General features: G+C 46.1%; 54 protein-coding genes and 1 pseudogene (1 of these 55 only partly in view). 16 read left to right on the top strand and 39 right to left on the bottom strand.

The window, feature by feature from the left end:
* The 4 genes from yegD to R7P72_RS15260 all read right to left on the bottom strand — a co-directional run.
* Window positions 1-693 carry the 5' portion of a molecular chaperone gene (gene yegD / locus R7P72_RS15275; protein WP_005375838.1) on the bottom strand. 660 nt of this gene lie to the left of the window's left edge, so only the first 693 of its 1,353 coding nucleotides appear in the window; it begins with the start codon at window positions 691-693; its stop codon lies beyond the left edge, outside the window.
* 121 nt (window positions 694-814) lie between these two features.
* Window positions 815-1,438, bottom strand: a complete 624-nt coding sequence (locus R7P72_RS15270) for a hypothetical protein (RefSeq protein WP_005375837.1) — start codon at window positions 1,436-1,438, stop codon at window positions 815-817.
* Window positions 1,439-1,762: 324 nt separating this feature from the next.
* Window positions 1,763-2,083 (bottom strand): DOPA 4,5-dioxygenase family protein, encoded by a 321-nt coding sequence (locus tag R7P72_RS15265; RefSeq protein ID WP_005375836.1) that lies wholly within the window; start codon window positions 2,081-2,083, stop codon window positions 1,763-1,765.
* Between the two features lie 396 nt (window positions 2,084-2,479).
* Window positions 2,480-2,674: a hypothetical protein gene (locus tag R7P72_RS15260; RefSeq protein WP_152560954.1), complete on the bottom strand. Its 195-nt coding sequence runs from the start codon at window positions 2,672-2,674 to the stop codon at window positions 2,480-2,482.
* 65 nt (window positions 2,675-2,739) lie between these two features.
* Here R7P72_RS15260 and pdhA point away from each other — a divergent pair, with 65 nt between their 5' ends.
* Genes pdhA through R7P72_RS15245 form a run of 3 tightly spaced genes read left to right on the top strand, consistent with a single transcriptional unit; the run spans window position 2,740 to window position 5,955 of the window.
* Window positions 2,740-3,834 (top strand): pyruvate dehydrogenase (acetyl-transferring) E1 component subunit alpha, encoded by a 1,095-nt coding sequence (pdhA, locus tag R7P72_RS15255; protein ID WP_025998586.1) that lies wholly within the window; start codon window positions 2,740-2,742, stop codon window positions 3,832-3,834.
* Window positions 3,827-4,810 carry an alpha-ketoacid dehydrogenase subunit beta gene (locus R7P72_RS15250; RefSeq protein ID WP_213906884.1) on the top strand — a complete coding sequence of 328 codons (984 nt, stop codon included), beginning with the start codon at window positions 3,827-3,829 and terminating at the stop codon, window positions 4,808-4,810. The genes pdhA and R7P72_RS15250 overlap by 8 nt, the downstream gene beginning before the upstream one ends.
* A complete protein-coding gene (locus tag R7P72_RS15245; RefSeq protein ID WP_318110720.1) occupies window positions 4,807-5,955 on the top strand; it encodes a dihydrolipoamide acetyltransferase family protein in 1,149 nt (382 codons plus the stop codon). The genes R7P72_RS15250 and R7P72_RS15245 overlap by 4 nt, the downstream gene beginning before the upstream one ends.
* Before the next feature lie 67 nt (window positions 5,956-6,022).
* Here the strand turns inward: R7P72_RS15245 and R7P72_RS15240 are convergent, their stop codons facing one another.
* On the bottom strand, window positions 6,023-6,988 hold the full coding sequence (locus R7P72_RS15240; RefSeq protein WP_136976437.1) for an electron transfer flavoprotein subunit alpha/FixB family protein: 966 nt from the start codon (window positions 6,986-6,988) through the stop codon (window positions 6,023-6,025).
* A gap of 138 nt (window positions 6,989-7,126) precedes the next feature.
* Here R7P72_RS15240 and R7P72_RS15235 point away from each other — a divergent pair, with 138 nt between their 5' ends.
* Window positions 7,127-8,788, top strand: coding sequence for an electron transfer flavoprotein-ubiquinone oxidoreductase (locus R7P72_RS15235; protein ID WP_053307768.1), 1,662 nt, complete (start codon window positions 7,127-7,129; stop codon window positions 8,786-8,788).
* Window positions 8,789-8,847: 59 nt separating this feature from the next.
* Here R7P72_RS15235 and R7P72_RS15230 read toward each other — a convergent pair whose 3' ends face one another.
* Complete coding sequence (locus tag R7P72_RS15230) at window positions 8,848-9,732, bottom strand: LysR family transcriptional regulator (RefSeq protein WP_005388553.1); 885 nt, start codon at window positions 9,730-9,732, stop codon at window positions 8,848-8,850.
* 117 nt (window positions 9,733-9,849) lie between these two features.
* On the opposite strand from R7P72_RS15230, the gene R7P72_RS15225 reads away from it, so the two are divergent.
* A complete protein-coding gene (locus tag R7P72_RS15225) occupies window positions 9,850-10,521 on the top strand; it encodes a type 1 glutamine amidotransferase domain-containing protein (protein WP_005388562.1) in 672 nt (223 codons plus the stop codon).
* An 84-nt stretch (window positions 10,522-10,605) separates the two neighbouring features.
* Here the strand turns inward: R7P72_RS15225 and R7P72_RS15220 are convergent, their stop codons facing one another.
* Complete coding sequence (locus R7P72_RS15220; protein WP_213906887.1) at window positions 10,606-11,253, bottom strand: glutathione S-transferase family protein; 648 nt, start codon at window positions 11,251-11,253, stop codon at window positions 10,606-10,608.
* A gap of 118 nt (window positions 11,254-11,371) precedes the next feature.
* On the opposite strand from R7P72_RS15220, the gene R7P72_RS15215 reads away from it, so the two are divergent.
* Window positions 11,372-12,202, top strand: a complete 831-nt coding sequence (locus R7P72_RS15215) for a LysR family transcriptional regulator (RefSeq protein ID WP_053303701.1) — start codon at window positions 11,372-11,374, stop codon at window positions 12,200-12,202.
* Window positions 12,203-12,211: 9 nt separating this feature from the next.
* Here R7P72_RS15215 and R7P72_RS15210 read toward each other — a convergent pair whose 3' ends face one another.
* The 5 genes from R7P72_RS15210 to artP all read right to left on the bottom strand — a co-directional run bounded on the left by R7P72_RS15210 (window position 12,212) and on the right by artP (window position 15,839).
* Window positions 12,212-12,784 (bottom strand): protocatechuate 3,4-dioxygenase, encoded by a 573-nt coding sequence (locus tag R7P72_RS15210; RefSeq protein ID WP_053303702.1) that lies wholly within the window; start codon window positions 12,782-12,784, stop codon window positions 12,212-12,214.
* A 138-nt stretch (window positions 12,785-12,922) separates the two neighbouring features.
* Window positions 12,923-13,591, bottom strand: coding sequence for an arginine ABC transporter permease ArtM (gene artM, locus R7P72_RS15205; RefSeq protein ID WP_053303703.1), 669 nt, complete (start codon window positions 13,589-13,591; stop codon window positions 12,923-12,925).
* Window positions 13,588-14,277 (bottom strand): arginine ABC transporter permease ArtQ, encoded by a 690-nt coding sequence (artQ, locus tag R7P72_RS15200; RefSeq protein WP_005388570.1) that lies wholly within the window; start codon window positions 14,275-14,277, stop codon window positions 13,588-13,590. The genes artM and artQ overlap by 4 nt, the downstream gene beginning before the upstream one ends.
* A gap of 1 nt (window position 14,278) precedes the next feature.
* Window positions 14,279-15,022, bottom strand: coding sequence for an arginine ABC transporter substrate-binding protein (locus R7P72_RS15195; RefSeq protein WP_053303704.1), 744 nt, complete (start codon window positions 15,020-15,022; stop codon window positions 14,279-14,281).
* 88 nt (window positions 15,023-15,110) lie between these two features.
* Window positions 15,111-15,839 carry an arginine ABC transporter ATP-binding protein ArtP gene (gene artP / locus R7P72_RS15190; protein WP_155489915.1) on the bottom strand — a complete coding sequence of 243 codons (729 nt, stop codon included), beginning with the start codon at window positions 15,837-15,839 and terminating at the stop codon, window positions 15,111-15,113.
* Window positions 15,840-16,264: 425 nt separating this feature from the next.
* Here artP and R7P72_RS15185 point away from each other — a divergent pair, with 425 nt between their 5' ends.
* Both R7P72_RS15185 and R7P72_RS15180 read left to right on the top strand, forming a co-directional pair.
* The gene (locus R7P72_RS15185) at window positions 16,265-18,499 is read left to right on the top strand and encodes a hypothetical protein (protein ID WP_053303706.1); all 2,235 of its coding nucleotides are present in this window, start codon (window positions 16,265-16,267) and stop codon (window positions 18,497-18,499) included.
* A 141-nt stretch (window positions 18,500-18,640) separates the two neighbouring features.
* A complete protein-coding gene (locus tag R7P72_RS15180; protein WP_053303707.1) occupies window positions 18,641-19,636 on the top strand; it encodes an ABC transporter substrate-binding protein in 996 nt (331 codons plus the stop codon).
* A gap of 82 nt (window positions 19,637-19,718) precedes the next feature.
* On the opposite strand, the gene R7P72_RS15175 is transcribed toward R7P72_RS15180, so the two are convergent.
* The 7 genes from R7P72_RS15175 to R7P72_RS15145 form a co-directional block, all read right to left on the bottom strand.
* Window positions 19,719-20,096, bottom strand: a complete 378-nt coding sequence (locus R7P72_RS15175; protein ID WP_005390944.1) for a nuclear transport factor 2 family protein — start codon at window positions 20,094-20,096, stop codon at window positions 19,719-19,721.
* A 142-nt stretch (window positions 20,097-20,238) separates the two neighbouring features.
* On the bottom strand, window positions 20,239-20,970 hold the full coding sequence (locus R7P72_RS15170; RefSeq protein ID WP_213906889.1) for a DUF3726 domain-containing protein: 732 nt from the start codon (window positions 20,968-20,970) through the stop codon (window positions 20,239-20,241).
* Entirely contained in the window at window positions 20,967-22,703 is a 1,737-nt protein-coding gene (locus R7P72_RS15165) for a hypothetical protein (RefSeq protein ID WP_213906890.1), read from the bottom strand. Before R7P72_RS15165 ends, R7P72_RS15170 begins: the two co-directional genes overlap by 4 nt.
* A gap of 101 nt (window positions 22,704-22,804) precedes the next feature.
* Window positions 22,805-24,406 carry a BCCT family transporter gene (locus R7P72_RS15160; RefSeq protein WP_115386696.1) on the bottom strand — a complete coding sequence of 534 codons (1,602 nt, stop codon included), beginning with the start codon at window positions 24,404-24,406 and terminating at the stop codon, window positions 22,805-22,807.
* 109 nt (window positions 24,407-24,515) lie between these two features.
* Window positions 24,516-25,505, bottom strand: coding sequence for a membrane dipeptidase (locus R7P72_RS15155; protein ID WP_053303711.1), 990 nt, complete (start codon window positions 25,503-25,505; stop codon window positions 24,516-24,518).
* Between the two features lie 69 nt (window positions 25,506-25,574).
* Entirely contained in the window at window positions 25,575-27,035 is a 1,461-nt protein-coding gene (locus R7P72_RS15150; protein WP_053349978.1) for an aldehyde dehydrogenase family protein, read from the bottom strand.
* Window positions 27,036-27,108: 73 nt separating this feature from the next.
* Window positions 27,109-27,507: a RidA family protein gene (locus R7P72_RS15145; protein WP_005375789.1), complete on the bottom strand. Its 399-nt coding sequence runs from the start codon at window positions 27,505-27,507 to the stop codon at window positions 27,109-27,111.
* Window positions 27,508-27,662: 155 nt separating this feature from the next.
* Here R7P72_RS15145 and R7P72_RS15140 point away from each other — a divergent pair, with 155 nt between their 5' ends.
* Window positions 27,663-28,553, top strand: a complete 891-nt coding sequence (locus tag R7P72_RS15140; protein WP_005375788.1) for a LysR family transcriptional regulator — start codon at window positions 27,663-27,665, stop codon at window positions 28,551-28,553.
* 80 nt (window positions 28,554-28,633) lie between these two features.
* Here the strand turns inward: R7P72_RS15140 and R7P72_RS15135 are convergent, their stop codons facing one another.
* The 13 genes from R7P72_RS15135 to R7P72_RS15075 all read right to left on the bottom strand — a co-directional run bounded on the left by R7P72_RS15135 (window position 28,634) and on the right by R7P72_RS15075 (window position 43,574).
* Window positions 28,634-29,740 (bottom strand): NADH:flavin oxidoreductase, encoded by a 1,107-nt coding sequence (locus R7P72_RS15135; RefSeq protein WP_213906891.1) that lies wholly within the window; start codon window positions 29,738-29,740, stop codon window positions 28,634-28,636.
* Between the two features lie 672 nt (window positions 29,741-30,412).
* Window positions 30,413-31,327 (bottom strand): heme o synthase, encoded by a 915-nt coding sequence (cyoE, locus tag R7P72_RS15130; protein ID WP_165401665.1) that lies wholly within the window; start codon window positions 31,325-31,327, stop codon window positions 30,413-30,415.
* The gene (cyoD, locus tag R7P72_RS15125; RefSeq protein WP_005375783.1) at window positions 31,288-31,599 is read right to left on the bottom strand and encodes a cytochrome o ubiquinol oxidase subunit IV; all 312 of its coding nucleotides are present in this window, start codon (window positions 31,597-31,599) and stop codon (window positions 31,288-31,290) included. Before cyoD ends, cyoE begins: the two co-directional genes overlap by 40 nt.
* Window positions 31,599-32,201 (bottom strand): cytochrome o ubiquinol oxidase subunit III, encoded by a 603-nt coding sequence (gene cyoC / locus R7P72_RS15120; RefSeq protein ID WP_005375782.1) that lies wholly within the window; start codon window positions 32,199-32,201, stop codon window positions 31,599-31,601. Before cyoC ends, cyoD begins: the two co-directional genes overlap by 1 nt.
* Entirely contained in the window at window positions 32,191-34,227 is a 2,037-nt protein-coding gene (gene cyoB, locus R7P72_RS15115; protein ID WP_005375781.1) for a cytochrome o ubiquinol oxidase subunit I, read from the bottom strand. The genes cyoC and cyoB overlap by 11 nt, the downstream gene beginning before the upstream one ends.
* Before the next feature lie 5 nt (window positions 34,228-34,232).
* Window positions 34,233-35,114 carry a ubiquinol oxidase subunit II gene (gene cyoA / locus R7P72_RS15110; RefSeq protein ID WP_005388604.1) on the bottom strand — a complete coding sequence of 294 codons (882 nt, stop codon included), beginning with the start codon at window positions 35,112-35,114 and terminating at the stop codon, window positions 34,233-34,235.
* Between the two features lie 799 nt (window positions 35,115-35,913).
* Window positions 35,914-36,672: an SDR family oxidoreductase gene (locus R7P72_RS15105; RefSeq protein ID WP_213906892.1), complete on the bottom strand. Its 759-nt coding sequence runs from the start codon at window positions 36,670-36,672 to the stop codon at window positions 35,914-35,916.
* Window positions 36,673-36,782: 110 nt separating this feature from the next.
* Entirely contained in the window at window positions 36,783-37,688 is a 906-nt protein-coding gene (gene mmsB, locus R7P72_RS15100) for a 3-hydroxyisobutyrate dehydrogenase (protein WP_053307783.1), read from the bottom strand.
* An 11-nt stretch (window positions 37,689-37,699) separates the two neighbouring features.
* Entirely contained in the window at window positions 37,700-38,839 is a 1,140-nt protein-coding gene (locus R7P72_RS15095) for an enoyl-CoA hydratase/isomerase family protein (RefSeq protein ID WP_053307784.1), read from the bottom strand.
* A gap of 8 nt (window positions 38,840-38,847) precedes the next feature.
* Entirely contained in the window at window positions 38,848-39,633 is a 786-nt protein-coding gene (locus R7P72_RS15090) for an enoyl-CoA hydratase (RefSeq protein ID WP_053349982.1), read from the bottom strand.
* A 38-nt stretch (window positions 39,634-39,671) separates the two neighbouring features.
* Window positions 39,672-40,826: an acyl-CoA dehydrogenase family protein gene (locus R7P72_RS15085; RefSeq protein ID WP_318110714.1), complete on the bottom strand. Its 1,155-nt coding sequence runs from the start codon at window positions 40,824-40,826 to the stop codon at window positions 39,672-39,674.
* A gap of 19 nt (window positions 40,827-40,845) precedes the next feature.
* Window positions 40,846-42,339 (bottom strand): CoA-acylating methylmalonate-semialdehyde dehydrogenase, encoded by a 1,494-nt coding sequence (locus tag R7P72_RS15080; RefSeq protein WP_017634263.1) that lies wholly within the window; start codon window positions 42,337-42,339, stop codon window positions 40,846-40,848.
* Window positions 42,340-42,362: 23 nt separating this feature from the next.
* Entirely contained in the window at window positions 42,363-43,574 is a 1,212-nt protein-coding gene (locus R7P72_RS15075; RefSeq protein ID WP_025767662.1) for an acetyl-CoA C-acyltransferase, read from the bottom strand.
* Window positions 43,575-43,849: 275 nt separating this feature from the next.
* Here R7P72_RS15075 and R7P72_RS15070 point away from each other — a divergent pair, with 275 nt between their 5' ends.
* The 5 genes from R7P72_RS15070 (at window position 43,850) to R7P72_RS15050 (ending at window position 48,867) form a co-directional block, all read left to right on the top strand.
* Window positions 43,850-44,224: a MerR family transcriptional regulator gene (locus R7P72_RS15070; RefSeq protein WP_017821195.1), complete on the top strand. Its 375-nt coding sequence runs from the start codon at window positions 43,850-43,852 to the stop codon at window positions 44,222-44,224.
* A gap of 66 nt (window positions 44,225-44,290) precedes the next feature.
* Entirely contained in the window at window positions 44,291-45,460 is a 1,170-nt protein-coding gene (locus R7P72_RS15065) for an isovaleryl-CoA dehydrogenase (protein WP_262674484.1), read from the top strand.
* 25 nt (window positions 45,461-45,485) lie between these two features.
* On the top strand, window positions 45,486-47,090 hold the full coding sequence (locus tag R7P72_RS15060; protein WP_158173129.1) for a carboxyl transferase domain-containing protein: 1,605 nt from the start codon (window positions 45,486-45,488) through the stop codon (window positions 47,088-47,090).
* A 29-nt stretch (window positions 47,091-47,119) separates the two neighbouring features.
* The gene (locus tag R7P72_RS15055; protein ID WP_065275376.1) at window positions 47,120-47,959 is read left to right on the top strand and encodes an enoyl-CoA hydratase-related protein; all 840 of its coding nucleotides are present in this window, start codon (window positions 47,120-47,122) and stop codon (window positions 47,957-47,959) included.
* Window positions 47,959-48,867, top strand: coding sequence for a hydroxymethylglutaryl-CoA lyase (locus R7P72_RS15050; protein ID WP_065275377.1), 909 nt, complete (start codon window positions 47,959-47,961; stop codon window positions 48,865-48,867). The genes R7P72_RS15055 and R7P72_RS15050 overlap by 1 nt, the downstream gene beginning before the upstream one ends.
* Window positions 48,868-48,913: 46 nt before the next feature.
* On the opposite strand, the gene R7P72_RS15045 is transcribed toward R7P72_RS15050, so the two are convergent.
* From R7P72_RS15045 to R7P72_RS26375, 4 genes and pseudogenes are all read right to left on the bottom strand, one after another.
* Window positions 48,914-49,792, bottom strand: coding sequence for a DMT family transporter (locus R7P72_RS15045; RefSeq protein ID WP_158155289.1), 879 nt, complete (start codon window positions 49,790-49,792; stop codon window positions 48,914-48,916).
* 391 nt (window positions 49,793-50,183) lie between these two features.
* Entirely contained in the window at window positions 50,184-50,588 is a 405-nt protein-coding gene (locus R7P72_RS26385) for a methyl-accepting chemotaxis protein (protein ID WP_372082083.1), read from the bottom strand.
* A 129-nt stretch (window positions 50,589-50,717) separates the two neighbouring features.
* Window positions 50,718-51,404: pseudogene (locus R7P72_RS26380) on the bottom strand (PAS domain-containing protein); the annotation flags it as partial.
* 507 nt (window positions 51,405-51,911) lie between these two features.
* Window positions 51,912-52,106, bottom strand: coding sequence for a hypothetical protein (locus tag R7P72_RS26375; RefSeq protein ID WP_146106997.1), 195 nt, complete (start codon window positions 52,104-52,106; stop codon window positions 51,912-51,914).
* Window positions 52,107-52,280: 174 nt separating this feature from the next.
* Between R7P72_RS26375 and R7P72_RS15030 the strand changes: the two genes are divergently transcribed.
* Window positions 52,281-52,721 carry a phosphate-starvation-inducible PsiE family protein gene (locus R7P72_RS15030; RefSeq protein ID WP_005375731.1) on the top strand — a complete coding sequence of 147 codons (441 nt, stop codon included), beginning with the start codon at window positions 52,281-52,283 and terminating at the stop codon, window positions 52,719-52,721.
* A 420-nt stretch (window positions 52,722-53,141) separates the two neighbouring features.
* Here the strand turns inward: R7P72_RS15030 and R7P72_RS15025 are convergent, their stop codons facing one another.
* Both R7P72_RS15025 and R7P72_RS15020 read right to left on the bottom strand, forming a co-directional pair.
* Window positions 53,142-53,750: a MarC family protein gene (locus R7P72_RS15025; protein WP_017635732.1), complete on the bottom strand. Its 609-nt coding sequence runs from the start codon at window positions 53,748-53,750 to the stop codon at window positions 53,142-53,144.
* A 279-nt stretch (window positions 53,751-54,029) separates the two neighbouring features.
* On the bottom strand, window positions 54,030-54,455 hold the full coding sequence (locus R7P72_RS15020) for a TraR/DksA C4-type zinc finger protein (RefSeq protein WP_017635733.1): 426 nt from the start codon (window positions 54,453-54,455) through the stop codon (window positions 54,030-54,032).
* Between the two features lie 190 nt (window positions 54,456-54,645).
* Here R7P72_RS15020 and zigA point away from each other — a divergent pair, with 190 nt between their 5' ends.
* Window positions 54,646-55,845: a zinc metallochaperone GTPase ZigA gene (gene zigA / locus R7P72_RS15015; protein WP_005375723.1), complete on the top strand. Its 1,200-nt coding sequence runs from the start codon at window positions 54,646-54,648 to the stop codon at window positions 55,843-55,845.
* A 145-nt stretch (window positions 55,846-55,990) separates the two neighbouring features.
* Here zigA and R7P72_RS15010 read toward each other — a convergent pair whose 3' ends face one another.
* The gene (locus tag R7P72_RS15010; protein WP_005375722.1) at window positions 55,991-57,205 is read right to left on the bottom strand and encodes a CobW family GTP-binding protein; all 1,215 of its coding nucleotides are present in this window, start codon (window positions 57,203-57,205) and stop codon (window positions 55,991-55,993) included.
* Window positions 57,206-57,671 lie beyond the last annotated feature (466 nt).

Below are 57,671 nucleotides of genomic sequence, written 5' to 3'. Positions count from 1 at the left end.
AGACGGTCCCATTTGGATCAACGAACAGTCCGTTGTACCACCGCCAATATCGACTACTAGAATGATTTTATCTTCGCTGAGTGTCGCTTCATACTCTAGGCCCGCCGCGACAGGCTCAAACTGAAACTCCACATTTTGGAAGCCCGCACGTTTCGCTGCCCGCAACAAAATGCGTTCAGCCTGAATGTTAGCCGTTTCACCGCCACGCCCATGAAAGTTAATTGGTCTGCCGATCACAGCATCGGTAATACTTTGCTGCGCATCGTTTTCGGCTTGAGACTTAATATTGTCCATCATCGCGCAGACAAGGTCTTCGAAGAAAGCCAATTGCACATCACGCAAGCCAGATGCACCAAGAAAAGACTTCGGCGATTTCACATAATAGATATCGCGAGGATCTTCCAAATAGAGATTAAGTGCAGCCTGACCAAACGCGATGTCGTCGGATTCTAAGTCAATACTTTCTTCTCGGTTTAAATTGATTGCCCGGCGTAAAACCTGCTCACCAACTTGATCTAATGGTTTAATATCTCGATGGCGAAATAAATGCTCGGATACCGATTCACGAGTCGGTGCAGCAAGGGTGGAAGGAATAAAAGGGCTGTTTCCTTCTAGATTAAGCAGTACTGGATCACCCGATTCCATTTTAGCCACTGAACAGTTTGCAGTACCATAGTCAAAGCCGATAAACATTGTTTCTCCCACTGTCCCACTGATTAGTGGCCTTTTGACCGTTAAAAAGCTGGCAATGCTAACTTAATGGCATAAGAATTACTATCCCAAAATCAAGTGTAATTTAACGTGGAAAACCTATCTAAGGTACACTACTTTCTCTTTTTGCAGATGGCACAACAACCGCTACCAGTAAAGCTAACAACAGGAACACGGGGCTAAGCATTAATCCATGCCAGATTGAATACCCATCATGGAACAACCAGAATATACCAAGCGTCAGTAGGTACGAAAAGTAGCTGCAAAACACCAAGCTAATCGCGACAAAGCGCTTTTGATTAATAATAAGAATCCGCACTAGATACTGGCTAAGAATACCAGAGCAGCGCATGGCAAGTTGCCAATTAATGATAAAGAAAGCAAGCGCAATAAACCCAGCTACGACCAGTGCATCATGCGTGCTTAAAATGAAGTAGCTACCAAATCGGCTTATGATGACCGGATAATCGCCTTCGTATATCGTTGACCAAGATATTGCGTTCGCTGCTGCTACGTAATTGGCAAAATAAGCAATGGCGTAGAAAGTCGTTTGAGAACTGAACGGCTGAAATACATCCGTACAAAATCCTCGCCACTCTTCTTTGTTGGCGGTAGGCCCAACCCAGTCACGTTTTTTTTGGGCGGTACGCCCGGCAAACTCAGGCCCGTTGCGAAACAACAGCCAAAATATATAGAGTGCAAGTATAACCAAGAGTATTGAAAACATACCCTTCCCCCTCAGAAATTATCGGCGCCACTGCCAATGGCGTTGGGGTCGTAAACTGCACTTCCCTGCTATACCTATTTGATTTATCAAAGACTTATTATTTTATTACCACCAAAATTCATTCAACGGCATACTAAACAGCGACATTTTCACGCTTTGTGTGAAGTTCGAAAGCCTACTTTTAGGTTTAGCACAAAAATAGCTACAGCAAAGCGTAAGAGAGGGATTCCGCACCCATCAATGAAGATGAGGCGTTAAGCAGAAGCTGTGACCGCAATGAGAAGAGAAGGATTCAAAGCGGCCATGCATGGGCAAGAGGAGCAACTATTTCTCTAACTTTTCTTCAAATACACCAATCTCTCTGCCCAACCAAATCGCGCGTTCTGTGTGATCGAGCAACTCTTCTTCGCTTACTGGGTGAATAAGCACAGAAAAATCGCCTCGAATCGTATCAAGCCACGCCAAGAACTCTTCACTCAATGATTCTAGGTGAATTTCAAACATCGGCATCTTGTGTGGGCCAACTAACCTTCCAACTAATGGAAACACACGCAGCACATCTTGACGCTCTTGACGGATGATCTCGTTCAAGGCTTGCGCTTTATCTTGTTCTCTTAGGGGAAAATAAACATGAGCGTGGTACATAACTTCTCCATAATCACTTCCACTTGAGCACCACCTACTTTGGATAAGCTCAAGGACTGCCGAGGGTATACATTTGTAATGCCGTCACCCTACCTTGATTCCACTCAGTTGGGAAGAAGTTATGCATTCTCATAAGGTCGAGGCTTCGAGCACAACAAAAATTTGCAATTCATCATCTAGCAACTGTTTGAGTTGATTCATTAATAATGACTCACTTTGTCAAATTTTACAGCCAAATTTTGTTGCAAATATGTTTCATTAACCAGTAATTAAATTCGAGTTTAAAAATACCACCAACAAAATAGCAGCATATTACTCTGCAAAATTAGGGTGTAAGCAAAACTTTACTACTGAGCGAAAGTCAAAATGAAGCATAATTTAACAATTTGTTTACACTTATTGTATCTGGCTATACCACGATTTAGTTAGAGGGTTAGATACAGAAAAGCCTTTCTCTGTATCTTGCGGTGAAATAATCGCAGCGATGTTATCGACAAATAGTTTAAGGGACGAACAGATGCCTACCGCTATCGAAAGCACACGCAACCTTAGGTATGGCCTTTGCGCTGATATCAGAGTTTGAGTACCCATACAAACTCTGGTTTTGTATGAATAGCTGCAGTCCAAAAGACCCGCAGCGTCAAAAGGAGCTTGAGATGAACGTTCAGGCATTACCCATGCATCGGTTTATCGACCATCGTGGGGACCTAGTCGGCCAACTACCCAACTGGGCTGACACTGAAACATTGGTCGGGTTTTACCGAGACATGGTATTAACTCGCACTTACGACAACAAAGCAGTTGCCTTGCAACGCACCGGTAAGCTAGGGACCTATCCCTCACACTTAGGCGCGGAAGCCATAGGCATTGCGGTAGGCAGAGCACTTAAAGCCGATGATGTTTTTGTCCCTTACTACCGCGATATGCCTGCGATGTGGTGTCGTGGCATTGGCATGGAAAAGAACCTTCAATACTGGGGGGGCGATGAGCGCGGGAGTGATTTTGCTCCTGAGGGCAGTCCGGTTCCTAGCCGAGACCTTCCCTACTGTGTACCCATAGCGACGCAATGTACGCATGCTGTCGGGGTGGCTTCCGCGCTAAAAATTCAAGGTAACCATGAAGCTGCGCTAGTCATGTGCGGCGATGGTGGTACATCCAAAGGGGACTTTCTTGAGTCAATAAACTGCGCAGGTACTTGGAATATTCCACTTGTTTTCGTCGTAAACAATAACCAGTGGGCAATTTCAGTGCCGCGTAGTCTCCAATGTGCCGCCGATTTCTTATCAGAAAAAGCGCAAGGTGCAGGTATACCGGGTATTACTGTCGATGGTAACGATGTCGTCGCCGTTTATGATGCAACTAAAACCGCCCTTGAGAGAGCAAGAAAAGGGAAAGGCGCAACACTCATCGAAGCGGTGAGTTACCGACTGAGTGACCACACTACGGCCGATGATGCGACTCGTTATCGTAAAGAAGATGATGTTCAAACCGCATGGCAATACGAACCTATCGCACGTCTTAAAACGTATCTCCTTAATCAAGGCGCTTGGAGCGACGAACAAGAACAGCAATGGCTAGATTACTGTAAAGAGCAAGTAGAGTTAGCTGTTGAACGCTATCTGAGCTTACCGCCACAAGCACCAGAAACCGGTTTCGATTATTTGTATGAATCGCTACCTCAAGAGCTTCATGCACAAAGAGATGAACTCATCAACAAGGCAATGAGAATGCAGGGAGGCAGACATGGCTGACCTAACGTTGGTTGAAGCAGTAAACCTTGCCCTGCACCACGAAATGCAACAAGACCCCAATGTTGTCGTATTAGGTGAAGACGTGGGCGATAATGGTGGTGTATTTCGTGCCACTGTTGGACTCAAGCAAGAGTTTGGTCTTAAACGAGTCATCGATACGCCACTCGCTGAAGCCTTAATCGGCGGGGTTGCGGTCGGTATGGCAACGCAAGGATTACGACCTGTCGCCGAATTTCAGTTTCAAGGTTTCGTTTTTCCTGCGATGGAGCACTTAATGTGCCACGCGGCTCGAATGCGTAACAGAACTCGCGGTCGGCTCACTTGTCCCGCGGTTTTCCGTGCGCCATTTGGCGGCGGTATCCACGCTCCGGAACACCACTCAGAAAGCGTGGAAGCGTTATTTGCTCACACTGCTGGATTTAAAGTGGTGATTCCTTCTTCTCCACAACGCGCATACGGCTTACTTCTCGCTGCAATTAGAAGCAATGATCCCGTCATGTTCTTCGAACCGAAGCGCATATATCGCACCGTTAAATCTGAAGTCGTTGATAACGGCGAAGCACTCCCACTCGACACCTGCTTCACCTTACGCAAGGGGCGAGATATCACGCTCGTTACTTGGGGCGCATGCGTCGTAGAGTCACTTCAGGCCGCGCAAACCTTGTCTAGTCAGGGAATTGAAGTCGAGGTGATTGATTTGGCGAGTATTAAGCCAATTGATACCGCGACGATTTTCAGCTCACTAGAAAAAACTGGACGTTTACTCGTTGTTCATGAAGCGAGTAAAACTTGTGGTGTGGGATCTGAGCTATTAGCTCGAACAGCTGAACACGCCATGTGCTTACTTAAAGCCCCACCTAAACGAGTAACTGGAATGGACACCATTATGCCTTATTACCGTAACGAAGATTATTTCATGGTTCAGAAAGAAGACATTGTGACCGCAGCGCGCGAACTCGTGGAGGATTGGAAATGAAAACGTTTAATTTACCCGATCTCGGTGAAGGTCTCGCTGAGTCAGAAATTGTCAAATGGCACGTTAATGTCGGAGACATGGTTAAATTAGATCAAGTGATCTTAACCGTAGAGACAGCAAAAGCGACGGTAGACGTCCCTGCCCCCTATTCGGGCCGTGTGGTCAGCCGTCATGGTGAGGAAGGTGAAATCGTCAATATTGGAACATTACTGCTAGAGATTGATGAAACAGGTGCCGGGATAGAAGTAACGGAAGAGAAAAAAGCCACTGCTGACGCCGCAACCGTCGTCGGTAGCGTTTCTCACCAAGCGCATCATGTTAACGTTGATGATCTCTGGATTGGTGGCAACCACAACACGACAGAAAGTAACCTCGTTACCGCCCTGCCTTCGGCTCGCTTGTTGGCACAAAAACTTGGGGTAGATCTTAACCTCGTGTCAGGTAGTGGCCCGAACGGACTTATCGTAGATGCCGATATTTACGACGAAGCCGGAAAACAGCGTCCAGGCACCGAAGTTTTGAAAGGCGCTCGACGTACCATGGTATCGTCTATGACCGAGTCGCACGAACATGTTGCCGCCGTAACCATTACGGAAGAAGCATTGTTGGAAGATTGGCTGCCAAACGAAGATATCAGTATCCGCCTTGTTCAAGCGATTGTTCATGCGTGTCAAGAAGAGCCCGCTTTAAACGCTTGGTTTGATGCCGAAACCATGACACGCTGTGTACACACAACGGTCAATGTAGGAATTGCAGTAGATAGCCGTCATGGATTGTACGTGCCAGTCTTGCGCCACGCAGATGAATACGAGCCACAAGATGTTCGTCGTTGGCTCGATCAAACCGTTGAAGGGATCAGAGAGAGAAAAATCGGTCGTGAGCAATTGCAACACGCGACGATTACGCTTTCCAACTTCGGCGCGATTGCCGGTATTTACGCGACACCTGTCGTCACACCGCCACAAGTCGCTATTGTCGGCGCGGGCCGAATACTCGACCGAGTTGTGATAAGAAATGGTCAAGCAATTTCGGTGAAAGCAATGCCGCTATCCGTAACGTTTGATCATCGCGCTTGTACTGGTGGTGAAGCTGCAAGGTTTACAAAAGTACTTGCAGAGCACCTGCAACGTCCGAGCGAAAAGTAACTTATAAAAATCAAATGATAAAGGCTTCCAGTCCGGAAGCCTTTTGTTTTAGGAAGCAAGACTATATCTACAGCTTCTCTAACAGCTCAGGCATTACCACAAACAAATCGTCGACCAATCCATAATCTGCAATGTCAAAAATAGGCGCATCAGGGTCGCTATTAATTGCAACAATCACCTTGGAATCTTTCATTCCCGCCAAATGCTGGATCGCGCCAGAAATTCCGACGGCAATGTATAACTCCGGTGCAACAATTTTGCCGGTTTGCCCGACTTGATGGTCATTAGACACATAGCCCGCATCGACCGCCGCTCGTGACGCCCCTACCGCTCCACCTAGCTTGTCAGCCAATTGTTCTACTAAAACAAACTTCTCTTTACTCCCGAATGCACGACCACCCGACACCACTACTCTAGCCGCTGGCAATTCTGGTCGCTCACTTTCTGGCGTTTGTTGCGAAACAAACTCACTAAGTTTATTGATAATCACCGTGTCGACTTGAGTAAGCTTAGGGACAACTGGCGTGTCAGATATCTCTGCGGCATCAAAAGCCGTACTTCTTATGGTCATCACTTTATAGGGGTCATTCGACGTGACTCTCGCCAATGCATTTCCAGCATAAATTGGACGAATCACCGTATCGATAGACTCGATTGTCATCACGTCAGAAAGTTGACCAACATTAAGCAACGCCGCCACACGAGGCATCACATTCTTACCAAATGTACTGGCAGGAGAAAGAATGTGTGAGTAGTTTTTGGCTACTTGTGAGATCAAAGGTGCGATATTTTCCGCTAATCCATGTTCATATCCCTTCGCATCAACCCAGATAATTTCTGCAACACCTTGAACACAATTCAACTCATCCAAAACTGATTGGCACTGATAACCAATAAGCAACACAGAAACAGGAAGCGATTTATCATCATCCTTAATCTCAAATGCCGCTTTAATTGCACACAGCGTCCCTACAGCCAACGATTGGTTGTCATGCTCTGCGAGCACAAGTGTTGCTAATGGTCGGTCTTCCATGGTCATGCCTCATATAACACGTCAGATCCATTACTTGAGCTTAGTCCACTTCACGTTAACGTCAACTGAGCTATAGTTTTCTGTATAGAAACCAAAAACCTGTCACGCAGATGACGATAATAGAAAGGAAGCATAGAGATGGAACGAGAGTGCATGGAGTTTGATGTCGTGATCGTGGGGGCCGGACCTGCAGGCTTAAGCGCCGCTTGTCGGCTAGCTCAACTCAGCCAAGACAGTGAAGGTGACGCACTTTCAATTTGCGTTGTAGAAAAAGGCTCAGAAGTGGGCGCACATATTTTATCTGGCGCTGTTTTTGAAACTAGTGCCTTAGATGAGCTTTTCCCCAACTGGAAAGAAATGGACGCCCCGCTAGCAGCCTCAGTTCAACGAGATGATTTCCTTTATCTTACTACTGAACAAAACCATATTCGCGTTCCCCACTTCCTTACACCGCGTCCAATGATAAATGGCGAGAATAATTACGTAATTAGCCTTGCCAACCTTTGCCGTTGGCTCGCTAACCAAGCAGAAAATCTTGGGGTGGAAGTTTTTCCGGGCTTTGCCGCTGCAAGCATCAATTATGATCAGACTGGCGCCGTGACAGGCATTAACACGAGCGATATGGGACTAGATAAGAACGGCCAGGCCAAACCTAACTTTGAACCAGGTATCGAGCTAAGGGCAAAATACACCCTTTTTGCTGAAGGTTGTCGCGGACATCTGGGTAAAGAACTTATTCAAAGGTTCGACCTAGACGCAGGAAAGCAACCACAGCACTACGCGCTTGGCCTAAAAGAGGTATGGGAGTTGCCCACTGACAGTAAGGATGTATCTGGCAGTGTTATCCACTCCGCTGGCTGGCCCTTGAGTGAAACAAATACCACAGGCGGCGGTTTTCTCTATCACATGGAGAACAACCAAATCGCCGTGGGGCTTATTGTCGACTTGAATTACAGCAATCCTTACTTGAGCCCGTTTGACGAATTTCAACGCTTTAAACACCATCCTGCTATTGAACCACATTTGAAAGGTGCTCAGCGCATCGCTTACGGCGCAAGAGCCATTGCGAAAGGTGGACTTTCCTCTCTGCCGAGACAGCAATTCCCTGGCGGTTTATTGATTGGTTGTGATGCGGGGACTTTGAACGTTGCTAAAATTAAAGGCAGCCACACAGCAATGAAATCCGGAATCATTGCAGCAGAAGCGGTACATACGGCCCGACAAACTGGAGCTTCTGAGCCAGACTACCAGTCGTTGTTTGAATCATCATGGTTGTATGACGAACTCGCTGAAACGCGTAACTTTGGTGCGAACATTCATAAGTTTGGCAGCATACTGGGCGGTGCTCTTTCGACTTTTGAACACAACCTGTGGCAACCACTGGTTAAGAAGCCGTTACCTTGGTCTATCAAGGACTATTCGCACGATCATGAGCAGTTAAAACCTAAACAAGAGTGCCACCCAATTGCATACCCAAAACCAGATGGTGAAATCAGTTTTGATAAGCCTTCGTCGGTATTTTTGTCGGGAACACAGCACGAAGAGAATCAACCTTGTCACCTTGTTCTGACTTACCCTCACATTCCAATTGATGTGAATTTAGGTATGTATGACGAGCCGAGCCAGCGCTATTGCCCAGCAGGGGTTTACGAAGTGGTGGAAGTTGAGAGTAAGTTGAAGTTTCAGATAAATGCCGCCAACTGCGTGCATTGCAAAACCTGTGACATCAAAGATCCTTCACAAAACATCACATGGAAAGCACCAGAAGGCGGTGGTGGACCGAGCTATCAAAACATGTAGATACGTTAGTATGTTGACGATCTAACAAATGGATAAACAAACCGATTGGCAGAGCCTCATTACTCCTGCCAATCGGCAAAATGATCAAGTAGAAAATCGATAGCCAATCGCGCTCGTAGTGGCAGAAAGTGACGATTCTGATAAACAATCCAGCTGCTGTTGCCACTTCCCCAATAGGGCTCTAGGATTGGCACCAAACGACCAGACGAAATAGCATCGTTGAAACTACTCTTCGGTAAGTACGCCACACCTAATCCTTCTGCACAGGCTTGCAAGACCGTGTGTGCGTTATTGCTCTTCCATCTGCCCTGCACTTTTACGCCATCTAAAGGCTTGCCGTCTTTTTCAAACAACCAAACGTCCTTATTGGCAATAATGCAGCTATGACGCTTGAGTTGCTCTGGGTGCGTTGGTAAACCATGTTCATCGAGATAACGCTGACTGGCTGCCGCTGCCATGGGACGATCCACCAGCTTTCTCGCAACCAAGCCTGAATCACTCAACCTGCCGTAACGAATGGCAAAATCGAAACCATCTTCAATAAAGTTGACCATGCTGGTGTTGAAGTTAATTTCAACCGTGAGATTAGGATGTTGCTTGGCAAACGCCATCAAGGCAGGCGCTACATGGTTCTCAGAAAACGCACCAGCGGCACTCACACGTAACGTACCACTCAATTGAGTTTGCTGCGTGGTGAGTTGCTCATTGGCTTGCTGAAGCCCAATCACCAACTCTTTACACTGTTGATAATACGCTTGCCCCGCTTCCGTTAGACTCACCATTCTTGTCGAACGTGCTAACAAAGCGACACCTAATCGCTCTTCTAGTCTTGTGACTTGGCGACTGACGTGACTGGTACTGCAACCTAACTGTTTTGCCGCTGCAGAAAACCCTAAGCTCTCAGCAACCGTAACAAACTCATTGATGCCTTCAAAACTGTCCATACTTACCTTTGCTATATAGCAATAATGTTTTGCCAATTAATCATATTATCACTTATTTGTTTAGCAATTAGTATGAAGGTGTTCAACAAATATACGTAAGCCAAAAAGGAAACCATCATGAAAAAAGTACTCATCATTGTGACGAACCATGCGACCCTTGGTGAAACTGACCAAGCAAACGGAACTTACGCGCCAGAGCTCACTCATGCGCTTAGCGAGCTACTAGGTGCAGGCTTCGATTACGACATTGCCTCTATCAAAGGCGGGCAAGCACCACTGTACGGAACCGACATCGAAGGCGACGCAGTCAACGAGAAAATCTTAGCGGATGATGATTTCCAGAACCGCATCAACAACACGATTCCAGTATCACAAATCAACGGTGACAACTACGATGCGATCTTCTATCCGGGTGGTTTTGGTCTTCTTTCAGACCTAGCGAGCAACGAAGATTTTGCCAAGATTTCCGCAAAACACTATGAAGATGGCGGTATTGTGGCAGCAGTTTGTCATGGTCCGGGCGCTCTTCTTCCTATCACGCTTAGCAATGGCGAAAAGCTGCTTGCGTCTAAATCAGTAACAGGTTTCACTCGCGAAGAAGAGATCGACTTCGGCACCATCAACGATATCCCATTCCTATTGGAAGAATCTCTTGCACGCAGCGCAGCGCGCTACTCTAAAGTGCAACCATGGCAAGAGTTTGTAATTGTGGATGATCGTGTCATCACAGGTCAAAACCCAACGAGCGCACACGGCGTAGGCAGAGCGATTGTTGAACACCTAGCTTAAACGCGCCGGAAACTACAACTATCCTAGAAGAGGAAAGCGTGCTTTGTCATGCTTTCCCTTGCTACAGGCGATCGCAAGATGCGCTTATACTTCTTCCCCTGCCTCGTCCTCTTCTACGATATCCGTTTCTTGGCTCGCCTCTTCCAACCATTGCTGTAAAGATTCACTTGCTAGCACCTTCTGTTGGTAAGCTTTGGCACCTTCGGATAACTCGATACCGTAAGTTTGGAAACGCAATACCACAGGTGCATACATAGCATCCGCTATCGACCATTCTCCAAATAGCCAACCTTTTGGATGCAGTTCTGCTTGCTCTGCCCAAATAGCGTCAATGCGAGCAATATCTTTACGTGCTCCCTCCGTTAGATCGACTTTTCTGCGTGCGCGGATGTTCATTGGGAGTTCGCTTCTTAAGTTAAAGAAACCCGAATGCATTTCTGATGCGATGGCGCGTGCTTTAGCCCGTTCCGCAGACTTACTTGGCCATGCTTTGCCTTGTAAGTATTGCTCGTTAACGTATTCCAAAATAGCTAATGAATCCCACACGGTTGCGTCATCATCCACTAAGGTAGGGACTTTCACGGTTGGTGTAATACCTTCCAAGGTCTTATAAAAATCTTCCGTGAATAATTTGAGCTTGGTGACTTCGACATCCAGTTTGAATTGAGAAAAGATCAGCCATGCGCGCAGTGACCAGCTTGAGTAGTTTTGGTTAGCAATAAACAGTTTCATGACGCCTCCATGCGGTTTGTGTTTTGAGTACCCATTCACAATATCTGATTGTATTTAAGGGGACTAACGGATAGTTTTGATGGAACACTTCAACAAAAACGATGGATGAGTTTTAGATATGGATATCGATGCGTTACGCAGCTTTCTGGCTTTTGTCGAAACGGGAAGTTTCACTCGTGCAGCCAAGCAGATCAATCGCACCCAGTCCGCATTCAGTGCGCAAATGCGTAAGCTAGAAGACGAACTCAGCGTCAGTTTGTTTGAAAAAGAAGGTCGCAATCTTGTCTTAAGTGAAGCGGGATTAGCACTACGCTCTCACGCAGAGCAATTGGTTAGCTTGCACAATCAAGCACTGAAACAAGTGAGGCGCTATGAAAACAAGCGCCCTCTTCGCTTAGGTTGCCCAGAGGATTACAACGACAATATCTTGCCTAAAGTCATCCGCGTATTACAGCAATCTGAGCCCACATGTTCAATTCAAGTCTTCAGTGAGCCAAGCATCACCTTGAGAGAGAAACTAGATGAAGGAAAGCTAGACGCCGCTATTGTGACAAGAGCACCGGATAGTGAAGAAGGTTATTGGCTAGCGAGCGACAAAGGCGTGTGGATTGCTCATCCTGATTTTGACATTGAGAACGCCCAACCTCTCCCTCTCGCCCTATTCCAAACCGACTGTAAATACCATGCGGCAGCAGTAGACGGATTAACCAAACGTGGCACTCCTTATCAACTACTGGCATGTTGCAATACGGCTTCTGCACAACGAGCAATTGTACGTTCAGGCATGGCTATCGGTGCGATGGGCAGTATTAGCGTTAGCGAGGATCTTAAGATCTTAGACGATATGCCATCGCTACCTTCCGTGGATATCGTTTTGGTCACGGGCGTCGAGCCTCATCCGACACTGGATAAAGAATGCTTGGCGCAATTGGTTGAATTAATGGCTTAACCGGATTAGCTAGCCAATCACAAAGTTAAATTGGCCCGTTAACCGCCCGTCGATTCGTATAGTTTCAAACTGCAGATAATCACGGGCTTTGCCTCCCCACCATTCATCGCCAGTATTGTCTTTCAAGTACAACTGAGTGGTCAGAAGTTCTTGATTATCTCGCAACAACTTAACGTGAATGTGCGGTGGGCGAGAAGCATAAGGTACAGGGTACAAGGTCTGAAACAAGTAGTGACCATCCGATTGAGTTTCTACCGCGCCAAAACCTGCAAAGTGAGTATCAAACTTATCATTATTTGGCTGCTTAGGATGATCGTAAATCCCCTGCCCATCGCATTGCCAGATTTCTACTTTGATGCCTGAAACTGGGTTTCCCGATGTATCTACGACTTTACCTTGCAACACGATAGGTTCACCGACCAAGCCTTCTGATTGCAGAATCAAGTTTTGACGAAGAGGAATATCCACTACTGGATAAAATGGCCCTTCTGTTTGTGCTGGCGTCGGCCGCATTGGTGTCGTCGCTTTTAAAGAGGGGGCGAACAACAATGTCCACAACGCTAAAAAGTGTCTTCTTTCCATGGTGCCACCAATACAATTGCATTGAATTAAGTTTGGTGGAACTTGAGGGATTTGCCATAACGAATATAAAAAATGCCCCTGCAAGAGAGTCATTTGCAAAGGCACTGTGGAACGAGATGATGAGTGTTGATTGAAGGTTTATGCGGCTTCGAACGCCAATGCTTTCTTCTCTACCTGACGGAAAATAAGAGTTAGCACACCATTTACCGTTAAATAAAATGCGCCCGCAATACCAAATACAGTCAACGTATCGTAAGTTTGTGCGTTAATGCGCTGCGCGTAACCCATCAGATCCATGATCGTAATCGTGCTTGCTAGTGACGTGCCTTTGAAGACCAAAATCACTTCGTTCGAGTAAGCAGGAACAGCACGACGAATAGCGTATGGTAGCAGCACTTTTAGCGTTGCGGTTTTGTTCATACCCAGAGCACGACACGCTTGCCATTGACCGGAAGGAATCGCGTTAAACGCTCCTTTGAACAACTGAGTGCTGTATGCAGCGGTATTCAACGCTAACGCCAACATCGCACAGAACCAAGGTTGGCTTAACCATGTCCAGAATACACTTTCTCTTACTGCGTCAAACTGACCAGGACCGTAGTACACCAAAAAGATCTGTACCAACAAAGGCGTACCAGTGAACAAGGTGATGATGCCACGACTTACCCAATGCAAACCCGGAGTACGCAGGATCAGAGTCAGCGTCATCATCAAAGCTAAAAGACAGCCCACAACCAAGGAAGCGGCGGTCAATTGAAGGCTAGTGCTTAAGCCATCCAGCATTTGCCAAACGTGTTGTTCGTTCATGCGGTGGCCTCCTGTCCCATGCTCATACCTTGAATTGAGAACTTCTTATCAATCAGTTTGACGGCACGTTGTGTAATCAAAGTAATGCCTAAGTAAATCGCCGCAGCGGTCGCGTACCATGTAAACGCTTCATGCGTCGCTGCAGATGTTAGCTGCGCTTGCTTCAACAAATCCGTTACGCCAATCAGTGATACAAGCGCGGTGTCTTTCAGCAGAACCAACCATTGGTTAGTTAAACCTGGTAGTGCGTGTCTTACTGCTTGTGGTAAAACAATGCGAACGAAAGCGTGTGCTTGACTGATGCCGAGTGCACTTGCTGCTTCTCTCTGCCCTCTTCCAACGGCTTTTAATGCGCCACGTAGAGTTTGAGAAGCGTAGGAAGCGAAGATCAATGACAACGCCACCACGCCAGACAAGAACGGGCTAACTTCAATAAAGTCGCCGGTGATTAAAAACAGAACCTGCGTCGAACCAAAATAGATGAACAACACGACAAGGATTTCTGGCAAGCCACGTACAATCGTCACAAACGCCGTCATTGGCCATTTAACGAAAACGCGGCGAGACATTTCACCACTGGCGAATACCACTGCCAGAATCAAACCGACTAAGAGGCTTGTGAAGGCCAGCTGGACAGTCATCCAACTAGCTTGAACAAGCGATAAAGAGTAACCCGTTAGTGCCATATTACTTACCGAAGTATTTGTTGTAGATTACGTCGTATTCGCCGTTTGCTTTCACTGTTTTCAGTGCTGTGTTCAGCTTGTTCACTAGCTCGTCGTTACCTTTATTTACTGCGATACCGAAACCGTTACCGAAGTATTTAGGGTTAGTGATGTGCTCACCCACGTAAGCTAGGTTGTCTTCTTTCTTGAACCATTCTGCTACGACTGCTGTGTCACCGAATACAGAATCAATACGGCCATTTTTCATATCGATGAACGCGTCTTGGTAGCTTGAGTAAGGAACCGCGGTTACGCCCGGCATTTGCTCAATCAGGTAGCTTTGGTGTGTTGAACCGTTTTGAACACCAACACGCTTACCTTCTAGTGCTTTTTGATCAGCCACTTTTTCTTTGATAGAAACAAACGCTGCTGAGTTGTCATAGTATGCATTCGTGAAATTCACTTGCTCCAAACGCGCCTCAGTAATGTCCATTGCAGAGATTGCCGCATCGTAGCGCTTGAATTTTAATGCAGGGATCAGGCTGTCAAAAGATTGGTTGTGGAAGGTGCATTTTGCTTCCATTTCTTTACATAGTGCGTTCGCCAGATCCACATCAAAACCTTGGATTTGGTTGTTTTCATCCATGTATTCGAATGGGGCGTACGTCGCTTCCATCGCAAATTTGATCTCTTCTTGTGCTGCTGCGTTTGCTGCCATAGTTGCAGAAGAAAGGCCGATTAGTGAAGCTAGTAGAATCTTTTTCATTGCAATACTCCGTGTGTACTTAGTGGGCTGACACTCGCAATGACAGCCGAGCTTATCTGTTAAATAGACTGAACTTTAAAAACGTGATTTAGTGATTTAAGTAGTCAGCAAACTGGGCGGTTTGCGGGTTAGAAAACGAATCATTTGTGCCGTGCTCAACGATGTGTCCTTTTTCTAAATACAGTACGTGGCTAGCGATTTTCTTGGCGAAATCCACTTCGTGCGTCACAACTACTTGTGTAATTCCAGTTTCGCTTAAATCTTTAATAATCTTAACGACTTGGTTAGTAATTTCCGGATCAAGCGCAGCGGTCGGTTCATCAAAAAGCAAGACTTCCGGTTTCATCATCAATGCACGAGCAATCGCCACACGTTGTTGCTGACCACCAGAAAGCTGCATCGGCCATGCATCCGCTTTGTCTGCCAAATGCAGCATCGCGAGAATTTGCGTTGCCTGCTTCTTCGCTTCTTCTTTATCCATACCAGAGACTTTTACCGGAGCCTCAATCAGGTTCTCCATCACAGTCATGTGTGGCCATAGGTTGTACTGTTGGAACACCATGCCCACTTTACGACGAAGCGCTAAACCTTGCTTCTCTTTGATTTCAATTGAAAAGTCGAATGCGTCATTAGCGATGTTTAACTGGCCGTTATCCGCCCCTTCAAGAAGGTTAAGAACACGTAGTAGAGAGCTCTTCCCTGCACCACTTGGACCGAGTAACACCAGCGTTTCACCGCTTTCACAATTAAAACTGACATCGTGTAGAACTTGGGTATCGCCGTAAGACTTATTGATACTTTTAACTTGAATACTCATGCTGCCATACTGCATTAATTGTCACTTGACATTTATATTACTCAAAAGGATTTTTTATGCAATAAAAATGTATAAAAATTAATTTTGTTAAATTTTTGTATGATAAGCAATCAATACAACAGAGAATATGACTGGTTTAATCAGTTGGTTTTAACTGAAATTGTTGATGAAAATCCAACAATATGATGGCAATCGAAACAAGGTTAAAATTCTGGTTACTTTTGTGCTTGTGTAGACGGAATTTTGAGTCTTTGAACGTACTACACCCGACGCAGACCTTCTCATTTTTGCCGGGCTTCCCCCCTCGATTTCCGGTAAAGCCTTCTATCGGCGGGTTCCTGATTAGGACTTTGTGAATAGACTATAATTTCTCTTTGTATTCTGGCCCTTAATTCGAGTCATCTAAGTATGAGTGAGATAACCCCATGTTGAAGTCGCATTGTTTTTCTCTCATTGCACTTGCTTCTCTGAGCTTACTTTCTATACCCAGCGTTTGGAGTAGAACAGCAATCGTGTTACCTGGATTGCATGAACAGGGTATTGATCTTCAAGATAAGCCTATCTCTGCTGCCGCTGCACTTGAATGGGAGTTGGATAATGCCGATATCGTGTTTGGAGCTTACGAAAATAAGAGTGATAACGAGCGTGTAAAAGCGCTTGGTTACATGTACAACCAAAAGCTGGAACTTAACTCAGGTTGGCTGGAAAACGATATACGTAACCAAGCAGAACTGAATGGAGTTGACTACGAAGATTTCTTTCTCCACTTTTCTGAAGACACTATCCTAGCTGAAGTCGACTCAAGCCATGGCGAGAATACTCTACTCAATCGAAAACCGATGATCGTTGGCTATACCGCCAGCGCTGACCACGCCGGTTTTTGGCTATATCAACCACCGCCATGGGATGCTGATGTATTCGGTCAGGCGAATAATGGTGGTGCCCTCTATGTTTATCACTCAGAGAAATTCGACCGCTTAACCTTTACGTTTTCTCAGTTTGCTCAGGGTGGCAGCTTTACGATTGAATACCCTCCTGATATCGACTCGTTTGGTCAGGTAACTGAATGGAAAAGCTTCGCGATTAAAAAAGACAAAACTGAGAACATGACTAAAAACCAAACAGTAAGCTGGTCTGTTCCTTTGGATTGGGTTCGCGCTACAACGCATGATGGTAGCGGAAAAACTTATGGTGGCGGTCAGTACTTTGGCTCCACCTTTTTACGCGACGGCGGCCGCCTTTACGTTGCGAAAATTACTTGGCATGACGACAACATAGAAAACCGCCCACGTCTCGAAAACATTCAACTCAAAGATAGCTTCCCTGCCGTCAATATCTCAGGAGCACCAACGGAGACACCTGAAGGTCAAACCATTCAACGCTGGCGTAAAATTCGTGGCTTCGACAAATCTGCAGATCGAAACCAAGACAATTATCTTTCTTGGAATGAATACAAAAACCGTTCAAATAAGAATGCAACCGCACGATTTCGTTGGGAGTCACGGGTTATTCCATTTGGTCGTATGTGGAATCAAACCTCTTCTTGGGCATTGACCAATCTCGGCAATCCCTTTTTTGCCAATACAATGCGCCACTCTTACCAAGCTGAATGGGCGAAACAAGGTTTAAATGGTGCGTACAACGACGATACGAATAAATTACTCGGTGCAAATCAGTTCTACATATATTCCGGAGGCACAGTGGATGAGCTTGGTTTGGTGGCGGGTAGCCAAGCTGCTGACGATGCGTACAAAGCGCAATTCTCGGCGTTCTTGAATAAACTGGCAACGCTGGATGAAGATGCGTTAATTGGCCTCAACATAGGTACGGCAAACTTATTCGGTCGTAATGGGCAAAACCACTTGGTTAACGCTGGCTCCTTGTACTTGCGCGAGCACTACCTTTTCCCTTCTACCGGCTTTAGTGGCTATGCTGGGTTAGCTAAGTTTTGGGATAACTCTGCACTCGCCAAAGCTGGCCAGAAAGTGATTTATCAAGCGACAACGCGTTATGGTCGCGTTCAATACTTTGGGAACACAGAAGACAATTGGAAACAGGACCAATACTCTGCACTAGCAGTGTTCTACTTAAACTATCACCCTGAGCGCAGTTACTTTAATCAGTGGAACAATGGCTACTTATATGGAAGTAATAACACAACAAGTGACAACTTCTGGAAGGCAGGCGTACCAATGAATATTGCTTATCAACCTAGCACCTTGCTTGCCGTTGATTTGGGAGAGCCTGCCAATCAAATACCAGAGGGGTATCAGGCGACTCCGGTAATGATGTCCACCAGCACGCCCTATCCTGCCGATTACACGGTGATTGGAGATGCTTCTATGAGCAAAGTGGCTCATCCTGACTTGCCTAAAGGCGCTATCGATTTGTTACCAACCCATACGTACTTTGCGTATCACTCAGACGATACGGTAGTGATGCATGGCCCTACAGAGATGGTGTTAGCCCGAGAATTCACCAAAGGCCGAGTTCTGTATCGAACTGATTTCTTGGGCAAGAATATCGATTATTTCACCTCACCGAAGATGACAATCGTGCTTCCAGAGCCTATGCGACCTGTAGATCAAGACGGTAACATCGGCGACTATGTTTCTCATATTGAGATTGGCGGCTACGAAGGAGTGTTCTTGCTGTATTAACACCCTTTAAACCCTTCTCACCAAACGCTTCATAAATCGCCGTTTTTATGCTTAACGTCACTGAAAAAAACTTGTTCACTGAATCTTTATAAACCGATGTATATACTGAAGTAAATGACAACGACAAGGAAATTCAGTCACATGAAGACGACACCTTCAATGCTCTCTGTTCTGCTGCTATCAGCATTATCTACTCATGCAAATGCGGACGAATGCGGAAAAATAACCATCGCAGACATGAATTGGAATTCGGCCAGCTTAATGGCGCACATCGACCAATTTGTCTTAAATGAAGGCTACCAGTGCGATGCGGAATTGATCCCTGGTGATAGCGTTCCTACAGGCACCTCTATGATTGAAAAGGGGCAACCTGACGTTGCGCCAGAGTTATGGACAAACGGCATTAAAGAAGCACTTGATAAAGGGATTGCAGATAAACACTTGCGCATCGCTAGTGAATCGCTTGTCAATGGTGGTGAAGAAGGGTTTTGGGTTCCCGCCTATCTGGTAAAACAGTATCCAGAACTCGCGACGATAGAAGGCGTCATCAAGCACGCCAAACTATTTGAACACCCAGAGGATGATGACAAGTTCGCGTTCTATAGCTGCCCTGCTGGTTGGACATGCCAAATCACCTCCGGTCACTTGTTTAATGCATTAGGGTTAAGTGAGCACGGCTTTGAGATGGTTGACCCAGGCTCTGGCGCAGCACTAGCTGGCACCATCGCTAAAGCCTATGATCGCAAAATGCCTTGGTTTGGTTACTACTGGTCACCGACCCCCGTATTGGGCAAGTATGATATGGTCAAAGTGGATTTTGGTAGCGGAACAGATTTAGAAGAGTATCGCAACTGTACCACTCAGCCTGATTGCGCTTCACCAAAAGTAACAATGTACCCACCTTCTCCAGTTCGCACAGTAACAACTGAGGCGTTTGCGAGCAAAGAACCCCAAGCATTCGCGTACTTGCAGAAACGCGGATTTACCAACGAGCAAATGAGTGAAATGCTGGCATGGATGGAAGATAACTACGCGGACGGTGAAGAAGCGATGTTTTACTTCTTTAATACCTACCCTGACTTGTGGAAAGGCTGGGTATCTGAAGACGTCGCGGTGAGAATCGAAAAAGCGCTTTGATGATTAATACTTAAAGTGCCACAAATCATTTAACCTCCCATACCGTTTGAATAAACGGCATGGGAGACTCGTCAACGACTCGTTAATACATGGTGTGACCATTCAATGTTTCTTTAGGAATCTCTTGCAGAGCGTCCCAATGTTCGACGATCTTCCCATTGTGATCAAAACGAAAGAAATCCATTGTCACGTATTCAATATCATTAGGCCATGTTTGGTGAGTGTGTAGTGCCACCAAGTTCCCTTCAGCAATGGCTCGCACAAACGTAATGTCTTTATTGGGATACTCATTTTGCATCCGCTCAAAATACTCGATAAAAGCCTCGGGGCCATTTCCAACTAATGGATTGTGCTGGATGTACTCATCGCCAACATAGTCTTCAACCGCTTTTCTTGGATTACCTCGATAGGCGGTTTCGTAAAACGCAATGGCATTTCTTTTATTCTCTTGCAGATCCATTTTTCTTACCTGTGTTGCTCCATCTTGCGGATAACGGTAATCATAGTCTTTGAACTTCAGAAGTGACTGAACATCGCGCACAAAAAAGGCCGCTAAACAGCAGCCTTCATCACTTCTACTTGGAATCATCGCCTTTCATAGCTTAAACCACACCACCAGCACCGAGCATAGAACGCTCACTGTTCTCCACCAGCAACGCGGTTGCGGTTTGTTTCAGTGTTTCCCATTCTTGGTCTTCGACAAAGATACCATTTTGCCAAGAAGCTTGTTGCGTACGGCTTAACTCATCGCCTTCAATGTGGGTGGTATATCCTTGTGCACTTTTCTCGATATCGAAATCGTTCACGGAGAGCTCGATAACCATACTATGCAAATCCGTATCATGCCCATCAAACTGATCCGAGAAAAAGACTTCTGGTGCGATTCGTCCGCGGTTTAACACATAAAGCGTTCGCTTGGGACTAGAGCCATTGACCCATTGTGCGCGACACGCGATGCCTTTCGCAGAGAGCTTCAACAACTCACTGAAACCCAGCCAACGATTATGACACTGTTTCAACGTAATGGTAATCGACTTACGGTTGATCATTTTCTCGAGCGCGAAATCCAACACAACGGGTAAATGACACGCTACACTCCCGTTGTGCAGTTCTACCTCTATGCTTGACGGTGTGCTGTTGGTCACCGATACGGCGCAGTCTGAATCTAACCCAAGAAACAGACTGGCGTTATTAAAATGGCGAACTCCATGTAAGCCAACCATTTGCAAGTCCGCCACCATGTTCGCGATGACATCCGCCTCACCACAGTGACGGCGCATGCCAAGAAATGCCTTATTAACCGCGGCCACCAATTCGTTGTGAGAGACGATCATAATGCAAATCCTCCGTTGATTTTTTGATTGTCACTTTGCGCAATTTCGTCACGCGGCGGCATGCTAGGGAAAATCCATGTGTCTGCCAGTTTAGGATCGTGAATTTCATCTAACAACGGCGCACCTTGGAAGAAAGTTACTCGAACCCAACGATCCGAGCGCGGATCAAACTTAGTCGCACCAAAGATCGCCAATTTACAGCGCAGTAAGTGCATTGGTAACGCATCTTTACGCAGCACGTTCATTTGAATATCCCCCATCGCACGGTTGCCTAGCGTCCATACGCGACGTGTGATCGAACGATAAGCCGGTTTTTGCAATAGAAACTCTGCTACGGACATTTCTACATCACAGTCAAGCAAGGCCTGGTACAAGCGATTCACTTGTCTGCCGATATCAAGCGGCAGTTCTTTTTCTTCTCCAGCCTCTTCCCCGCGAACACCAAGCCTTGGCTCTTCTTTATCTTGTGAGCGATACCAGAACCAGTAGTTGTTCTCGGCTAGTGAGTAATCCGCATCAATCGCCCAGCGGTACTTGCTTTGCAACACTTCCAGTAAATCTTGGATCTTTTTCCCGCCCGGAATAGATAACGTTTCATCCGTATTCATTTGGCTAGCAAATTCATCCACTAAAGATGGGTAGAGTTCGATCAAGCAAGAGGTGAGGATTTCTTGGGCTTCCACACTCATTGTTTTCTTATGCTCGACCAAACTCGCCCAGTTCGGATGTAATGCCATTAACGTTGTTAGCTCCGATAGCAGTTGTTTGATGTCTGCTATCGCTTGATGATTGAGCCTGTCTTGATGTTCATTAATGGTGATGACTTGCTCTAAATGACGCTGTGCTTTTTGCAGCAATCCTTGCAAAGGATCATGGAACGACGCTTCACACGGCATCGCAAAGACTCGCGCTACCGCACGTTCGCGAGAGGTCATCCATTGGTCAACAATACACGGGTGATTAATCAAGTATGGAGCCATGCCTAAGCCAGTCGCATTGCCGACACCAAGGTAGCGCTGCAAGCCACGATGCAAAGCCACCGCGTTGTCGCCACCTTGTTGAAGTGCCAGATAGTGCACCCAATCTAGGCTGAATTCACGCAACATATATACGGCACACATTTGCGCACTAAAAGACTGGCTGAAATCTGAGTTATTCTCTAACAGTTTGAAGTCGGCGATACCAAACTTTCCGTTACCATAAACAGCTGTGGTACGCAGGATATAACCCACTTCCGCTAATTCTTTCGGCTCAGGCTGCTCGCCTTGAGAAAGCGCGCTAACAATGTGCTCAAACACGCGCACACTTTTGTTTGCGCGAGCAAGAACAAGTACGTTGTTTGGATTACGTCCCGCTTCTTGCAGCGGTACATTTTCTCGCAATCTTTCCAACAAAGTAACATCAACATAGCCTTGAACCAGTGCAAATGTGACGTCCCACTTTTCAGCAATTACGCGATCATTACGCTCGTCGTCGGCAATTTCATCACAGAATACCACCAAATGATAAACGTGCTCTGGCGTGGTCAATTTGTAAATCACATGACCATAACCACGAGGACAAAGCTGCCACTCATGCTTGGTTACTTGCCAGTTTTGGCTTGCCATATTACGAATCAGACTGCGAACAAAGCTGATTCGGTTTTGGTGCATTGCGCCAAGCCTTTCGGCTGCCATGACAATCGCTGCATCGCGCATAGTTGCTTCCGTATAAGTAGAACGATGTGCATCCATTTTGCTCACCACCTATTTGTTATTGTAAGAATACTAGGGTTTGTGCGGATGCAGGAGGAAAACACCCGCACAAGCTCCACGTTGTTTGAATTAGATAATTGTTATAGCCCTTGCTCTTTCGCCATTTTGATTGCGATTTGCGGCGCATTCCAAAGTGACGGTAACAGAATCAACGAAACCGGAACCGCGGTAATCACAATGAAAGATTGCAGTGCAGAGATGCCACCAGAGCCAAGAGAAATCAGGATCAATGCCGTCACACCCATCATTACTCCCCAGAAGGTACGGATGATCGCATTCGGCTCCGTTTCACCACTGATCACGACACTGATTGTGTAGGTCATTGAGTCGCCCGTCGTGACGATGAAGATCGTGGTTAAAATCAGAAATAGAATTGAAGTCAGCATTGGCATTGGTAGTTGCTGAGTCACCGCAAGCAAAGCACCTGGCAGGTTAAAGCCTTCGAACGCCGCACTCACGCTACCCGGTTCAGCAATTTCAAACGCAAGACCTGAGCCGCCCACAATCGTGAACCAAAAACAGGTGGTTAACGGAGCCACAATACTGATGGTGGAAATAACTTGGCGAATAGTTCGACCACGGGAAATACGCGCAATAAAGATTGCCATCATCGGACCATAACCCAGGAACCAGCCCCAGAAAAATACTGTCCACCAACTTAGCCAACCTTCGTCACCGCGATAAGTCGCCATTGGGATAAAGTTATCCAACATGCTTCCTACACCTTGAATGTATCCGTTAAAGATAAAATTCGTAGGGCCAAAAAACAGGATGTAAACCATCAATGCCATTGCCAGAATCACGTTGTAACGACTAAGCAGTTGCATGCCTCGGCTTAATCCACTGAGTGCTGACAAGGTGTAAAGAGCAATCGCAAACAAGATGATGATAAGCTGAGTGGTAAAGCCATCAGGAATATCAAACAGCGCATTTAACGCGTAGCTAACCTGCAAGCCTAGAAACCCAATTGGCCCGATGGTGCCTGCGGCTACCGCGATAATGCAGCACGCGTCAATCAATGCACCGAGTTGGCCTTTAAGTGCTCGTTCGCCCAAGACTGGGTAAAGCAAAATACGGGGTTTTAGTGGTAAACCTTTGTCGTAATGCAGGTGCATCACCACGATCGAAGTTAAGCTACCTACAATCGCCCAAGCCAGAAAGCCCCAGTGCATAAAGGATTGCGACAACGCATTCACCGCACCTTGCTGCGGGTTATCTTGCGCGCCGTATAAAGGGGGTGGGCTAACATAGTGTGCGATAGGCTCAGCCGCGGCCCAGAAAACGCCACCACCAGCCAATAAGGTACAGAAAATAATCGCCATCCAGCGGAAAGAATCCATTTCTGGTTTTGCAATCCCGCCCAACATCACCTTGCCTGTTCGCCCTGCAGCCAAGCCAAGACCAATAAGAAAAGTGAGAAGCAGCAGTAACTGCCAGTATGGACCAAATACCTGAACTGCCCAGCCAAAGCCAGCGTTAACGATCGTAGATAACAGCTCGCCGTCATAAAGTGCAATAGCAACGAACAACGCGATGAAACCACCGCTATACCAAAAGGCCGGGTTATTCAGTCCTAATTTGTCCGTCGTGTTTTCTGTTGTTGATGTGTTGTGTTTTGCTTTCGACTTGCCCGATGACACGTTCATCGTGGAAGCTTTCATGCTATTGGTTAAATCAGACATACTCTGGCTCCAGAGGTTCTTTGCAGCAGCCAAAGACTGGCTACAAATGTGAGTTTTACGCCTGCCGTATTGTTATTATGTGGGCAGGCGGTTCCTACTTTGGGGAATGCTATGAAATAGGCTCTAATCCTTCTTTAAGGAAGTTGAACCAGTTTTCACCCAATATTTTTCCAGCCTCAGATTCACTGAATCCGTGACCCATTAATCCGTTGTAGATGTTCTCCATCCCTGCGCTGCCGCAGAACCATGGCAGCGCATCTGGCCATCCCGAGTTACTTGCTGAACCTTCGCCGTAATCCATCGCTTTTGACCAACGACCGTTGCGCATCCACTCCAACACTTGTTGCGGCTGATTTAGGCACAAATCGCTACCGATACCTAAATGGTCGACGCCAAACATGTCTGCGGTTTTCGCTACCATCTGGCAGAAATCATCCAGCGTGCACTGGCTGCCATTTGGCAAATGGAATGGATATAAACTGAATCCAATCAAACCACCGCGCTCCGTCAGTGCTTTGATCACGGTGTTGGATTTGTTGCGCAGTGCGTCATGCGCAAACGTCGGGTTAGCATGGCTGATACAAATTGGACGCGAAGAGAGCTCGATAGCTTCCAACGTCGAACGCTCCGCGCTGTGGGACATATCAATGATCATCCCGACTCGGTTCATCTCTTCAATCGCTTGCTTACCAAAGCGAGTTACGCCGGAATCGTTTTGTTCGTAACAACCTGTCGCCAGTAAGCTTTGGTTGTTGTAGGTCAGTTGCATGATCAGCAGACCTTGGCGGCGCATCACTTCAATCAGACCAATTTCATCATCGATAGGTGAGCAATTTTGCGCGCCGAAGAAGATGCCGACTTTGCCTTCTGCTTTGGCTTTTTCTACATCTGCCATTGAATAAATAGGCATGATGAGGTCCGCATTTTGCTCGAAGCGCAAGTTCCATTCAGCAAAACGCGTTAAGGTTTCGCGCGCAGTTTCGTGGTAGACGATAGTGGCATGAACGGCGGTAATGCCACTCGCCTTAAGCGTTTGGAAATACTCTCGATCCCAATTGCAGTACTGCAATCCGTCAATCACAATCCGTTGTTGGTACATAACCACTCCTTAAACAATTTCTTAGCCTTTCAGTGCGGGTAACTGACACCATCAGCTACCCTGCTGTTCTTAGTAAGGGCGCTGATAAGCGGTTTTCACCACGGTGTAGAACTCTTTGGCGTACTGCCCTTGCTCACGAGGGCCAAAGCTAGATTCTTTACGGCCACCAAATGGGACGTGATAATCTGTACCCGCAGTTGGCAAGTTAACCATGACGCAGCCCGTTTGGACTTGCTGTTTGAAGATCGCGCTATTGCGCAGACTTTGCGTGATAATGCCGCCTGTCAGGCCAAAGCGCGTATCGTTCGCGACTGCAATCGCCTCATCCAAATCAGAAACGCGAATCACGCTTGCCATTGGTGCAAAGACTTCTTCTTGGTTCACTTCCCAGCTGTTTTGTGTGTTCAAGAACAGGGTTGGTGACATATAGTAACCGTCATGCTCTAGGCTCAGACGCTCACCACCGAAAGCCAGCTCCGCGCCTGCTTGGCGTGCATTTTCAATCCACTCAAAGTTCGCATTCAGCTGGTTACCATCAACAACAGGACCCATGAATACGCCCTCTTCCAGTGCGTGACCCACTTTTAATTCGCTCATGCGTTTGATTAGCGCTTCAACATACGCGTCGTGAATTCCGTCCATAACCACAAGACGAGAAGACGCGGTGCACTTTTGACCTGCACCCGAGAATGAGCCTGCGATTGTCGCTTCAACGGCAATTTGAATGTCTGCATCATCTGCCACTACGAGCGCATTTTTGCTACCCATCTCTAGCTGACAACGCACAAAATTTGGTGCCGTTGCCGCTGCAACTTTACGGCCTGTGTCCACAGAACCAGTGAAGCTCACGCCGTTCACATCCTTCGAATTGATAAGGGTATTACCGACTTGCGAACCGCTACCCAAAACGAGGTTAAACGTGCCGGCAGGTAAACCTTGGCGATGGATAATCTCTGTCAGCGCAACGGCACTTGCTGGGGTTAGGTTGGCAGGCTTCCAGACGACGCTGTTACCAAACGCAAGTGCTGGCGCGATTTTCCAAGCCGCTGTTGCTGTTGGAAAGTTCCAAGGAGAGATAATGGCGATAACGCCGACGGCTTCACGAGTAACTTCAACGGAGACACCTGGACGGACGGAAGCAGCGTTATCGCCAATTTGACGCAGAACCTCAGCAGCAAAGTATTGGAAGAATTGGCCAGCACGGTATATCTCACCTCGACCTTCAGCAAATGGCTTACCTTCTTCACGCGAAAGTAAGGTGCCCAATTCGTCACATCGTGCAATGAGCTCATCACCAATCGCTTGTAGCACTGCTTGCTTGCGCTCGATTGGTGTTTTTTCCCACTCTGGCTGCGCTGATTTAGCCGCTTGAATCGCTTGCTCTACTTGCGACACACTCGCTTGTGCGAAATCGCCAATGTTTTCGCTGATATCAGAAGGGTTAATATTGGCGATGGTGTCCATGCCCGATTGCCACTCACCCGCTATATAGAGGGATTTTTCTGCTTGAACATTGTTAATAAAAGTCATGGTTCTTTCCTTGTTCTTCCGATTTGTGATGGCAAGCCACCCACTCACTGATCTCTAATTGTTCTTATTGGATTTATTCTGGTTGGCTTGCCGACGCGTAGACGACAAACTCCACCAACATCTCTTCTCGCGCTAACCCTGCAACCACCATGGCGGCGCGATTTGGGTACGGCGCTTCAAAATATTCCGCGTACACTTGGTTAACGGTCTTTAAGTATTCTCTGTCGGTCACATAAATCAGGACCTGCAACACCGAGTCCAAAGACTCCCCTGCACACTCCAGGGTGTGAATGAGATTGTTAAAGGTTTGACGTGTTTGTGCTTCGATACCGCCTTCCACAACCGCGCCTGTGTCATCAATAGGAATTTGAGCCGTATACAGGGTTCCGTTGTTGACTATCGCCCATTCAAGCGGCGCTTTAGAAGCAAATAGACTGGTTTTAACTGGGTGTTTTTTAGTAGGAGTATTCACGTGCCTTTCAACCTTTGTAACAGCTTTGTTTCAATATGGTTAAATGATGCACATTGACAGGCGATAAATCTAACGGTAAATTTTTGACATTTGATAAATTAAACTTATCACTCTATTTAAAATAACGTAAATAAAGGGATTAAGAGGCATTAGGGATGAGTATTAAGCTTCAACAATTAATGCATTTTGTGATGGTAGTCGAGGAAGGAGGCTTTCGAGCCGCTTCACATCGTGCAAATCGTTCTCAGGCGGCACTGTCCACATCGATAAAAGAGCTTGAAAAAATTCTAGGGCAAACGCTGTTTGAACCCGGAAACAAAACCAAATTGACCCCGTTTGGTGAAATTTGTCTGCCCAAAGTGGTTCAGTTTCTCAATATCTACAGTGCGCTGGACAACGATCTCAAAGCTGCCGCGGCCGGACAGCAAGGGAGAGTGCGAATTGCGAGCGTTCCTTCTGTTGCAGCGAAACTCATCCCGAGCGTGTTGGGTGCCTTTTGCGAGCAGTATCCAAATGTAGAAGTAAGCTTGATCGATGATAACGCGGCGGGCGTCGAGGCTCGCTTACTCTCCGGTGAAGTCGACTTAGCGCTCGGTAACCCCTCTCACCTCGATGAGGGCGGCATTGACTTTACGCCGCTGTTAGCCGATCCAATAGGCGTGGTGTGTTTAAAGGACAACCCTATTGCGAGTCATCCAGAAGGAATCGAGTGGCAAACTTTGTTGGAACAACCCTTTATCCGTAACGGCACTTGTACACTTCTAGATCCAACCCCAGCAAGAGCTCTGAGTCAGCAAGCGCTCTATTCGGTCGAAAATATTACTTCGCTATTTTCTGTCTTAGAACTTGGGATTGGTGTCACGACCCTACCGAAGCTTGCTTTCCCAACCAATGAAACACGCTTGGTTTGGATTCCGCTTATCGATCCACCACTTGAAAGGCAAATTGGTATATTTACGTTAACCGATCGCACGATCTCGCCTCAAGCTAAAGCATTTCACGATCTTTGTGTGCATTATTTAAACTATCAAAAAGAAGATAAATAATGGTTCGATTAACATGCGGATAATTAAAAGCCTCCATATTCAGAGTGGAGGCTAATTTGTATTTGTGTAGTCGCTTCGTTTTATTTTTTGCGACGATTTCGGTTCTTATACACCACGCAAAAGTTACCACGCTTGGTACGACACTTTGAGCAACGTTCGCAATCTACTGGTGCGCGATTGCCTTCTTTCCAACGTTTGATCAACTGCGGCTCAGCCAATAAAGGGCGTGACACAGCAAAAAATTGGATATCTGTGTTTTCTGCAATTTTCTCAATCGCATCAATGTCGCTCAGCCCGCCGACAGTAATCACCGGTATGCTAACGTCCTGACTGATCACGTGACCATATTCGTGAAAGTAACCTTCTTCTTGTAGTGTGTAACCATCGAACGTTTGACCAACAAGTTCGTTTGCTTTGCCGTGAATATTGCCAGACACGACGATCGCATCAACGCCTACTTCTTCAAGTTTCTTACAGACGACGCGAGTTTCATCGAACGTTAAACCGCCGTCAAAGAACTCTGTTGCCGTCAGTTTTACGAGGATGGGAAATTCGCTTCCAACCAGCTTTCTGGTTTCAGAATAAATTTCTAAAAGAAAGCGCATGCGATTTTCTAAGTCACCACCATATTCGTCTTCTCGACGATTATAGTACGGGCTTAAAAACTGGTTAATTAAATAAGTGTGCGCCGCATGAATCTCTACGCCGTCAAAACCAGCGTCTTGAGCACGTTTACTCGCCAATGCGAATGCCTTTACGATGTAGTCTATTTCGTCCTTTGTCATCGCTTTGCCTTGCGTATTTGTACCACGCTCAGGCACGTCACTCGGAGCGAAGATGACACGCTCACCGACGTTATGGGTGGTTTTGGTGCCACCGTAAGCAATTTGCATCACGATTTTAGAATCTTGTTGATGTACTAGCTCTGTTAGCTTTTTGTATTCTTCAATAAAAGAGTCGTTGTAGATCCCCATCATACCTGCGTTGGGTTTCTCTTCTTCAACGATATTGGCATAACCCGTGACAATAAGCCCAACTTCCCCTTTCGTAAGCGTTTCGTAAATATCGTAAAGCTTTACCGTCATGTGACCATCTTCGGTCGCCATGTTCTCCCACGTTGCGCTTCGCACAAAACGGTTCTTTAGGATCATGTTGCCAATGCGGGCTTCGGAAAACAAAATGCTCAAAACCAGTCCTCTTAAAGTTGTCTTTATGTTTTATCTTTTCGCAAGTAAACAAGAACGAAAAAGGAACAGCGATACACGATGTATGGCTGTTCCTTCTCTGAATCCTTGAGACCTGCAAACTACAGGCGCACCTTAATGCCTCGGAGACGACAAAACTTTAATCTGGGTTAATGTTTAGTGAGTTTTTAGATTATGTAAAAAGATGATTCTTAATCGTGTTCATTTCACTGGAGCTAAGATGCTTCCTCACCTACTTTCAGTCGTAAAACTTTTGTATTTCGCTAGCTGGTGATTCAACTCAAACATTCACATTGTTAGTTTGTATGCTGCTATGGGAACTAGCACTCCCCCCAAATGTTTACATTACAAACTATCGATATTGAATTCTCATATGGTAAGTAGAGTTATTGCGCTGTTTATACTTTTTAGCTTAATCGTCGCTATCTCTTGACATTATTACGAGTCAGCGGAAACGCGCGATCTACTATGTTTTACACACTGGTTGTTTTTGCTTTTAGATATGAATACGTGATAGTGAAGCTAGAGGAGGAACAGGAAAAACAGGGAAAATAAAGGACAATAGAAAGTTAAATGACCTTACTTCTAGGTAAGGTCATTCATGCATTCAGCAGCAAAAGATATTGGCGCTTAGCAAACGCTTAGGTTTGGTTGTTACAGAGCTAGAGGAATCAACTCGACGCCAAGCACACCACTAATCCCCATCACCACTAGCAGTGAGACTTTAAACACCGACTTTGACCAAGCGATGTAGTTGTTGTCATCAATGCTGCGAAAGGTCACTTTCGTCCACATAAAGCAAACAACCGCTGCAACTGCTAAGTATTCATACCCTGCTTCACCTAGTAAAAATAACCCCAACGATACTGCTCCAAACGCTACGACATACGCTTTCATGTGTCGATGCGCTTTATGAATGCCTTCTTTAAGTGGCAATACGGGAATCCCGGCTTCTCGGTAGTCTTGCATGCGGAACATGGCAATGGCATACGAGTGCGGCATTTGCCAGAGACAGAACATGGTAAAGAGTAAAATCGCTTCCAAGCTAATGAAGTTTGTTACCGCTAAGTAACCCACCAATGGCGGAACTGCGCCTGAGATACTTCCCACTAAGGTTCCATACACCGAGTTACGTTTGTACCACATCGTGTAAAAGAACACGTAATACACGTAGCCAAGCAACACGACGACAGCGGATAGTGGGTTCACTCGGATAAATAACAGTGCGGTTCCTACCAGCAATAAAGCAAGTGCATAAACAAACGCAATATCGATATTGATGTTGCCTTTCACTGTTTCACGATTTCGTGTACGTGCCATCTTCTGGTCGATATCACGATCGAAAATATTATTCACCACACAACCTGAAGCGATGACTAACCCAACACCAACTAACGTCGTAACGAACAGCATTAGACTGGCTGGTTCTGTTTTTGCGGCGAGGAAGAACCCCGCCGCAACAGAAATCAGGTTGCCGAAAATAATGCCCGGTTTAGTGATAGACAAATAACTTTTCAGCATACCTTGACCTACAACTTCATGTTGACGTTCATGTTGTAGATGATCCATACCGAGCCAGCGATAAGGATAAGTACAACAATGGCGGTAAACATCAGTGATACAAGGTTCCAACGTCCGTCGGATGTTTTTGTTTCCATGTGCAAGAAGTATTTAAAGTGAACAAATATCTGCACTAATGCACATCCAAATAGAATCGCATAGGTCGTTGTATCTGGTAATGATTTCGTCCAAACAAAGTAGAACGGAATTACCGTCAGAATCAGTGAGGCAATAAAGCCTTTCACGTAATCTGACGAACTGGTTTCTACATGTTGATCCATTACATTACCCCCAGTAAGTAAACGATGGTAAAGACACAAATCCAAACGATATCTAGAAAGTGCCAGAATAGGCTTAAGCAGTTAAAGCGCATTGCCATATTGTCGTTCAGACCTTTCGTCGACAGTTGATGATACGCTACCGCTAACCAAATCAGACCAAAGGTTACGTGCAGGCCGTGCGTACCAACCAACGTAAAGAATGCCGACAGGAATGCACTTGTTTGTGGCCCATAGCCTTCTTCAATCAGGTGATGGAACTCATAGACCTCCATACAGATAAAGCCAAGACCAAGCGCGAACGTGACTAACATCCAGCGTTTGAGACCAGCAACGTTGTTGCGCTTCATCGCGATAATGCCAAAACCAAATGTGATACTGCTAAACAGCAGCAGCATGGTTTCGACAAACACGAATGGGAGTTCGAAAATGTCTTTACCTGTTGGGCCCGCAATTGAATTGCTCGACAGCACAGCGTAAGTCGCGAACAAGGTCGCAAACAATACACAGTCACTCATCAGGTAAACCCAGAAGCCAAATAGCTTGTTGCCATTCGTGTCATGGTGGTGATCATGGTCGTGATGTGCTGCGATATTAGTTTGCATACGTCACCTCCAGATCATCTTTACTTTCGCTGTCTTTCACTGAGTTTTTCTTCGCTTCTTCAAGCTGAGCTCGACGTTCAGCCTCAATTGCTTTGATCTCTTCAACTTCCACGTAGTAATCCACATCATCGTTATAGCTATGCTGAATACACGTCACGATAATACCGACCAAACTTGCCGCCGCTAGCCACCAGATGTACCAAATCATGCCGAAGCCAAATAGGAGCGACCAAGCCGACACGTAGATGCCTGTTGCCGTGTTTTTTGGCATATGAATACGTTCGTATTCCACTTCTTTAGTTGGATCGAACTCGCCACTTTGTTTCTGGTACCAGAAGGCATCCAGCACATCACCTTTTGGTAGGTGCGCAAAGTTGTAGAACGGCGGTGGAGACGATGTTGCCCACTCAAGAGTACGACCACCCCACGGGTCACCAGTTAGATCACGGTTTTGCTCGCGGTCACGGATACTCACGTAAATTTGGATGAACTGAGACAATACGCCCAGCGCAATCACAACCGTACCTGCTGCGGCAATCGACAACAGTGGGAAGTATTCTGGGTTGATGTCTTGGCTTAAACGACGAGTCATCCCCATGAAGCCCAGCGCGTAAAGCGGTAAGAACGCCATTAAGAAACCAATAATCCAAAGATAGAACGCGCGTTTGCCCCAAGTTTCATTCATGGTGAAACCGGTCGCTTTCGGGAACCAGTAAGTGATCGCAGCGAAACATCCAAACACCACACCACCGATGATAACATTGTGGAAGTGAGCGATAAGGAATACTGAGTTATGCAGAACGAAATCTGCGCCCGGAACAGCCATTAGTACGCCCGTCATACCACCAACAGTAAAGGTGATAAGGAAGCCCACCGTCCACATCATTGGCGTCGTAAAGCGGATGCGGCCTTTGTACATCGTGAATAGCCAGTTGAAGATCTTCACCCCTGTTGGGATAGAAATGATCATCGTGGCAATACCGAAGAAGGCATTTACGTTCGCGCCAGACCCCATCGTAAAGAAGTGGTGTAGCCAAACGACAAAGGCAAGAATCGTGATAACTACGGTAGCCCAAACTAGCGATGTGTAACCGAACAACTTTTTACGTGAGAAGGTTGCGGTGACTTCTGAGAACACACCAAAAATTGGCAAGATCAAGATGTACACTTCTGGGTGACCCCAAGCCCAAATCAGGTTGACGTACATCATTACGTTGCCGCCAAGATCATTGGTAAAGAAGTGCATGCCTAGGTATCTATCCAGCGTAAGCAGAGCGATAGTCACCGTTAGGATTGGGAATGAAATGATGATCAAAATGTTTGCACACAGAGACGCCCAAGTGAAAACTGGCATCTTCATCATTGGCATAGACGGTGTACGCATACGCAAAATGGTCGCGAAGAAGTTCACGCCTGTTAACGTCGTACCAACACCTGATATCTGCAGCGCCCAAATCCAATAGTCGACCCCGACTCCTGGGCTAGCCTCAATACCTGAAAGCGGCGGATACGCCAACCAGCCGGTACGACCAAATTCACCTAAGCCGAGAGACATGTTTGTTAGGATGACACCTACAACAAACAGCCAGAAGCTCAAGTTATTCAGATACGGGAAAGCTACGTCACGCGCACCAATCTGCAATGGCACGATGATGTTCATCAGACCAATGACCAATGGCATCGCTACGAAGAAGATCATGATCACGCCATGGGCAGTAAAAATTTGATCGTAGTGATGCGGTGGTAAGTAACCTGCTTCACCCGCAGAAGAAAGGAGTTGCTGACTACGCATCATGACTGCGTCAGCAAAACCACGAACAAGCATCACCATCGCTACTGCGATGTACATGAAGCCAAGTTTTTTATGGTCTACTGAAGTAAACCATTCATTCCACAAATATTGCCACTTTCCGGCTTTGGTCACCGCGTAAACTACGGCTAAACCAACCAGCGCCACAACCGCTAGGGTGATGACAATAATAGGTTCGTGGAATGGAACTGAATCAAGAGTTAATCTTCCAAACATTACGATTATCCTTGGTTTTCAGGCAAACAGTTCATTGAACCAGGATGCTGAGTCACAACGTCGGTGAACAAGAACGGAGGAACGCTAGAGAACAAAGTGACTGGCTCTGCGATACTTGGCGCTGCCAGTGAGCTGTATTGCTCCCAATCTTCAATACGATCAGGGCTCGCCTTCACTTTCTGCACCCAATTTAGGAACGCAGCACGATCAGACATTGCTGAAGCTGTGAACTTCATTTGCGAAAAGCCTTCGCCGCTGTAGTTCGATGCAAAACCCTTGTAGTCACCTTCGTGGTTCGCTATGAGGTTGAGCTTGGTTACCATGCCTGGCATCGCGTAGATCTGTGTACCTAAGCGAGGGATGAAAAACGCGTTCATGATGTTGTCCGAAGTCAGTTTGAACTGCACTGGCACGTCTTTCGGGAACGCCACATAGTTCACCGTCGCAATGTTTTCTTCTGGATAGATGAACAACCATTTCCAATCGAGTGACACCACTTCGATGGTCATTGGTTTAACATCACTTTCCAAAGGTTTGGATGGCTCTAGTTCATGAGTCGAACGCCATGTGATCGTCGCAAGAATCGCAATGATGATGATTGGAATTGTCCATACCACCACTTCGATTTTGGTCGAGTGTGACCACTCGGGTGCGTACTCTTCTTCAGTGTTAGAGGCGCGGTATCGGTAAGCGAAGTAAATCGTCATTAAAATCACAGGGATTACAACGATCAACATCAGCAAAAGAGCAGTAATAATTAACTCTTTTTCTTGCACACCAATGGCACCTTTGGGGTCAAGTAAAGCTGAATTACATCCTGAGAGCATAAGTATGACGGACGCCAAACTTCCCCTCGACAAGATGCGTTTATATCTTGAGGCTTCCATTAACTTTCTCGATGGTTGTCTGGTTTCAAAGCAGATGCCAATCAAAGTAAATAAGAGCTCACAAATAGCGCAGAGGTAATGTATGAGAACAAGAAAAAACCTCGATAAGTAGTTATTCTACTTACAATTTTTTCAACTTCGTCATCAAGCATTTTACCAGCTAGGATGAACCGTTATTTGCTACGATACGATTGGTATCAAGCCAAGAACCAGTTGTTATAGTCATTAGAATGTTTATGTGTTGAGCATGAGTAACGTCGGGCTCAGAGCGAAACAAAACGGAATTGAGTGGAGATCAAAACCACACTCTTAGTGTGAGTTTATTGTTACACTTTGAAACACTATGTTACATTTGGCGCATTATGAGGAGTAAAAAGTTAAAGCTCATTAGCCACAACTGGAAACTAACCTTCCATTAATGGAAGTTACACACTTTAAATAGAATATTAACCTCAACACGAATTTTTCGTGCTTCAACAATTAATTATTTAAAAACAAACAGTTGAAACTAAAAATTGATGAGACTGACTATCAACTTCATTTACGCAGATAGCCTTAATGAGAAGCGGAAGCTAAAAAATCAAAAGTGTGATCAACATCAAATTAATGATTTCACTTAATATTTGAGTGGTATTTACATCTCTTTATTGGATTGTGAGAAATCATTCTCAAGGTAAATCCAAACATAAGTTGTAAATACATTTGGGTTGCGCAGAATTAGCACTCCACAACATAGAAAATGTTGAAATGGAAAGAGACTTATTATTCAGGTCTATCAGAGCCTTATTTCAGTGGTCACTTACATACGAATGCCGCCATCCACTTCTAAAACCCTGCCAGTAAAGTAATCACTCTCAATAATGTATTTTACTGCATGCGCGATTTCGCTTGTTTCGCCCATCCTGCCAACTGGGATCATCTTTTCTAGTCGCTCTATGGCTTCGGGTCTCATTTGCTCTGCCATCGCGGTATGAACTACACCTGGTGCAACCGCCGCCGCGCGAATACCGTATCTTGCGAGCTCACGAGCCCATGTTGTCGCCATGGTCGCGACCGCCGCTTTAGATGCAGAATAATTGGTTTGTCCGATATTCCCTGCTCTCGCAACACTAGAAATATTGATGATAACGCCTCGGGAGCCACTCTCAATCATCTTGACGGCAGCTTCACGCCCACACAAAAATGTTCCTGTCACGTTAACGTTCATGACCAAATTGAATTGATCCAAAGACATCTTACTGATCACGCCATCTTTTGCTTTTACAAGTAACCCATCTCTTAACACGCCAGCGTTATTGACTAACCCATTGAGTTGACCAAAATCTTGGATAATCGCTTCAAACGTGGTTTCAACATCGATTTCGTTGGTGACATCCACTTGATATGTCAACGCTTTCGCACTCAGCATTCGACACTGCTCTTGTGTTTCCATTAAGCCACTGGCGTTTACATCCAACAACGCTAAATCAGCGCCAGCTTGAGCAAGGGTAATGGCCATCATTTGCCCAAGCCCCTGCCCTGCTCCTGTAATGGCAATAACACTACTTTTTATGTCCATATTGGTGCACTCCATAGCTCGTAATGTTCTCTATCTCAACTAGTCTAAGTTGGCCGAAATGATGCGCGTTTTAGGTCACCATCTCGGGCTGGTTTGTCACAAAACTCGGTCTAGCCTTTCTTACTCTTGTATAACTCAAATAAGCTTGAGAAATCGAGCTCGCCGTGGCCGCTCGCGTTGTGGAAAGAATATAAGTTGCGCGCTAACGACCCCATCGGAACCGAAGAATGTGTTTGTAACGCCGCATCTAACCCCAAGCCGAGATCTTTTAGCATGAGTTTGCTCATAAAGCCCGGCTGGTAATCGTGACTGGCTGGCGCACTGTCCATCACGCCTGGGCAAGGATTGTAAAGCTCCAATGCCCAATTTCGGCCAGAGCTTTGCAGCATGATGTTTGATAGCACTTTTGGATCGAGTCCATGATCGATACCTAGGTTTAATGCCTCGCACGTACCAGACATTAAAATGCCGAGCATAAGGTTGTTACAGATTTTCGCCATTTGACCATCGCCTGCTTTGCCAGCATGGAAAACATTTTTTCCCATATACTGCAAAATCGCATTGGCTTTAGAAAACGCTTGATCCGAACCACCAACAATAAAGGTTAATGTCGCCGCTTTAGCGCCAGCAACGCCCCCCGAAACGGGCGCGTCGACAAACAACACGCGTTTATTTGCCGCTTCATTGGCGACTAATCGCGCAGAGTCCGGATCAATGGTTGAACAATCAATCATCAAGGTACTTGGCGAGACAAGATTGAGGACACCTACGCCGCCGTGTAAGTCGCCAAGATACACGGAACGAACGTGAGATCCTGCTGGTAGCATCGTGATGACCGTGCTTGCACCATCCACGACTTCCTCGATAGAGCTCGCCACCACCGCACCAAAAGGTGCAAGTTGCTTTGCCGCTTCGCTATCGACATCAAATACTTGCACGTTAAATCCAGACGCTAATAAGTTTTGCGCCATCGGATGCCCCATTCTTCCTAAACCGATAAATGCGATGGTACTCATGATCATTCTCCTTATTGACCTAGTGTTTGTTCACCCAAATCAGCAAGCGGATGTTCGTCATCCGGCCAAAGTGAGGTAAACAAGGTATCGATGATATCTTCATCGACTTCACTGACATTGTTAAACATCCAGTTAGGTTCGCCATCCCGGTCAATAAGCCGAGAACGGACGCCCTCTTTAAACTCACCTAATAAGGCACTGCGAACCGATAAACTCAGCTCCAAGCGGAAGCAACCTGCAAGTGGTAAGCTGTGGTATTCTTTCACTTGTCTGAAGCAAATATGCGCGGTGATCGGACTGCCTGCGGCGAACGTTTGTTTCGCGTTTTCTATCCACTGACTGTTCCCGTCGATAGCCATGATTCGCTGTGCTATCGTATTAAGATCAAAGCCTTTGCACGCTTCCTCTATCTGATCTAAGTATGGACAAATTTGCGTGGTTGGTTTGCTATCAATAACTTGTTCTTCCATTAACTGTAGTAGTGCAGTTACCAACTCTTTCGCATCTTCTTTGCCCCACTGGAGCCGCTTTAGCTCATCCAGTAAGGTGGGATACTGCTCTTCCAACAGTAACCAATCGGCCAAACCAATAGTGACAGCGTCACTTGAATTTACCATTGAACCTGTCAATCCGAGGAATAAGCCCACTTGCGGATCTATCTGGCTTAAAAACCACGTACCTCCCACATCAGGATACAGTCCGATATTGATTTCTGGCATAGCAAGGCGTGATGTTGTTGTCACAACTTTATGGCTGGTTCCCATAAAAAGCCCCATCCCACCGCCCATGACAATACCTTCTCCCCAACCGATAATGGGTTTGTTGTAAGTGTGGATGAGATAGTCACACTCATACTCCAACGAGAAATAGTTCGTACAGAACTCTACGATTTTTTCTTTACTCTCGTTATGCATGACGTGATACATAGCTCGAACATCACCACCAGCACAGAATGCTTTTTCTCCAGCGCCAGTCAGTACCACACAAGCCATATGCGGATCGTCTTGCCACTTGATAAGCTGATCGTTAAGTTGGACTAACATGTCATACGTCAATGCATTCAATGAAGCGGTGTTGTCTAACGTTGCGATACCAATGCGGTGCACGCCATCTAAGCACTCTATTTCACTAATGGTTACCATCCCTGCCATGTGGCCTCCTATCGGTTTTTCCATTGCGGTGGGCGTTTTTCTAAAAAGGCGCGAACACCCTCAACTTGATCTTCCGTATCAAAAAGATTCAGAAACAACTCTCGCTCTTTCATTAAGCCGTGCTTCAGTGGCGCCGAGCGCATATTTTGAATGAGCGCCTTACATGCGGCGACAGAAGATGGCGACTGGTTCGCAACAGATTCAGCAAGTTCCAGCGCTTTACTTAAAGCTTCACCTTTGGGAACCAACTCCTCAACTAGGCCTAGTTCTTTTGCTTTGTCAGCGCTGACTTGCTCTCCACATAAAATGATACGCTTTGCCCAGCCTTCCCCTACTAACGCTGTGAGGTTTTGGGTACCGCCAGCGCAGGGCAAAAGTCCGACTTTGGCTTCAGGTAAAGCAAGTACCGCTTGCTCTTCAACGACTCGAATATCACAAGCTAATGCCACTTCTAAACCTCCACCCATGGCGTAACCATTAATAGCGGCAATGGAAACACCACGGAATTCCGAGAGCATTTCAAAGGCTTCACCAAAGCATCGCGCCATGTCTAACGCAACCGCTTTGTCACCGTCAGAAAATAGCTTGAGATCTGCACCAGCAGAGAAAAACTTTTCTCCACTGCCGGTTAAAACCAGTGCGTAGACCTGCTTATCATTGTTAAGTGTGAGTATCAGCGACTTCAGTACCTTGAGGCTCTCTGCTGTCCACGTATTGGCTGGCGGGTTGTTCATCGTCACCACCGCAACGTGATTAGTGATCGTATGTTGAATGGCTTCTTGGGTTAATGGCATATCTGAATCCTTTCTCAATGAGCAAATCCAATACTTCGCTACAGCAAGGCCGACTCCTCAGAGAGCAAACGGCGCGCGATGATCAAGCGCATGATTTCGTTCGTTCCCTCCAGAATTTGATGCACACGCACATCTCTGAAATGACGCTCCATTGGATACTCTTTGATGTAACCATAGCCGCCATAAAGCTGCAGCACTTGGTCGCAAACCTGAAAGCCCACATCGGTTGCGAACCGTTTTGCCATCGCGCAATAAGCCGTGGCATCTGGGTCATTTCGGTCGAGCTTGCTGGCGGCATAGCGCACTAACTGCCGAGTAGCCACTAGCTCTGTAGCCATGTCTGCTAATTTGAATTGTAAGGCTTGAAACTGCGCAAGCGACTTGCCGAACTGCTTACGCTCCTGAATGTATTGTGTCGCCTGTTCAAGGGCCTGTTGAGCCGTACCGACGGAACAGGTCGCAATATTTATACGCCCTCCATCAAGCCCTTTCATCGCAAAGACAAAACCTTGCCCTTCTTCGCCCAGTAAATGGCTAGCTGGAATAACGACATTTTCAAAAGTAACCGCTCGTGTTGGTTGGCTGTTCCAACCCATTTTGGGTTCTTTGCGCCCATAGCTGATACCATCTGCGTGAGCAGGAACAACAAATGCAGACACGCCTTTGGCACCCGCTTCTCCGGTTCGCGCCATCACGACCAAAACATCTGTCTCTCCTGCGCCAGAGATAAAGGTTTTGCCGCCGTTGATGACATACTTATCTCCCTTTTTTGTAGCGGAAGTGGTCAGTGCAGCGGCGTCTGATCCTGCGTTAGGCTCGGTTAAGCAATAGGAGCCTAACCACTCCCCCGTAACTAATTTCGGACAGAACTGCGTTTTGGCTTCATCGGTAGCAAAACTGGCTATCATCCAACTGACCATGTTGTGAATCGTCATAAACGCCGTAGTGGACGTACATCCCATGGCCAGTTGTTCAAAGATAATTGAAGCATCCAAGCGACTCAGCCCTAGGCCACCTTGCGCTTCTGGAGTGTAGAGACTGAGAAACCCCAGTTCCCCCGCCTCTCTCAATACGTCTTTGGGGAAGATCTGCTTTTCATCCCACTCCGCCGCCATCGGTGCTAAACACTCATCGGCAAATTGCTGAGCGGTATCGGCAAATGCACGTTGATCTTCATTAAGTTCAAAGTCCATAAAAGCTCCTTCTATTCACTCAGCGCAGTTGGATGGTCAAATTAGGCCCCGTTGGAATATCGTCATCAAACCAACGTGCCGTCACCGTTTTAGTCTCGGTATAAAAACGTACCGCTTGTTTACCATACGCATGTAAATCACCATAGAAACTGCCTCTCCAACCAGTAAAGGAGAAAAATGGTAAAGGGACTGGAATAGGCACATTGATCCCAACCTGACCGACTTGAATGTCATGCTGATATTTTCTCGCAGCAGCGCCATTAGCCGTAAAAATGGAAGTGCCGTTCCCGTATGGGTTGCGATTCACCAACTCAATGGCCTCTTGCAACGTTTCGACTTCCATACAAACTAAAACAGGGCCAAATATCTCTTGCGTGTAAATCGACATATTCGCTGTTACACCGCTAAACAAGGTTGGGCCAATCCAGTTTCCATCGGGAAAGCCTTCCACTTCACACTGACTGCCATCCAGTTCACACACTGCGCCTTGTTGTTTGCCATCTTCGATTAGGTCCAATACGCGTTGTTTGGCTTGCTCACTGATCAGTGGGCCATAAGCAGCTTGCTCATCGTCCCAAGGCCCTGGGTGTACTTTCGCCATTGCCTGTTTAAGGTCTGTAATCCATTGTTTTGAATCGCCGACAAATACCGCAACAGAAATTGCCATACAACGCTGCCCCGCCGCCCCAACGGAGGACCCCACTAAGTTATTCACCACTTGTTCCTTGTTCGCATCAGGCATGATCACCATGTGATTTTTAGCACCAGCAAAAGCTTGAACGCGTTTAAAGTGTTTCGTACCCGTAGTGTAGATATAACGGGCAACAGGAACCGAGCCAACAAATGACACCGCTCGAATATCAGGATGAGCCAGCAGAAAGTCGACTTGCTCTTTGCGGCCATGAACGATCTGCAACACCCCTTTTGGCGCGCCGGCTTGCTCAAATAGTTCGGCTAAACGAATAGAGGTCAATGGCACTTGTTCGGAGGGTTTGAGCACAAACGTATTGCCCGCAGCGATGGCGATTGGGAACATCCACAACGGAATCATGGCAGGAAAGTTAAACGGCGTGATCCCACAACACACACCTAAGGGCTGAATCATTGAGTAACTATCAATATCCGTGGCAACGTTTTCGACGGTTTCTCCCATCATGTTGCTAGCAATGTTTGCCGCCTGCTCAACCACCTCGATACCACGCCACACATCGCCTTTGGCATCCGCTAAAATCTTACCCGTCTCATGAGAAAGCAGTGTGGCAAGCTCATCATGATGTTCTTTGAGCAAGTGCTGATAGCGAAGCATGACTCTGGCACGCTCGGATACTGCCACTTCCTTCCAAGATTGGAATGTCTCTTTCGCATTATCAATGGCGGCTTCCATCTCGTGCTCTGTGGAACATGGAACGTACGCAATGACATCATTAGTGGCGGGATTGGTTACCTCAACCCAATCCGATGTTTGAGATTCACGAAACTCGCCACCAATAAACAAGGGAACCAAACGAGTCATCATTTACTCCTTTCTGATTTCAATTAAAGCGGTATTTCAATGCCTATCGCCGTGGCTTCTCCACCACCGATACAAAGTGACGCAACACCCCGCATCACTTTTTTGGCTTCGAGATCACCATTGGTGCCTAACGCTTGTAGCTGACGCAAACTGTGAATCAATGTCACCAGAATTCGTGCGCCACTAGCCCCTATCGGATGCCCAAGCGCACAGGCTCCACCTTTAATATTTACTTTGCTCGTATCTAGTCCAAGTTCCGCCACCGCTATTTGTGTCACGACGGCAAAGGCTTCATTGATTTCCCACAGGTCCACTTCATAAATTGACCAATCTAGCTGGAACAGCAGTTGCTCAATTGCGTAGACGGGTGCCAAAGTAAATTCTGCAGGTTTTCTGGCATGTGTAGAGTGCGCCTTGATGATCGCAAGTGGTTTAAGCCCCTGATGACGCGCAGTGTCTTCATCCATAAGCACAAGAGCCGCTGCGCCATCTGAAATGGCACTCGAATTAGCAGCGGTCACCGTACCTTTTTCATCGAATGCAGGTTTGAGTTGAGGAATTTTACCAAGGTCAATCGAGCGAGGGTGCTCATCGTAGTTCAGCACCGCTTGTTCTGACTTGGTATTGAGTGAAACCGGCGAAAGTTCATCGGCAAACAAGCCTCGCTCTTGAGCTTCCAACGCACGTTTTGCCGACATCACGGCCCATTCATCCATTTGCTCTCTGGTGAACTTAAGCCTGTCAGCGACTTGCTGAGCATAAACACCCATTAAGTGCCCTTCGTAAGCATCTTGTAGCCCATCGAGAAACATGTGGTCATACGCAGACTGGTGCCCCATACGCATTCCCTTTCTCGCCTCCCTCAGCAAATACGGCGCATTGGTCATACTTTCCATACCACCAGCAATGGCAGAGCGAATCGTTCCAGCTTTAATGAGATCGTGCGCTAACATGACGCTCTTCATGCCAGAGCCACACACTTTGTTAATGGTGGTGCACCCTACACCCAAAGGAAGATCTGCCCCCATAGATGCTTGCCTCGCAGGAGCTTGTCCACACCCTGCTGGAAGCACACATCCCATGAACACTTCATCCACCGAAGTCACATTCACTTCGTGCATTGCCGCCTTGATCGCCAGTGCGCCTAATTGAGGAGCAGAGTAAGTTTGCAACTTGCCTTGAAAGCGCCCAATTGGCGTTCTTTTCGCGCTGACAATCCAGATGTCTTTTCCCATGATTCGCATTCCCTTAAGGTATATGTGAACACTTGGCAGACTGATGACACCCTACATAGAATTACTCACCAAGCGCCACACCAGCCTTTATCGCCTTTTTCACTAACAAACTTTCATTCCGCGATTTCTTGACGTTTACGTAAGCATAGCACTAGCCTTTACAATGAGATGAAAAAACACACCAAGCAGACGTTTATATTTCAAAGTTGATGTTCGGCCTTCCCATTTAAGGTTCGATTTCCAGAAACTGGATTTTTATTCGAGGTAAGTATGTTATGGAAAAATACAAGATCAGTGACCTCGCCAAGGAGTTTGATATTACTACTCGCAGTATCCGGTTTTATGAAGACGTGGGTCTGATTGAACCAGAGCGAAAAGGCAATATGCGCGTTTATCAACGCAGGGATAGAATTCGCCTCAAACTGATTTTAAGAGGGAAACGGCTCGGTTTTTCGCTGGCAGAAATTCGTGAACTTTTCGAGCTCTACGACATGCAACAAACCGAAGGACAGTTATTGAAAATGCTCAATATCATTGAAGAGAAACAAGCCGTCCTACAACAACAACTCAACGACATCAGCGTCGTTATGGCTGAGTTGAATGCCGCTAAGGAGCGTTGTATTCAAACACTCAAAAGCAAGCAGACATAAACGCTATACTCAATTAGCAACACCGCTACCGGCTTTTCCACCTTACCTCTGATACCGGGAGACGTTATGAAAAGCACCTATACCCCACTCAATTTCGGACTTGGTGATACCATCGATATGCTCCGAGAACACGTTAATGCCTTTGCTACGGAACATATTGCGCCCATCGCCGCTGAGATAGACCGCGATAACCAGTTCCCGAATCATTTATGGCCTTTGTTGGGAGAAATGGGGTTGCTTGGTGTGACCGTCGATGAAGAGCTTGGTGGTGCAGGCATGGGATACCTCGCTCATGTTGTTGCCATGGAAGAAATCAGCCGTGCCTCTGCGTCTGTCGCTTTAAGCTACGGCGCTCATTCTAACCTGTGCGTCAACCAAATCTTTCGTAACGGCACGCCTTCTCAACGCGAAAAATACCTTCCAAAACTCATTGATGGTACGCACGTTGGCGCCCTAGCGATGAGTGAGCCCAATGCTGGTTCAGACGTGATAAGCATGCAACTGAAAGCGGAGAACAAGGGCAACCATTTTGTACTGAATGGCAACAAAATGTGGATAACAAACGGGCCCGATGCTGACGTAGTGGTGCTTTACGCTAAAACGGATGTCAGCGCAGGTTCACGTGGCATTACCGCATTCATTATTGAACGTAACTTCGCAGGTTTCACTCATGCTCAAAAGCTGGACAAACTAGGCATGAGAGGCTCGAATACTTGCGAACTTGTATTTAACCATTGCGTAGTGCCAAAAGAGAATATTCTTGGCGAGTTGAATCAAGGCGTCGAGGTGTTAATGAGTGGGCTGGATTACGAGCGCGTCGTCCTCGCTGCCGGACCACTCGGGATAATGCAAGCTTGCATGGACATTGTGGTCCCGTACGTACATGAACGAGAGCAGTTTGGAAAATCCATTGGCGAGTTTCAGTTAGTTCAGGGCAAGATCGCCGATATGTACTCTCGAATGAGTGCAGCAAAAGCGTATGTATATACCGTCGCAGCGTCTTGTGATCGAGGTAACGCAACACGCAAAGACGCCGCTGGCGCGATTTTGTACAGTGCAGAACTCGCCACACAAATGGCACTCGATGCAATACAACTGCTCGGTGGGAATGGCTACATCAATGAATACCCTGCTGGTCGTTTGCTACGTGATGCAAAGCTTTATGAAATCGGCGCGGGTACCTCAGAGATTCGCCGCATGTTAATAGGCCGAGAACTGTTCGAAGAATCTCGCTAACGGAACATACGACAAGGAAGTCATTATGGCCATTATCAAAAGTAAAACTAAGCCAACTGACGAGTTATTTCTTTCCAATAAAGCTGCGATGGAAACGTTGGTCACTCAACTGAATCAACACATCGATACCATCAAACAGGGAGGCGGTGAAAAAGCCATTCAGCACCAGAGGCAAAAAGGAAAGCTCCCAGCCCGAGAACGCATCGCGCGCTTGCTTGATGACAACACTGACTTTCTTGAAATCAGCCAGTTTGCCGCCTGGCAGGTGTATGACGAAGCGATCCCATGCGCTGGCGTTATCGCCGGCATTGGTATCATAGAGGGAATTCAATGCATGGTTATCGCCAACGATGCTTCGGTAAAAGGTGGAACCTACTACCCACTCTCGGTAAAAAAACACCTAAGAGCGCAAGAGATTGCCCAACGTTGCCAACTCCCCTGCGTGTACTTGGTGGACTCCGGTGGCGCAAATCTCCCTCATCAGTCCGACGTCTTCCCCGACAAAGAACACTTTGGTCGCATTTTCTTTAACCAAGCGAGAATGTCAGCGAAAGGCATTCCCCAAGTTGCTGTTGTGATGGGGCTTTGCACTGCTGGGGGCGCGTACGTTCCTGCCATGGCGGATGTGTCCATTATGGTTAAAGAGCAAGGCACCATTTTTTTGGCGGGGCCACCTTTGGTGAAAGCGGCCACTGGCGAAGTCGTGACGGGTGAAGAGCTCGGCGGTGCAGACGTGCATTGTCGGAAATCTGGTGTCGCAGATTATTACGCTGAAAATGATGAACATGCCCTAATGCTTGCGAGAGAAGCCATTGCCAATGCCAATAGAACAAGACCTGTTAAGCCAGAAAACACCGTACTTCCTCCCCGCTACGACGCAGAAGAAATCTACGGAATCGTGAATGCAAACTTACGACTGTCATTCGACGTTCGAGAAATTATTGCCCGCATCGTCGATGATTCTGATTTCGACGAATTCAAATCCTTGTACGGCAGAACGCTAGTGTGTGGCTTCGCTCGTATTCAAGGACACTTGATTGGTATTGTGGCAAACAACGGTATCTTGTTTTCTGAATCGGCACAAAAAGGCGCGCACTTTATTGAGCTGTGCGCCAAACGGAAAATACCGCTTCTCTTTCTCCAAAACATTACCGGCTTTATGGTCGGAAAAAAGGTTGAAGAAGAAGGCATCGCAAAACATGGCGCCAAGTTAGTGATGGCCGTCGCTTGTGCTGACGTGCCGAAGTTTACCGTGATCATCGGTGGATCGTACGGCGCTGGTAATTACGGCATGTGCGGCCGAGCGTATGATCCAACCATGATGTGGATGTGGCCGAACGCGCGTATTTCTGTGATGGGCGGAGAACAAGCAGCAGGCGTTTTAACACAAGTTCGAAAAGACGCGAAGGAACGTCAGGGGGAAGCGTGGTCAGAGCAAGAAGAGCACATTTTTAGAGAATCGATCATAGACTTGTATGAAACACAAGGACATCCCTATTTTGCGAGTGCTCGGCTATGGGATGACGGAATTATTGACCCTAAAAAAACGCGTCAGGTGTTGAGTCAAGCGTTAACGGCAGCATTAAATGCCCCCATTCCTGATAGCGAGTTTGGCGTCTTCAGAATGTAAACATCCAAAGATGAATTAAGGAAGTTAGTATGCAGGAAATGCAACCAAGCATTATTCCCAACGCCCAAAGGCAAGATGATGTTCTTTGGCATGTCGATGATAATGGCGTAGCGACCATTACCCTAAACAGAACAGCTAAACACAATGCTTTTGACGCTTGTACGATCGACTTGCTGATCCACCGCCTAGATTATCTCGCTTTACGAACGGATGTGCGGTGCTTGGTATTAAGAAGTAACGGCAAGCACTTTTCATCCGGGGCCGATTTGAATTGGATGCAGTCGATGGCCGACAGCACGAGGCAAGATAACTTCGTTGATGCCCAAAACTTGGCAAGACTCATGGAAACATTAGATTCGTTCCCTCAACCCACCATCGCAGTTGTTCAAGGTTCCGCTTATGGTGGTGCTTTAGGGTTGATTTGTTGTAGTGATATCGCCATCGCAAGCCAAAGTGCCAACTTTTGCTTAAGTGAAGTTAGGCTTGGTTTAGTTCCAGCAACCATTGCGCCTTACGTCATGCGCGCGATGGGGAATAGACAAGCTAGACGCTATATCTTAAGTGGTGAAGTCATTTCAGCCGAAGATGCCGAACGGTTTGGTATTGTGCACGAAGTGAAAGAAGCCAAACAGCTTGAAAGTGCGGTTGATAGCGTAATCAAGACGTTGCTACTGAATAGCCCAGATGCGATGCGTAAAGCGAAAACGCTCTGCCATCAATGTCATCAAAACCCCATCGATCAACAACTGATTCACTATACTAGCAAGCTCATTGCGGACATTAGAGTATCACCCCAAGGTCAAGATGGGCTGCAAGCGTTTCTTGAAAAACGTAACCCAAGTTGGGTCACCAAGTCACAGGACAAGTAATGCTGCCTTCCAAAGTAAAGATTGTCGAAGTAGGTCCTAGAGATGGGTTGCAAAATGAATCTCCTGTTGCGACCCAGACTAAAGTCCGGCTGATCAACTTACTCTCTGATACTGGGCTAACGCATATTGAGGCGGGCTCTTTTGTCTCACCCAAATGGGTGCCACAAATGGCGGACTCAACAGAGGTCATGAAAGCAATAACACGGCGAAATCATGTTACCTACTCTGCCCTGACACCAAACCTAAAAGGCTTAGAACAAGCGTTAGAGGCTGGTGCCAATCAGGTCGCGATTTTCACTTCATCCTCAGAAGGATTCTGCCAACACAATATCAATTGCTCGATTGCAGAAAGCCTAACTCGCTTCGAACCTGTAATGCGATTAGCCACCAAACACAGCATCCCTGTTCGAGGTTATCTATCCTGCGTTGCAGATTGCCCTTACGACGGTCCAACAGCCCCTAAACAGGTGGCGAGCGTGACCAAATCGCTCATCGATTTAGGGTGCTATGAAGTATCTCTAGGCGATACAATCGGCACAGGCACGCCAAATCGAATTGCTGCTATGCTAGAAGCCGTCATGTTGGTTGCACCTCTTCCCCAACTTGCTGTCCATTTCCACGATACATGGGGACAAGCTCTCACCAACATTCATCAAGCCTTGAGTATGGGCATCAATACCATCGACAGCAGTGTCGCTGGGCTGGGTGGATGTCCATACGCTCATGGCGCATCAGGAAATGTCGCAACGGAGGATGTACTATATTTATGCCAAGGGTTAGGAATAGAAACGGGGATCGACTTAGAGCTACTGGCTAAAGCTGGCTGGATGATCAGCGAAGAGCTGGGTCGGCTGCCTACATCAAAAGTGTCATTAGCATTGCGTAACCGCGTATTATCACTTTCGTAGAAGGCCATCCGGCACCTCAAATTCTCCCAACCCAAGTTAATTTGCTCTACTTTCGAGTAGGGAAGCGAAACCGCCCGCCAGTACGATAAATAATTAGAGAAAATAAGATAAGCACACAACCTACTAGTTTATTTGCCGTTAGCACTTCGCCATACCACAGCACGCTCAGAATAACCGTCCAAACTGGTTCTAATATCATAATTAGAGCAGCGTTACCTGCCTGAACAAATTTTTGCCCCATGGTTTGCATTACGTAACGCAAGCTCGTCGCTAATAAGGTACTCAACGCAAACCACCACCAAATAGATGAGTCCACCTCTGCTGGGAAAGATTCCATAAAAAATGAAACCAGCAAACCTAAACAACCTGCTGAAAAAAGTTGCACGCAAGTAAGCAGCAGCACAGGTAGTTTTTGAGAGTATTTGCTGTTCACATTAAAATGAAGCGCCAAAACCAGTGCTGCACCAAGAAACCACAATTGACTGGCCGATTGTTTCCAGCCACCAACTAAAGAAAGACAAGCAAGACCTAATACAGCGATAGGCAAAGAAAGCCAGAAAATTCGTTGTGGTCGTTGACGAAACATAACCCATGCAATAATCGGCACAAACAGCATGGAAAGGCTCATGATAAATGCGCCTTCCCCAAGAGTATCACTGATAGAAATAGCGTAAATCCATGTCATAACGGCACTGCCTAACAGGAGCCCGACACCACCAGCAGAAAGCACATCTTTTAAGTTTGCTTTCAGCAAAGGTCGGTAACATAGAGGCAGTAAGCAGAGCGAAGCGATTGTAAATCGCGCCCCAATAAAGCCAAAAGGTGGTAAACCCTGTATTGTTTCCTTAGAGAATATCCAGCCAAGTGCCGCGATCATCGTCGTCGCAACCAGAATAACCGTCGCTTTGCGTTCTGAGTTAAACATAAGTACTCACAAAATATGGAACACACAATAGCGCAGCAAGAGAGTTTTACTGCGCTATTGTGTAAATTTGAAAGGGGTTTGTGTCGAGCGAAAAAGTGAAAGCCCGATCCTCTCCTGTATTGTTGTCACGCAGATTGAAGTTCTGCTGCTAGATACATTAAATGCAGGCAAAGTCTTAAGGCAAGCCTTTTCGCATACTAAATTACTTTAGCATTCTATACAGCAAGCAAACTGGCTAAAACCTGTACGGGGTGTCGAACTACCTCTCCTTCAAAACGCTTAACTTGACTGCGGCAGGAGTAGTATTGCGACTTCAACGCTCCTCAATACAGGTTGAATAAGGTGAATTGCTTTTTACCCATCGCCCCTACAATGAAAACCTATTGATTAACTACAACGAGCGGTTAAATTGCTCCACGGCCTCTACAACACGGCTAGCGCCATCTTGTATTTCATTCATCACATTGCCTGCTTTTTCAGAGAGCTCTAGCGTATCTAGTGCTTCTTTTTGGCATTTAGCGATCAGCTTAACTGCGTTATCTGTTCGCTGTAGGTTTTCACTGACCATTGTGACAATTTCATCGGTGGTTGCATTGGTTCTTGTAGCAAGCTGTCTGACTTCATCAGCAACAACGGCAAAACCTCTACCATGCTCACCCGCACGAGCCGCTTCTATCGCCGCATTTAACGCCAATAAGTTAGTTTGGTCAGCGATACCACTGATGCTATTTACCAACTCGCTAATACGCGATGAGTGCGCTTTAAGCTCGTCAATCGCGGTGTTCGCTTGCTGCATTTGCTCGGAAAGTATCTGCATCTTTTCTAACGTTGAGCCTATAACCTCTTGCCCTTGCAGGGTTTGTGTACCAGTTTCTTGGGAGATTTCGTTCGCCAATTGCGCAGCCTGGGCCATTTTCTGTTCCTGCATCACCTGCTGGGTAATATCTGTCGCGAACTTAACGACCTTGTAGAGCTCTCCTCTGTCGTTATGGATAGGGTTATATGAAGCCTCTAGCCACACCTCTTCACCATAACGGTTAACTCGTTTGAATCGCTCTGATGAAAATTGCCCTTTTGCTAAACGTTGCCAAAACTCACGGTAAGCTTGAGAGCTCGACTCTTCCTGATCACAAAACATGCGATGATGCTTCCCTTGAATCTGATCAAGCGTATAACCCATTGTGTTTAGGAAATTATCGTTGGCTTTTAAAACATGGCCATCTAATGTGAACTCAATCACCGCCATAGAACGACTTAATGCATTTAGCATGTCCTCTTGCTCACGGGATGATTTGATCGTTCGCGTAAGTTCAGAAGCAAAAACAAAAAAGCTTTCTACTTCTCTGTGCTCATTTAAAACAGGCTGGATAATCGTTCTTAACCAGGCTTCCTCACCATTACCTTTCTGTACTTGCAATGCCCCATTCCAGAACACTTTATCTTGGACGGCTTTCTTCATTCGATGAAAGTGATCTGTATTGCGCGAATTTGACGGTACCAATTCAGTAATTGATTTCGTTAAGATCTCATCATCATTTAAGAAAAGTTCTTGCTGTAGCTTAGTATTTGCAGAAGTAATGAGGCCTTTACTATCCAATGTTAAGCGGATCATCTCTTCATCTAAACTGGTTTGGATTTGCTGCAGGATTTGCAACTCCTGCTTTAATCGTTGATTTTCTTGTTGAAGCGACTTATTAAAAAACATGACTTTCTCTCATTTGACCGACCTTCGGATTAGTCAAAGGTTTATTATTTGTATACCGAATAAACTGCAAGCGGCAAAATCGTTTGGTTGCATATTCAAACGCGATTTCTATTTCTTATCAAAGGACCCCGCAGGGAATACGGCGATTTTTTCTCCAGTGTAACCTAAGCGCAGTATACTGAAATTTCTTCAGCACCCAAGTTGTTTATATATTTATCAATATTAAAGCTCTTTATCGCCAATTTGAGGTTTGTATTTGTGGATATACTTATATGGAGAAGTGGTGTGTTCAGATCAATAAGCCTTTTCATTTAAAAAAAGGGCCTTGACTTAGTTCCAATAATTTTCGCCGTTTTACCGCTTTTCCACCCGACTTTTGAGCGATTACCCACTCCTTATTCGCTTGTATTTCTATTAACAACGCACGGAGGAACCAGCAACAAGCGCATCGATTTGCCCAGTATCAATACGTTGTGGTATCCGCTCATTCAGTTTGCCGTGAAGGTGATGAATCACCACCTCACCAGTCGACTCGTCACGATCAGAAATGAGGCAATGAGGTAATGAGGTAATGAGGTAATGAGGTAATGAGGTAATAACGCATGACACCAGAGATTACATTATGTGTCCAACATTGTGCCCACTCCTAAGTTTCATAACTTCCTTCCCTCGGACGCTTCTATCTCTCACCACAGCAACTATGCTTTAAACGACATGTATTCAATTGTCTAGCTTCAACATATGAAGGTTAAGTGAACATAAACAAGCGAAGGAAACAGGGCCATGGAAGTCGATAAAAATGATAAGTTAACAAAAAAATTACAGATAGTGATTCATTGGTCTGTAAGAGTATTGTCGATAGTTATGTTGTTTGTAATCGTCATGGGTGTGATAGATGTTGCATGGACGATATATCAAAAACTTATCACGCCACCTAAACTTATTCTGACGATTTCAGATATGCTAGCCACTTTTGGTGCTTTTATGGCCGTTTTAATTGCTATTGAAATTTTCATCAATATAACTATTTACCTGAGAGAAAATGTTATTCATGTAAAAATCGTCATGGCCACCGCGCTGATGGCAATCTCCCGAAAGGTCATTATTATAGACTTTGAAACCTTGTCTCCAATGTACCTGATTGGAATTGCGGCTGTAGTTCTTAGTATGAGTCTTGGTTACTGGCTGATCCATAAACTGCCCAATAAGAGCCATACTGAATAAACATCTCAGCCTCCCGGCTTTGCAGATACTCTCAAGGCATGAAAGAGCCTTGTCTTGGCACGTTGAAGCTAATAGATTCCTCCATGCTAGGCTCTATATACTACGAGACTACAAGATTATAGAGTAGTGCCTAGGCGGAGAAATTATCGATATTGTTTTCTAGCAGCTAATCTTTGAGTATTGGCACAGCTCAATGGGGGCAAGTGTTGCTCCAGTTCCCCCATCTGATATATACCCTCAACATCTATGCATTTTACTTTCAACTTTTCCGTGGTCCTCTTAAACAAGGTCGTCACGAGTAGCCTGAAGGATTACATCCGGCTAGAAGTAACAGCCAGAAAAGTGATTGTCAGGTGGTCGGTCATCTCGCCGTAAAATTAGCTCTTAACGTATACCTTCAGCTCAGTTTGCGAAACAGCCTTAAAGGTCAAAGTAACTTTCAATCCCATTCAGAGTGTTGGTCGTGGCCACAGCGGCTAATATCAACCCCATGATCCGACTTACAGCGCTAGCTCCTGTATTCCCAATAATCCTGTGTATGCCGCTGGCCATTAATAGCAAGATATAAACAACCAATAGTACCAGCAGCATCATAGCCACGGTCTGGACTTGCTCCCAAATATTAAACCGCACGTTCTCTGTGAGTAAAACGGCGGCTAATATTGCGCCAGGGCTAGCAATTGATGGAATGGCTAGAGGAAAAACTGCTGTATCATGATGACTATTGAGCGTTCTGATTTCTTCTGCTGGTTTACTCTCACCAAATATCATAGTCAAAGCAAACAAGAACAATACGATACCGCCCGAGATTTGAAACGCAGACAAGGGAATACGCATTGCTGTAAGTATGATTTCACCAGCAACAACAAAAAACAGTAGGATAGCAGCGGAGAATAGAGTCGCAAACAGAGCGACCTTACGCTTTGCCACTTCTTCATAGCTTTTTGTGGCTGCGATAAAAACGGGCACAGTACCTATGGGATCGATGACAGCAAAGAAAAAGATAAAAGTTGCCACAAAGTCAATCATGCTACTTTCTCCAGTACCAATTTAGCTTTAAGGATAGAAGATCAGCTTGAAGTAGCAGAGAAAATGTTTGACGCTAACATAGCGAGAGCTCATTCAGAAAAACAAAAATGGTGCGTTATTTACAATACAGAACTTACTTCTATCCTATCGATAACTATTAATATCTCAAAGGTAATGACTACCATACCTAACGGTAGTCGCCATCGCTTTAGACTTCTCAGAGAACATCAAAAAAACAAGTGAACGAGAAGAATATCGACGTCATAAGATAGTGAGGCTTTAGTGTTTATACCAGTGCTCTTTTGACTCCATTTGGGCTTTCACTTCTGCACTATATTCAGCGGTAGGTCGTGCCAATAACCTTGGAATGCCGATAGGTTCTCCGGACTCTAAACAATAGCCATACTCCCCTGTGCGCAAGCGAGCCAACGATTGTTGAATCTTAGGTAACAACTTTTGCTCTCTATCTATGATTCTTAATGCGATTGCAGATTGCTCCTCACTGGACGCCCTATCGCTTTCGTCACTGAATTCCATTGGCGCAATCATCTCTTCTTTCGCGCGTTCAATATGCGCTAACGTCGATTCATAAAGCTCAAATAATCGGTTTTCAAAAAATGCGAGCTGAGCTTCATTCATATAATCCGCCTCGGGCGCTGCAAGAATTTCTTCTTCTGTCATGACATGCTTTTTCTCTTCGTTCATAGAACCTCCACACCGAGATAAGAGTTCGCTCTCTAAATTCCGTACATCTGAATCTGTATAACTTAACGACGAATGAATGCGCCAATAAGGTGCAGTACTCGACACAGTCACAAACTGCTTGATGCCAGAGTTAAGATCACCGACTATATTAATTGTTATATTATAACATTACACTATAAAGAGCATGAGCATGAACACCCAGAAACTCCCTGTTACGGTTTTGTCCGGCTTTCTAGGCGCAGGAAAAACAACCGTTTTAAGTCATATTCTTAACAATAGACAAGGCAGAAAAGTGGCGGTCATCGTCAACGACATGAGCGAAGTCAACATCGACGCAGCGACCGTTCAGAATGAAGTTTCTCTCAACCACAGTGAAGAAAAGTTGGTTGAAATGAGTAACGGCTGCATCTGTTGTACCCTGCGTGAGGATCTACTTGAAGAAGTTACTAAACTCGCGCAAGAAGGCAGATTCGATTACTTAGTTATCGAGTCCACTGGCATCGCCGAGCCACTCCCCGTTGCAGAGACTTTTACTTTTGCCGATGAAAACGGGCTCTCACTTTCAGACGTTGCACGTTTAGACACCATGGTTACAGTAGTTGATGCGATTAACTTTCTGCGTGATTACGATGAAGCTAAGTTCTTAACAGAAACAGCCGAATCCTTAGGTGAAGACGATGAACGCAGCGTCGCCGACTTGCTCGTTGATCAAGTAGAGTTCGCTGACGTTATCTTGATAAGTAAAACCGACCTCGCTGAGAAATCAGAAATCGAAAGGCTTCTTGCTATTCTTAAAACTCTCAATACATCGGCCACTATTCTTCCTATCTCGAATGGTGAAGTAGAACTTGATGCGGTACTCGACACACAAAGCTTCAGTTTTGAAAAGGCACAACAAGCCCCAGGTTGGTTGAAGGAAATGCGAGGCGAGCACATACCTGAAACCGAAGAATACGGCATTTCCAGCTTTGCCTATCATGCGAGACGCCCTTTCCATCCAGAGAAGTTTTACGACTTCCTCCACAATGCGAAAGATTACGGCAAACTGATTCGTTCCAAAGGTTACTTTTGGCTAGCAACAAGACCAGAGTTTGTCGGTCAATGGAGCCAAGCGGGAGGCATCGCACGTTATGGTGTTGCGGGTATGTTTTGGAAAGCGATTCCGAAGGAGGAATGGCCGACGGATCAAGATTACCTCGATGCTATAAACGACATTTGGCAAGAACCATACGGCGATATGCGACAAGAATTGGTGTTTATTGGTCAGGGATTAGAGCAAGAGAAATTGATTGCTCGTCTCAACGAATGCTTGTTAACAGAAGATGAGATGGAGCAAGGACTCGACTATTGGTTATCTCTGGAAGACCCTTTCCCTGAATGGGAACAGTAAACGACTGAGATACAAAAAAGCCTCTCACCATTCGAGAGGCTTTCTCGTTACACAGAGCCAATTTTGGTATACCGAGCCAATTCAGTAAGTCCGTTCTCGAAACAACCCGAGCAAACATGCAGCGAGGGAATCCTCACCATCGCATTCAAACCGTCTTCTTCTGGCTCAACTTAGCTATTTTCTTTGGCCAAGGATCTTCAAATGTTGCCCCTTGTTGCCATTGCTCCAATTCCACATCCGTTAAAAAGCAGTTTTCCAGCGCATCAATAAACACATCGACTTCGTTTTCTTGCCCAATCACCGTTAAGCGACAACGACGATCACCAAAGCGGCTTTCAACGCTGTCTATCTTATCTTGTAGGATTTGACGATGTTCCTCTGTGAAGTTTTGCGATTCGTCATTGATTACCGAAGCGCGCCAAAAGCCTGTAATTTCAAGCCCCACATTGCCGTTTACTTGGCTCCAAAGTAGTGAAACATCGTCTCGAGTTGGGAACCAAAAGAACCCCTTACTGCGGAACACACCTTTAGTTAAATACTGATGGCAGGTATTCCACAAACGCGCAGGATGAAAAGGTCGATCATCTTTGATCACTTTGGCGACAAGGCTTTGTTCGTCTTTATCAGAGAGATTCAACGGCTCATTCGCCGTCTCACGAAGTTCTGCGGTTAACTGCTCAACGAGGAAGAAATTGTAGTCTTGCTCACCTTTCAACATGCGGATATCCAAGTTTCCCCACGACGTTTTGATTATCTCGGTGTAAACGTTAAGCGGGTGAATCGCCTGCGCGATGTTGCGAACGGTATTGTCGTCCACTTTGTCCGTCTTGGTGAGCATGATACGGTTTGAGAACATGATTTGCTCTACCAACAAGTTTTCAACGCCGCGAACACCCTGCTGCACGTTCTCCTGCCACTTAGGGATTAAGGCAGAACCTTGTCGATAGTCATCTCGCAACCAAGTCGCATCCACCAACGTAATTACGTCTTTGAGTGCGAATTGTGCGTTACTTTTGAAGTACTCGACCAAAGGTAAAGGATGACTACTGCCCGACGTTTCAATCACAACCCATTCTGGCGATTTTTCTGCGCAGAGCTTTTTAAGGGCTTTATCGAGCTGCTTTACACCACTCAGGCTGCTGATGCTGTCTCCACTGATCGTAACAAAGTTGCCCTGCTCTTCACTCACCGCATCGGTATTTAAGATAAGCACGCCATCGACGTCTAACTCACTCATGTCATTAACAATAACGGACAGATCAATACCAGAAGAATCGGCTTGTTGAAGAATGTTGCGTAAAAACGTGGTTTTCCCGGACCCGAGAAACCCATGCAAAATGGTGACTGGAATTGATGGCATACCTTTGACCTACAAACTCTGAATAAACACATGTTATAACATAACAATTTGATGAGTTATAGAAGGAATCCAATTGCTGTCTTAGACCCAAAGCTTAAGAATCGGTAAAGACCACAGAGACTGATTTTTCAGAACTCGCCTTCGTTTCTCAGCACGTTTCATCACCAGCAAAGGTCTGACTATTGATAAAAACAATAAGTGGTTACAAAACGACCATTGCTTTGTTTATAAAATTGGAGAAAGATGACAATACAGCGATTTATAGGAGGTGGTGTTATGACTTTAGTTCTTACCGTTCTTATTTTCCTAAGTTGTATTGCGATGCTCGCGATTGGTGTGATGTTTTCACGTAGGCCGATCAAAGGCGGAGGTTGTTGCAAAGCGTCCGATGTTGCGGATGTGGGCGCACGTAAAAGAAAAAATCGCAGTCATTATTCTTCTAGGAACACATATTGAGACTCACCTA

This window comes from Vibrio sp. Vb0888 (genome assembly GCF_033338835.1).
Lineage (GTDB): Bacteria > Pseudomonadota > Gammaproteobacteria > Enterobacterales > Vibrionaceae > Vibrio > Vibrio alginolyticus.
The sequence above is the reverse complement of the archived record's forward strand: the minus strand, read 5'-3'. Positions and strand labels throughout refer to the sequence as shown.

What these genes read in the sequence shown, in the direction of transcription:
- R7P72_RS15095 (WP_053307784.1), bottom strand. Translation starts at nt 38,839, where the DNA reads ATGGCAGGGATGGTAACCATTAGTGAAATAGAGTGCTTAGATGGCGTG.
- R7P72_RS15045 (WP_158155289.1), bottom strand. Translation starts at nt 49,792, where the DNA reads ATGTTTAACTCAGAACGCAAAGCGACGGTTATTCTGGTTGCGACGACG.
- R7P72_RS15240 (WP_136976437.1), bottom strand. Translation starts at nt 6,988, where the DNA reads ATGGAAGACCGACCATTAGCAACACTTGTGCTCGCAGAGCATGACAAC.
- R7P72_RS15230 (WP_005388553.1), bottom strand. Translation starts at nt 9,732, where the DNA reads ATGGACAGTTTTGAAGGCATCAATGAGTTTGTTACGGTTGCTGAGAGC.
- R7P72_RS15085 (WP_318110714.1), bottom strand. Translation starts at nt 40,826, where the DNA reads ATGGACTTTGAACTTAATGAAGATCAACGTGCATTTGCCGATACCGCT.
- R7P72_RS15165 (WP_213906890.1), bottom strand. Translation starts at nt 22,703, where the DNA reads ATGGATGCACATCGTTCTACTTATACGGAAGCAACTATGCGCGATGCA.
- R7P72_RS15065 (WP_262674484.1), top strand. Translation starts at nt 44,291, where the DNA reads ATGAAAAGCACCTATACCCCACTCAATTTCGGACTTGGTGATACCATC.
- R7P72_RS15225 (WP_005388562.1), top strand. Translation starts at nt 9,850, where the DNA reads ATGAAAAAAGTACTCATCATTGTGACGAACCATGCGACCCTTGGTGAA.
- artM (WP_053303703.1), bottom strand. Translation starts at nt 13,591, where the DNA reads ATGAACGAACAACACGTTTGGCAAATGCTGGATGGCTTAAGCACTAGC.
- R7P72_RS15075 (WP_025767662.1), bottom strand. Translation starts at nt 43,574, where the DNA reads ATGGGAAAAGACATCTGGATTGTCAGCGCGAAAAGAACGCCAATTGGG.
- R7P72_RS15210 (WP_053303702.1), bottom strand. Translation starts at nt 12,784, where the DNA reads ATGGAAAGAAGACACTTTTTAGCGTTGTGGACATTGTTGTTCGCCCCC.
- R7P72_RS15180 (WP_053303707.1), top strand. Translation starts at nt 18,641, where the DNA reads ATGAAGACGACACCTTCAATGCTCTCTGTTCTGCTGCTATCAGCATTA.
- cyoD (WP_005375783.1), bottom strand. Translation starts at nt 31,599, where the DNA reads ATGGATCAACATGTAGAAACCAGTTCGTCAGATTACGTGAAAGGCTTT.
- artP (WP_155489915.1), bottom strand. Translation starts at nt 15,839, where the DNA reads ATGAGTATTCAAGTTAAAAGTATCAATAAGTCTTACGGCGATACCCAA.
- R7P72_RS15025 (WP_017635732.1), bottom strand. Translation starts at nt 53,750, where the DNA reads ATGATTGACTTTGTGGCAACTTTTATCTTTTTCTTTGCTGTCATCGAT.
- R7P72_RS15080 (WP_017634263.1), bottom strand. Translation starts at nt 42,339, where the DNA reads ATGACTCGTTTGGTTCCCTTGTTTATTGGTGGCGAGTTTCGTGAATCT.
- cyoA (WP_005388604.1), bottom strand. Translation starts at nt 35,114, where the DNA reads ATGGAAGCCTCAAGATATAAACGCATCTTGTCGAGGGGAAGTTTGGCG.
- R7P72_RS15170 (WP_213906889.1), bottom strand. Translation starts at nt 20,970, where the DNA reads ATGATCGTCTCTCACAACGAATTGGTGGCCGCGGTTAATAAGGCATTT.
- R7P72_RS15055 (WP_065275376.1), top strand. Translation starts at nt 47,120, where the DNA reads ATGCAGGAAATGCAACCAAGCATTATTCCCAACGCCCAAAGGCAAGAT.
- R7P72_RS26385 (WP_372082083.1), bottom strand. Translation starts at nt 50,588, where the DNA reads ATGCAGCAAGCGAACACCGCGATTGACGAGCTTAAAGCGCACTCATCG.
- R7P72_RS15175 (WP_005390944.1), bottom strand. Translation starts at nt 20,096, where the DNA reads ATGGATCTGCAAGAGAATAAAAGAAATGCCATTGCGTTTTACGAAACC.
- R7P72_RS15245 (WP_318110720.1), top strand. Translation starts at nt 4,807, where the DNA reads ATGAAAACGTTTAATTTACCCGATCTCGGTGAAGGTCTCGCTGAGTCA.
- zigA (WP_005375723.1), top strand. Translation starts at nt 54,646, where the DNA reads ATGAACACCCAGAAACTCCCTGTTACGGTTTTGTCCGGCTTTCTAGGC.
- pdhA (WP_025998586.1), top strand. Translation starts at nt 2,740, where the DNA reads ATGAACGTTCAGGCATTACCCATGCATCGGTTTATCGACCATCGTGGG.
- R7P72_RS15090 (WP_053349982.1), bottom strand. Translation starts at nt 39,633, where the DNA reads ATGCCATTAACCCAAGAAGCCATTCAACATACGATCACTAATCACGTT.
- R7P72_RS15235 (WP_053307768.1), top strand. Translation starts at nt 7,127, where the DNA reads ATGGAACGAGAGTGCATGGAGTTTGATGTCGTGATCGTGGGGGCCGGA.
- R7P72_RS15030 (WP_005375731.1), top strand. Translation starts at nt 52,281, where the DNA reads ATGGAAGTCGATAAAAATGATAAGTTAACAAAAAAATTACAGATAGTG.
- R7P72_RS15270 (WP_005375837.1), bottom strand. Translation starts at nt 1,438, where the DNA reads ATGTTTTCAATACTCTTGGTTATACTTGCACTCTATATATTTTGGCTG.
- R7P72_RS15265 (WP_005375836.1), bottom strand. Translation starts at nt 2,083, where the DNA reads ATGTACCACGCTCATGTTTATTTTCCCCTAAGAGAACAAGATAAAGCG.
- artQ (WP_005388570.1), bottom strand. Translation starts at nt 14,277, where the DNA reads ATGGCACTAACGGGTTACTCTTTATCGCTTGTTCAAGCTAGTTGGATG.
- R7P72_RS15185 (WP_053303706.1), top strand. Translation starts at nt 16,265, where the DNA reads ATGTTGAAGTCGCATTGTTTTTCTCTCATTGCACTTGCTTCTCTGAGC.
- R7P72_RS15150 (WP_053349978.1), bottom strand. Translation starts at nt 27,035, where the DNA reads ATGACTTTTATTAACAATGTTCAAGCAGAAAAATCCCTCTATATAGCG.
- R7P72_RS15070 (WP_017821195.1), top strand. Translation starts at nt 43,850, where the DNA reads ATGGAAAAATACAAGATCAGTGACCTCGCCAAGGAGTTTGATATTACT.
- R7P72_RS15060 (WP_158173129.1), top strand. Translation starts at nt 45,486, where the DNA reads ATGGCCATTATCAAAAGTAAAACTAAGCCAACTGACGAGTTATTTCTT.
- R7P72_RS15140 (WP_005375788.1), top strand. Translation starts at nt 27,663, where the DNA reads ATGAGTATTAAGCTTCAACAATTAATGCATTTTGTGATGGTAGTCGAG.
- R7P72_RS15105 (WP_213906892.1), bottom strand. Translation starts at nt 36,672, where the DNA reads ATGGACATAAAAAGTAGTGTTATTGCCATTACAGGAGCAGGGCAGGGG.
- R7P72_RS15050 (WP_065275377.1), top strand. Translation starts at nt 47,959, where the DNA reads ATGCTGCCTTCCAAAGTAAAGATTGTCGAAGTAGGTCCTAGAGATGGG.
- cyoC (WP_005375782.1), bottom strand. Translation starts at nt 32,201, where the DNA reads ATGCAAACTAATATCGCAGCACATCACGACCATGATCACCACCATGAC.
- R7P72_RS15020 (WP_017635733.1), bottom strand. Translation starts at nt 54,455, where the DNA reads ATGAACGAAGAGAAAAAGCATGTCATGACAGAAGAAGAAATTCTTGCA.
- cyoE (WP_165401665.1), bottom strand. Translation starts at nt 31,327, where the DNA reads ATGGATCATCTACAACATGAACGTCAACATGAAGTTGTAGGTCAAGGT.
- R7P72_RS15155 (WP_053303711.1), bottom strand. Translation starts at nt 25,505, where the DNA reads ATGTACCAACAACGGATTGTGATTGACGGATTGCAGTACTGCAATTGG.
- mmsB (WP_053307783.1), bottom strand. Translation starts at nt 37,688, where the DNA reads ATGAGTACCATCGCATTTATCGGTTTAGGAAGAATGGGGCATCCGATG.
- R7P72_RS15250 (WP_213906884.1), top strand. Translation starts at nt 3,827, where the DNA reads ATGGCTGACCTAACGTTGGTTGAAGCAGTAAACCTTGCCCTGCACCAC.
- R7P72_RS15260 (WP_152560954.1), bottom strand. Translation starts at nt 2,674, where the DNA reads ATGGGTACTCAAACTCTGATATCAGCGCAAAGGCCATACCTAAGGTTG.
- R7P72_RS15195 (WP_053303704.1), bottom strand. Translation starts at nt 15,022, where the DNA reads ATGAAAAAGATTCTACTAGCTTCACTAATCGGCCTTTCTTCTGCAACT.
- R7P72_RS15010 (WP_005375722.1), bottom strand. Translation starts at nt 57,205, where the DNA reads ATGCCATCAATTCCAGTCACCATTTTGCATGGGTTTCTCGGGTCCGGG.
- cyoB (WP_005375781.1), bottom strand. Translation starts at nt 34,227, where the DNA reads ATGTTTGGAAGATTAACTCTTGATTCAGTTCCATTCCACGAACCTATT.
- R7P72_RS15215 (WP_053303701.1), top strand. Translation starts at nt 11,372, where the DNA reads ATGGATATCGATGCGTTACGCAGCTTTCTGGCTTTTGTCGAAACGGGA.
- R7P72_RS15220 (WP_213906887.1), bottom strand. Translation starts at nt 11,253, where the DNA reads ATGAAACTGTTTATTGCTAACCAAAACTACTCAAGCTGGTCACTGCGC.
- R7P72_RS15160 (WP_115386696.1), bottom strand. Translation starts at nt 24,406, where the DNA reads ATGTCTGATTTAACCAATAGCATGAAAGCTTCCACGATGAACGTGTCA.